The organism is Escherichia sp. E1130 (assembly GCF_005781065.1).
Taxonomy (GTDB): domain Bacteria; phylum Pseudomonadota; class Gammaproteobacteria; order Enterobacterales; family Enterobacteriaceae; genus Escherichia.
In genome coordinates this window covers 1-47,693 of sequence record NZ_VATL01000036.1, presented here as the reverse complement: position 1 = coordinate 47,693, position 47,693 = coordinate 1, and the positions used below count along the sequence as shown (strand labels likewise).

General features: G+C 52.3%; 49 protein-coding genes and 1 pseudogene. 7 read left to right on the top strand and 43 right to left on the bottom strand.

Annotated elements, in window-relative coordinates; genetic code table 11:
- Positions 1-15: 15 nt before the first annotated feature.
- Entirely contained in the window at positions 16-732 is a 717-nt protein-coding gene (locus FEK66_RS23475) for a DUF5710 domain-containing protein (RefSeq protein ID WP_135495554.1), read from the bottom strand.
- A gap of 176 nt (positions 733-908) precedes the next feature.
- Between FEK66_RS23475 and FEK66_RS23470 the strand changes: the two genes are divergently transcribed.
- Both FEK66_RS23470 and timP read left to right on the top strand, forming a co-directional pair.
- Positions 909-1,481 carry a hypothetical protein gene (locus FEK66_RS23470; protein WP_135495553.1) on the top strand — a complete coding sequence of 191 codons (573 nt, stop codon included), beginning with the start codon at positions 909-911 and terminating at the stop codon, positions 1,479-1,481.
- Between the two features lie 188 nt (positions 1,482-1,669).
- Positions 1,670-1,789 (top strand): small toxic inner membrane protein TimP, encoded by a 120-nt coding sequence (gene timP / locus FEK66_RS26260; RefSeq protein ID WP_258526659.1) that lies wholly within the window; start codon positions 1,670-1,672, stop codon positions 1,787-1,789.
- A 40-nt stretch (positions 1,790-1,829) separates the two neighbouring features.
- Here timP and FEK66_RS23465 read toward each other — a convergent pair whose 3' ends face one another.
- The 39 genes from FEK66_RS23465 to FEK66_RS23275 form a co-directional block, all read right to left on the bottom strand.
- Positions 1,830-2,153, bottom strand: a complete 324-nt coding sequence (locus FEK66_RS23465) for a hypothetical protein (protein WP_135495552.1) — start codon at positions 2,151-2,153, stop codon at positions 1,830-1,832.
- A 26-nt stretch (positions 2,154-2,179) separates the two neighbouring features.
- Entirely contained in the window at positions 2,180-2,701 is a 522-nt protein-coding gene (locus FEK66_RS23460) for a phospholipase D family protein (RefSeq protein WP_135495551.1), read from the bottom strand.
- The gene (gene trbC / locus FEK66_RS23455) at positions 2,622-4,952 is read right to left on the bottom strand and encodes an F-type conjugative transfer protein TrbC (RefSeq protein ID WP_135495550.1); all 2,331 of its coding nucleotides are present in this window, start codon (positions 4,950-4,952) and stop codon (positions 2,622-2,624) included. The genes FEK66_RS23460 and trbC overlap by 80 nt, the downstream gene beginning before the upstream one ends.
- Positions 4,953-4,961: 9 nt before the next feature.
- Entirely contained in the window at positions 4,962-6,026 is a 1,065-nt protein-coding gene (locus tag FEK66_RS23450) for a thioredoxin fold domain-containing protein (protein ID WP_135495549.1), read from the bottom strand.
- A gap of 4 nt (positions 6,027-6,030) precedes the next feature.
- On the bottom strand, positions 6,031-7,308 hold the full coding sequence (locus FEK66_RS23445) for a conjugal transfer protein TrbA (RefSeq protein ID WP_135495548.1): 1,278 nt from the start codon (positions 7,306-7,308) through the stop codon (positions 6,031-6,033).
- A gap of 85 nt (positions 7,309-7,393) precedes the next feature.
- Entirely contained in the window at positions 7,394-8,068 is a 675-nt protein-coding gene (gene excA, locus FEK66_RS23440; protein WP_135495547.1) for a plasmid IncI1-type surface exclusion protein ExcA, read from the bottom strand.
- A gap of 18 nt (positions 8,069-8,086) precedes the next feature.
- Complete coding sequence (locus FEK66_RS23435; protein WP_135495546.1) at positions 8,087-8,374, bottom strand: type II toxin-antitoxin system RelE/ParE family toxin; 288 nt, start codon at positions 8,372-8,374, stop codon at positions 8,087-8,089.
- Positions 8,371-8,622, bottom strand: coding sequence for a type II toxin-antitoxin system Phd/YefM family antitoxin (locus FEK66_RS23430; protein ID WP_135495545.1), 252 nt, complete (start codon positions 8,620-8,622; stop codon positions 8,371-8,373). Before FEK66_RS23430 ends, FEK66_RS23435 begins: the two co-directional genes overlap by 4 nt.
- A 107-nt stretch (positions 8,623-8,729) precedes the next feature.
- A complete protein-coding gene (locus tag FEK66_RS23425; protein ID WP_135495544.1) occupies positions 8,730-10,877 on the bottom strand; it encodes a DotA/TraY family protein in 2,148 nt (715 codons plus the stop codon).
- A gap of 52 nt (positions 10,878-10,929) precedes the next feature.
- Positions 10,930-11,442 (bottom strand): conjugal transfer protein TraX, encoded by a 513-nt coding sequence (traX, locus tag FEK66_RS23420; RefSeq protein ID WP_135495543.1) that lies wholly within the window; start codon positions 11,440-11,442, stop codon positions 10,930-10,932.
- On the bottom strand, positions 11,439-12,635 hold the full coding sequence (traW, locus tag FEK66_RS23415; protein WP_135495542.1) for a conjugal transfer protein TraW: 1,197 nt from the start codon (positions 12,633-12,635) through the stop codon (positions 11,439-11,441). Before traW ends, traX begins: the two co-directional genes overlap by 4 nt.
- Before the next feature lie 13 nt (positions 12,636-12,648).
- Positions 12,649-15,726, bottom strand: coding sequence for an ATP-binding protein (locus tag FEK66_RS23410; RefSeq protein ID WP_135495541.1), 3,078 nt, complete (start codon positions 15,724-15,726; stop codon positions 12,649-12,651).
- 24 nt (positions 15,727-15,750) lie between these two features.
- Positions 15,751-16,704, bottom strand: coding sequence for a hypothetical protein (locus FEK66_RS23405; protein ID WP_135495540.1), 954 nt, complete (start codon positions 16,702-16,704; stop codon positions 15,751-15,753).
- Positions 16,705-16,758: 54 nt separating this feature from the next.
- A complete protein-coding gene (locus FEK66_RS23400; protein WP_135495539.1) occupies positions 16,759-17,142 on the bottom strand; it encodes a DUF6750 family protein in 384 nt (127 codons plus the stop codon).
- Between the two features lie 26 nt (positions 17,143-17,168).
- Positions 17,169-17,696 (bottom strand): conjugal transfer protein TraQ, encoded by a 528-nt coding sequence (gene traQ / locus FEK66_RS23395; RefSeq protein ID WP_158233073.1) that lies wholly within the window; start codon positions 17,694-17,696, stop codon positions 17,169-17,171.
- Complete coding sequence (locus tag FEK66_RS23390; protein ID WP_135495538.1) at positions 17,696-18,490, bottom strand: hypothetical protein; 795 nt, start codon at positions 18,488-18,490, stop codon at positions 17,696-17,698. Before FEK66_RS23390 ends, traQ begins: the two co-directional genes overlap by 1 nt.
- A gap of 11 nt (positions 18,491-18,501) precedes the next feature.
- Positions 18,502-19,761 carry a conjugal transfer protein TraO gene (traO, locus tag FEK66_RS23385; protein WP_167854277.1) on the bottom strand — a complete coding sequence of 420 codons (1,260 nt, stop codon included), beginning with the start codon at positions 19,759-19,761 and terminating at the stop codon, positions 18,502-18,504.
- A gap of 2 nt (positions 19,762-19,763) precedes the next feature.
- Positions 19,764-20,777: a DotH/IcmK family type IV secretion protein gene (locus FEK66_RS23380; RefSeq protein WP_167854276.1), complete on the bottom strand. Its 1,014-nt coding sequence runs from the start codon at positions 20,775-20,777 to the stop codon at positions 19,764-19,766.
- Positions 20,778-20,792: 15 nt separating this feature from the next.
- Positions 20,793-21,413, bottom strand: a complete 621-nt coding sequence (locus FEK66_RS23375) for a DotI/IcmL/TraM family protein (protein WP_240782981.1) — start codon at positions 21,411-21,413, stop codon at positions 20,793-20,795.
- 115 nt (positions 21,414-21,528) lie between these two features.
- A complete protein-coding gene (locus FEK66_RS23370) occupies positions 21,529-21,972 on the bottom strand; it encodes a hypothetical protein (RefSeq protein WP_240782980.1) in 444 nt (147 codons plus the stop codon).
- Between the two features lie 7 nt (positions 21,973-21,979).
- Entirely contained in the window at positions 21,980-25,225 is a 3,246-nt protein-coding gene (locus FEK66_RS23365; RefSeq protein WP_135495536.1) for an LPD7 domain-containing protein, read from the bottom strand.
- A gap of 15 nt (positions 25,226-25,240) precedes the next feature.
- Positions 25,241-25,501: an IcmT/TraK family protein gene (gene icmT, locus FEK66_RS23360; protein WP_135495535.1), complete on the bottom strand. Its 261-nt coding sequence runs from the start codon at positions 25,499-25,501 to the stop codon at positions 25,241-25,243.
- On the bottom strand, positions 25,498-26,655 hold the full coding sequence (gene traJ / locus FEK66_RS23355; RefSeq protein ID WP_135495534.1) for a plasmid transfer ATPase TraJ: 1,158 nt from the start codon (positions 26,653-26,655) through the stop codon (positions 25,498-25,500). Before traJ ends, icmT begins: the two co-directional genes overlap by 4 nt.
- Positions 26,652-27,440 (bottom strand): type IV secretory system conjugative DNA transfer family protein, encoded by a 789-nt coding sequence (locus tag FEK66_RS23350; protein WP_135495533.1) that lies wholly within the window; start codon positions 27,438-27,440, stop codon positions 26,652-26,654. The genes traJ and FEK66_RS23350 overlap by 4 nt, the downstream gene beginning before the upstream one ends.
- The gene (locus tag FEK66_RS23345; protein WP_135495532.1) at positions 27,437-27,892 is read right to left on the bottom strand and encodes a DotD/TraH family lipoprotein; all 456 of its coding nucleotides are present in this window, start codon (positions 27,890-27,892) and stop codon (positions 27,437-27,439) included. The genes FEK66_RS23350 and FEK66_RS23345 overlap by 4 nt, the downstream gene beginning before the upstream one ends.
- A 122-nt stretch (positions 27,893-28,014) precedes the next feature.
- Positions 28,015-29,394: a shufflon system plasmid conjugative transfer pilus tip adhesin PilV gene (pilV, locus tag FEK66_RS23340; protein ID WP_171023577.1), complete on the bottom strand. Its 1,380-nt coding sequence runs from the start codon at positions 29,392-29,394 to the stop codon at positions 28,015-28,017.
- Positions 29,391-30,056, bottom strand: a complete 666-nt coding sequence (locus FEK66_RS23335) for an A24 family peptidase (RefSeq protein WP_135495531.1) — start codon at positions 30,054-30,056, stop codon at positions 29,391-29,393. The genes pilV and FEK66_RS23335 overlap by 4 nt, the downstream gene beginning before the upstream one ends.
- Positions 30,053-30,535, bottom strand: a complete 483-nt coding sequence (locus tag FEK66_RS23330; RefSeq protein ID WP_138211620.1) for a lytic transglycosylase domain-containing protein — start codon at positions 30,533-30,535, stop codon at positions 30,053-30,055. Before FEK66_RS23330 ends, FEK66_RS23335 begins: the two co-directional genes overlap by 4 nt.
- A 54-nt stretch (positions 30,536-30,589) precedes the next feature.
- Positions 30,590-31,183 carry a type 4 pilus major pilin gene (locus FEK66_RS23325; protein WP_135495530.1) on the bottom strand — a complete coding sequence of 198 codons (594 nt, stop codon included), beginning with the start codon at positions 31,181-31,183 and terminating at the stop codon, positions 30,590-30,592.
- 34 nt (positions 31,184-31,217) lie between these two features.
- Entirely contained in the window at positions 31,218-32,336 is a 1,119-nt protein-coding gene (locus FEK66_RS23320) for a type II secretion system F family protein (RefSeq protein WP_240782979.1), read from the bottom strand.
- Positions 32,333-33,820, bottom strand: coding sequence for an ATPase, T2SS/T4P/T4SS family (locus FEK66_RS23315; protein ID WP_135495529.1), 1,488 nt, complete (start codon positions 33,818-33,820; stop codon positions 32,333-32,335). Before FEK66_RS23315 ends, FEK66_RS23320 begins: the two co-directional genes overlap by 4 nt.
- 5 nt (positions 33,821-33,825) lie before the next feature.
- Positions 33,826-34,395 carry a type IV pilus biogenesis protein PilP gene (gene pilP, locus FEK66_RS23310; protein WP_135495528.1) on the bottom strand — a complete coding sequence of 190 codons (570 nt, stop codon included), beginning with the start codon at positions 34,393-34,395 and terminating at the stop codon, positions 33,826-33,828.
- On the bottom strand, positions 34,385-35,683 hold the full coding sequence (pilO2, locus tag FEK66_RS23305; protein WP_135495527.1) for a type 4b pilus protein PilO2: 1,299 nt from the start codon (positions 35,681-35,683) through the stop codon (positions 34,385-34,387). The genes pilP and pilO2 overlap by 11 nt, the downstream gene beginning before the upstream one ends.
- Positions 35,684-35,686: 3 nt before the next feature.
- The gene (locus FEK66_RS23300; protein WP_138211619.1) at positions 35,687-37,318 is read right to left on the bottom strand and encodes a PilN family type IVB pilus formation outer membrane protein; all 1,632 of its coding nucleotides are present in this window, start codon (positions 37,316-37,318) and stop codon (positions 35,687-35,689) included.
- Between the two features lie 23 nt (positions 37,319-37,341).
- The gene (gene pilM / locus FEK66_RS23295) at positions 37,342-37,767 is read right to left on the bottom strand and encodes a type IV pilus biogenesis protein PilM (protein ID WP_138211618.1); all 426 of its coding nucleotides are present in this window, start codon (positions 37,765-37,767) and stop codon (positions 37,342-37,344) included.
- Positions 37,767-38,810 (bottom strand): toxin co-regulated pilus biosynthesis Q family protein, encoded by a 1,044-nt coding sequence (locus tag FEK66_RS23290; protein WP_138211617.1) that lies wholly within the window; start codon positions 38,808-38,810, stop codon positions 37,767-37,769. The genes pilM and FEK66_RS23290 overlap by 1 nt, the downstream gene beginning before the upstream one ends.
- A 65-nt stretch (positions 38,811-38,875) precedes the next feature.
- Positions 38,876-39,076 (bottom strand): hypothetical protein, encoded by a 201-nt coding sequence (locus FEK66_RS23285; RefSeq protein ID WP_135495523.1) that lies wholly within the window; start codon positions 39,074-39,076, stop codon positions 38,876-38,878.
- Positions 39,077-39,086: 10 nt separating this feature from the next.
- The gene (locus tag FEK66_RS23280; RefSeq protein WP_167854272.1) at positions 39,087-39,782 is read right to left on the bottom strand and encodes a hypothetical protein; all 696 of its coding nucleotides are present in this window, start codon (positions 39,780-39,782) and stop codon (positions 39,087-39,089) included.
- 230 nt (positions 39,783-40,012) lie between these two features.
- Positions 40,013-40,522 (bottom strand): transcription termination/antitermination NusG family protein, encoded by a 510-nt coding sequence (locus tag FEK66_RS23275; protein ID WP_135495521.1) that lies wholly within the window; start codon positions 40,520-40,522, stop codon positions 40,013-40,015.
- A 302-nt stretch (positions 40,523-40,824) separates the two neighbouring features.
- Here FEK66_RS23275 and FEK66_RS23270 point away from each other — a divergent pair, with 302 nt between their 5' ends.
- The gene (locus FEK66_RS23270; protein ID WP_138211616.1) at positions 40,825-41,196 is read left to right on the top strand and encodes a helix-turn-helix transcriptional regulator; all 372 of its coding nucleotides are present in this window, start codon (positions 40,825-40,827) and stop codon (positions 41,194-41,196) included.
- 253 nt (positions 41,197-41,449) lie between these two features.
- Here FEK66_RS23270 and FEK66_RS23265 read toward each other — a convergent pair whose 3' ends face one another.
- Positions 41,450-41,743, bottom strand: a complete 294-nt coding sequence (locus FEK66_RS23265) for a LuxR C-terminal-related transcriptional regulator (RefSeq protein WP_135495519.1) — start codon at positions 41,741-41,743, stop codon at positions 41,450-41,452.
- Positions 41,744-42,263: 520 nt separating this feature from the next.
- On the opposite strand from FEK66_RS23265, the gene repA reads away from it, so the two are divergent.
- The gene (gene repA, locus FEK66_RS23260) at positions 42,264-43,121 is read left to right on the top strand and encodes an incFII family plasmid replication initiator RepA (RefSeq protein WP_135495518.1); all 858 of its coding nucleotides are present in this window, start codon (positions 42,264-42,266) and stop codon (positions 43,119-43,121) included.
- A 998-nt stretch (positions 43,122-44,119) separates the two neighbouring features.
- On the opposite strand, the gene FEK66_RS23255 is transcribed toward repA, so the two are convergent.
- The gene (locus FEK66_RS23255) at positions 44,120-44,875 is read right to left on the bottom strand and encodes a RepB family plasmid replication initiator protein (protein ID WP_240783252.1); all 756 of its coding nucleotides are present in this window, start codon (positions 44,873-44,875) and stop codon (positions 44,120-44,122) included.
- A gap of 456 nt (positions 44,876-45,331) precedes the next feature.
- Here FEK66_RS23255 and FEK66_RS25760 point away from each other — a divergent pair, with 456 nt between their 5' ends.
- The 3 genes and pseudogenes from FEK66_RS25760 to FEK66_RS26255 all read left to right on the top strand — a co-directional run bounded on the left by FEK66_RS25760 (position 45,332) and on the right by FEK66_RS26255 (position 46,086).
- On the top strand, positions 45,332-45,496 hold the full coding sequence (locus FEK66_RS25760) for a hypothetical protein (protein WP_167854271.1): 165 nt from the start codon (positions 45,332-45,334) through the stop codon (positions 45,494-45,496).
- A gap of 243 nt (positions 45,497-45,739) precedes the next feature.
- A pseudogene (gene faeJ, locus FEK66_RS23250) lies at positions 45,740-45,949 on the top strand (F4 (K88) fimbria accessory protein FaeJ); the annotation flags it as partial.
- A gap of 14 nt (positions 45,950-45,963) precedes the next feature.
- Complete coding sequence (locus tag FEK66_RS26255) at positions 45,964-46,086, top strand: hypothetical protein (protein ID WP_276606729.1); 123 nt, start codon at positions 45,964-45,966, stop codon at positions 46,084-46,086.
- A gap of 729 nt (positions 46,087-46,815) precedes the next feature.
- Here the strand turns inward: FEK66_RS26255 and bla are convergent.
- Complete coding sequence (gene bla / locus FEK66_RS23235) at positions 46,816-47,655, bottom strand: class A beta-lactamase (RefSeq protein WP_135495515.1); 840 nt, start codon at positions 47,653-47,655, stop codon at positions 46,816-46,818.
- Between the last annotated feature and the right edge of the window lie 38 nt (positions 47,656-47,693).

The following is a 47,693-nucleotide window of genomic DNA, read 5'->3' as shown; positions in this document are numbered from 1 at the left end:
TGAGGCGTGGACCGACTATTGCGCAGGAATTATCGTGTAGTCCTCAAAAAAGTCATTTGTGGAATAGGTACTTCCCCCTTTGAGGAAAATGGGAGCGTGTACTGGATGGAGTTTGATTCGATTGGCCTGTGAGCCTGAGACGGGAAGAAATGCGCCACCAGGCTCACTGTACATCATGAAATCCCCTTGCAGTCTGTTGCAGTGCGGACAATGGTTAGCGTAGTAGCTGCTTCCGTTCATTTTGCTGTAACCCGGACGATATGATGAGGTAAACTCCTGCATCTTATTCAGTGCCTGAACAGAAATTTTTACCAGGTACGAGGTGGGTACCAGGCAAGGCTGAACGGACCAACGCCACACAGTTTTTGAAATGTTGTCATACAGCTCCATTCCTTCATATGTCTCATTCCATACCCCCGGGATTTCATCTTCCCACTCATTATCCACCTCAAAGAAATCGAGATATTTGTGCCCTCTGGGTAGGTAGAATGCGTAGAGTGGAATTTGTTCATCGCACTTCCAGCACCGACGAGACGACTCGCCAATGAAGTAATTTTCCGAATAAAGGTTGTGTTCATTTTCGGGGGTGAGTTCGGGGATCCATTTGATAAAGTGGAGGCTATCTAATCCTTCAGGAACGTACCACTTTCTTTTTTCTGGTTCCCAGCGTGCTCCTTTACTCTTAGCTATGTCTTTTTCCTCGAAGGGAACGCTTAAATAGAACTTTTCCATGCCCGAACAGTATCCTTAGCCAGATATAAAGGGTTATAGCCTATGCTCGGGCCATTTTTATACTGAGTCAAGTTCCCGGAAATTTTATGTGGGTATACTGTGTTGCTGGTAATTTAATCTGAGTGGATACGTTAAGGGCAGACCGTCCTACATTTTTTGATCATGGAGAATGCAGTATGTCTTACAGCGAAGAATTTCTGAAAGCACTGGAACGAACGGCGGACTTTGACCTTGCCCCACCGGATGGAGTAACCGAAGTGCCCGGGCGGATGATGAATGATAAACGCATCCGTCATTTGAACAGGGTGCTGGCCCCGGTGTTCGAAGGTATTGTGAGTTATGAGCAGATGGTAGGGCAGTGTATGCCTCTTCATCTTAAGGCTCGCCCCGTTCTGGAGGAATGGCTGGGATGTCCGGTGTATTTTACTCTTGGCTGGGTTGATGATGGTACGCCGAAGGGAGTTCACAAATTTGATGACGCGATGATTGCTGACAAACTGGCGAACGGCCATCAGGATGACACTATCAATATCCACGCCTGGTTAACGTTACCCACCATGGAAATCATCGATCTGACGTTGAGCACAACCTTCAGCATTTTACAGGGGCTTAAGGACGGTGAAGGTGGCGTTATTACGAAGAAAGCGGATGAGATAACCGGTTTTGCGTATAAACCGATGCTGGTTGGTGAGGCGTTTCTATCTAAGGCTGGGATTATGCAGAACGTGACCTGGTACGAGCTGGAATAAGGTCTTTTGTACAGGGTTGCTGAAAACAAAAAAACCGCCGTAAGGCGGTTCTTTTGTGCTGATCAGGTTAATCGGCCTTCTCAGCAGGGCGTTGGTTACCAACGTAACGCAAGCACGATCCAGTGCTTGTATTCGCGGTAACATCTCCGGTGGTGGCATCGTGAAGCGGTCTGAGCAAGGACCGCACAATGAAACGGTACTTTTGTATTGTGATCGTTGTATCTGGTGCATTGTTGTCATCCGGGAACGGGGGCTGGAGTATCTCCAACAACTCAATCTCGGTAACAATTAACGCAGCAGGCAAGTAGGCCAGGTAGCCGTCCTTCGGGACGGCTTTCCTTTGGTTGCCTAGTTAAGCCCGGTCAGTCTGGCAATAATCTTCCCTACTGACGATTCATTTTTAAAGCCATGGTTGCCAGTGAAAAGCCACTGTATCGGAATTGACAGAACGTACAGTGGGACGAACCATAGCTGGTTTAAGCGTTGCCACAGTTTTACCTCTTCCTTTCGAAACCAGCCGTACTTTACTACCAGGTAGGGCCCCTCATTTTGCCAGTCTTCGCCTTTGAGGATATTTACGACTTTGTTGCTGTCAGAAATGCCTTCGCTTTCCAATAACGTTTTGAGTTCATGCCGGCTTAATGTTTGCATCCACCCGCGTTTATAAATCACTGACTTCTCCTTTTGTCTGCAAACATTTATTCAGTCCCTTCAATCCACAGCCGATTAAACTCTTGCTGGTAGGCCTGTGCTGTCGTTGGCTCATTCCAGATGACAATAGTGTTCTCAGCATTGCGCCTGATAGCGCTGGAAGTGAAGTTGAATGACCCGGTCTGAGTTGTTATACCGTCGATCACCATGAATTTATTGTGCTGGATGGCATATCGTCCGTTCAGCCGCACCGGGATACCTTTATGCTGCAACCAGGTCACGGCTGAATAGCGTCCGCCATTATCTTTTTCGTCAGCGACCACGCGAACTTTGATACCCCGCTGACTGGCGTTATCCAGAGCGATCGCAATCTGCTTGCTGGTAAAGCTGTATGCCGCGACGTCGATCGTTTCTCTCGCACTGTTGATGGCACTGAGCACGTTAGTTACGGCGCTTTCGCCCGGAGAAAAGCCGGTAGTGATATGAGTTTCAGTAGCCGTAGTGGTCAGGGGAGTCAGTAAAATCGCCAGCAGAAATGTGCTCAGAGATATTTTGGTACCAGCTGTCATCAGGGGGATTCTCCTTATAGTGAGTCGGTTCGGTAGGGACAGGTGTTGCCTGCTGGAAGAAATTTTCCGGCGGTGATGGTTGTGCCGGTGGTGCGCTGTATCCGGCATTGTTCTGGTGTGCCTCTTCAATACGTTTCTTCGAGATGCGTATATTCTCGCGGTCCTTCAGCCAACGGTATTTGCCCTTATTCTTCTCCAGGGCATTTACGGCAGCTTCAAACAGCAGAACACCACGCTCATCGTCGCTGTAGTCCACGTCGATGCGGCTATCCAAATCGGTGGCCAGCTGAGTAATGGCCAGAAGTGTTTTATCCTCGATACGGGCATGAAGGCGGCCGTGATAATCCTCCGGGCTGGTCGTGTGGCAGATATCCAGTATCTGGTTGACCCTTTCCTGGGAAACTGGGCGCCGGCGCTCAGCTGCGGGTATTTCGCGGCAAAGGTCGTTGAAATCAGGGCGACGGATAGGGACGTAACGGTTGATTTTGACGTCCAGCTTCGAAATCTTCTCGCTATCCGGAATGTAGATGGAGTTGCTGCGAACCTGCTGGTCTTCAAAGACGATGATGCCTTCACCTTCCTTCAGGGACTTGAGCTCATCCAACTGGATATTGTCCTTGTCGCGGAACTCCACGCGGTCAACATCCTGATAGCTCCCCATACTGGTCCGTTCCATGGTGCGCTGTTCTGCGTACTGGCCAGTCCCCCCGACGGCACGGATCATCTTCAGGGTATCTTCCGTATCCTCTGTTTTCATGAACTGTTTGGTACCGAGGTTTGCATTCACGGAGTGCACTTCTTTCCCGTGTTTGAGCATGGCCTGCAGGTCCTGGCCAAGGATAACGAGCATGTAACGCAGGCTTCGCATCTGGGCCGCCAGCTTTTCCAGTCCTGGTGCGAAGTAGTAACCCACCTCGTCACAAAGGAGCATGAAAGGAAATTTACTTGCGAATTTCTTCACGGTCAGTGTGTGTTCCGGTGAGCCCTCGATCTTGTTACCGAGGTCTTTAGCGATGTTCATCCTGATGTCAGAGATATAGAGCTTACCCAGCGTGGCCGCTTCGTTATCAGATAGCTCAAGAGCCGGGATAAGGACAACCAGCGTTCGATCGTTGTGCAGGATATCCTGCATATCGATGTCTCCGCCGTTCTTGGGAAATACATGGCCGTAGGTATCGTTGAACATGCTGAGCATGCGGGTGAACTGCTGGATAAGATATCCGTGCTGGTCCAGAGCCCCCTGAGACCATTCCCCTGGACGGTTAATCAGGTTCATATCAAAGCCGGCGAGGTTGGCCAGATAGTTTTCCATTGGCTTGTAGCCTTCCACGTGCCAGCCTTGTTCCAGTGCTTCACGGTACAGACCCACAAACTTAACCAGCGGGAGATAGGACTGAATAACGTCCTGCGTCAGCAGAATGTTGTCCCTGGCCCGTTTGTAACATAACGCGTAAATCAGCGCGTTCATCATGGCCCGGGCTTTGTCTTTCCACCCTTCGTCGCTACCATTGCCGGCTGGTTGCAATGACTCCATCAGTTGGGTAATGAAGGTCGGACTTCCATAAGCGAAAGGGTTAGTACCGTTTGACTGCGGTCGGGACTTATCGCCGAGTAACAACTTTTTGAAACGGTCATCATTACCGGTAATGAAGTTCAGGACGTGCCAGTCATCTTCCTGACCGAAGCGTCTGGCCATCGACCAGGTAGCGACGGCAAGGTCTATCTGTGCTTTGCCATCAGAGATACAGCAGCCGCGGGCCCAGCACAGAGAATTGAGGTACATGCTGTAGAGGGTTTCCGTTTTCCCGCCGCCGGTAGTAGCCATAATTTGCATATGGCGGAGGGCGTCAGAGGTTTGTAGCCACAGTTCCCTGCCTCTGTCCTGCTTGCGTGCTGTCCCCAGGCACAGCGTGCCCTCTGATTTTCCCCGGATAATTTTGGGCAGGTTCAGGTTGAGCAGCGGAATGTTCCAGCTGTGCTCTCGCTCCGTCGAGAGGTCCAGTCCTCCTACATCCATCGGTATCCGTAGTGGTAAGCGAAAGCGCTGATCGCTAAATGCGACCAGCAGGATGGTGCTGAGCGGCAAGGATAACAATAATGTGGCCGGCCATAAGGCGCCGGCCAGGAGAGAAAACACCAGTAGCAGTTGCACGGTGGCCGGTGCCATAAGTATGTGCTCAGCCAGCTGGCTGTGAACCAGCCGGCTTATTCGCCAGCTGTCCACAGGACCGTGACGTCCTTTTAAATTCATAAGGCCTCCTTACTGGCGGGTATCAAGGAATGATTTCAGAGCGCCATCACTGGTCATGGCCTGCAGCGGTATCATGCGGCCGTCATCGCTGATGACCGTCGGTGTCCCCGGCATGCGGTACAGCTCAAATGCTAAGTCGTTACGCGCCAGGGCCTGCTTACCTGCATCACAGGCAACCGGTGTGATACCCGCTTTCTCTTTATCTGCCAGGTTAAGCATGCCAGCGCCGGTGTCGTTCAGGGTCTTCCACATCTGCGCGCGTTTCTCCGGTGCAGCGCAGAGCAAGGGAACTATCTCGTCTGCAGTGCGGGTTTTGCCAATCAGCGTCACCGGAAAAATCTCTACGTTGTAGGCTTCTGCCAGAGCCTGAACAGTCGGTTCAAAAATGCGGCAGTTTGGGCACTCCGGATCGAGGAAGATATACAGCGAACGCTCATGGCCTGAGGACAGGCGAATAGTGAATTCCTGTTTTGCTGCACCATTTCTGAGTCGTTCTGCGAGCGTAGCCCGGGCTTCAGCTGCTTCTTCCGGAGTGAGGGACAGATTGCTGCTTTGAACCTGAGGGGATTGAGTCTGCGGGGCCTGCTGTACAGGTGCTTCTGGGGCAACTGCAACTGCAACTGTCGCTGGCTGGACCTGTGATATTACAGGAGCGGAAGTTGTCTGCGTGGCAGGGCTCGATATCTTTACTGGTCCGCTGAACTGCGGTGCCAGCCAGTCTGCAGCAAGGGCAAGGCACAAAACGCCAGGGGCGAACCATTTCCACTTCGACGTTAAGACTGAGGGGGCTTTTTGTACTTGGCTGGTAGCTATGACCATGCGTGTAAGAACATCAGCCGTGGTGTTCATGATCAGACTGGCAAGCTCTGGGTCTTCCGTAGAGAAAAGACGAGCAAAACCATTATTGCTCTGGCGCATCCAGATAACGTATTTCCCGGCATCCTGCTCCAGGGTGAGCTGATACCGCTCAGTGGTCGGCTTATTCAGACAAAAGAGGCTGCGGTCATTGAGGCGGACCTGCAGATGCTGTCCGTGAATTTCGGTGCTGATATTGAAAATAGTTTGCTCTGACATGGCGTTATCTCATTTTTGGTCGAAAGGAATGGGTGTGGCGGTGAGCGTGAGCTTCTTCAGTCTGGTCTGCAGCCGGGTTTGCCTCGTCATCGTCATCGTCATCGTCAATGTCGTCCTCCTCTTCAGCAGGAGAACGGACGGGCCCGGTGGCGTCGTCAACGACGGCTCCTATGTTTCGCAAATCGGCTTCCAGACCATCCAATGCGAGGCTCATGATGGGGTGGCTAAGGCGAACCCGGTAACGCGCTGCCAGTGTTTCCCAATGGGCCTGGCTGACTACGCCAGCTGCTTCAACAAATGGCCAGGGACGACCGGTGGACGCCAGGGTGTACCAGAGTGGGCGATCGAGTCCTTTCAGCCAGCGGAAACGGCGAATGGGAAGATGCAGATCGTTGTCATGCAGTGCTGAGATGGCCGTACGGATATAGCCGTATTGCCTGATGAAACTACGGGCCTGCTCTGTTGCGATGACTTTTTTGAATGCACTATTGGCCAGTGCCAGATTTGGATAGCCGATTTTGTTCCGATATCGGCGGTCAGCTTTTAGCGTGGAACGGTTGAGCGTATCCAGTAGCGCTTCAGCGTCCTTACGCTTGTCCATGAAGTGCTGCAGGCCAAAGATGGCAAACATTGCCCGTTCATGGTCATTGAAGGCATTAAATAGAGGAGTCACGTCGTTGCCGGCGGCTACTTTAGGCAGTGGAGTGCCCAACTGGGCGATGAACAATTCCTGGGCCACCTCCCGGCGTAATCGCTGATTCACAACCAACCTGTGCTCGATGGCGAACTCATCCGGCGTCTGCGCACTACGATGTTCTATCGGGTCGACGTTCAGCAGCTGCTGTTTTTTATCACCGTAGGTTAGCGCCGGTATAATTGATGGTGAGAAGGCGGACATAATGCGGGGCAGCGTGTGGATTGAAATGTCGCGTCTAGTGCGGCTTACCTGGTGCCGGCGAACGGCGATAATCCCGGTAATGATTAGAGGAATTAGCGCAATCATGAGAATGCCGGCAGTGACGTCCATTACAGCAAAGAACTCACTCCATGTAACGTCAGGGGCGTTATTGTGTGTTCTGGCCAGAAGGTTAATACGCCAGGCGGCATATTCATGTGTGCTAGGAAAATCGACAATATTCCATAGCCAGTAAAGCAGGGTGGTACAGACTTCGACGGTGAGCTGCCGAAAGAACAGGGCTGCTATAATCAGCGTAATAAAGCCGCCGACCACAGCCATTGACCAGTCATGAGACCGGGTGTCATTGCGTGGTGGTTGCGCCATAAGGGGGCCTTTGATAGTGCTAATGCAAAAGAAAAGGCACTCTGAATAGAGTGCCTCTGATGTAGGGGTAGGGACAGCTTAAGATTTATTTCGGTGGCAAAACCAGGTTGATGCCGTTTCTTTCGGCGATCTTTTGTGCCTGATGCTCAACGTAACCAGGAACATTATTCTCATAAGTCCAGCTTTGATTGCGCATTGCATTTATTTTCTCATACAGTTCGTTAGCCTTGCCGGTTGAAATAGAAACAGATGGAAGCTCAGGTACGCCTGTATGAATTGTGAGATTCTTACCTTCGACTTCTACTGATTTCCAATCGTTCATGCCGAACCCCATAACACGAACATCTTTGGGGATGAAAAAATTAAATATAGTGGTATCTGGATGATTAATGTATAGAAGAGTCCCGTTTTTTGTATCAATCGCCAGATAATTAAGACCAGTCCAGCTTTTTGCTATGTTGGATGGTAATGCCTCATTAAAATGATTGTCTCGAAAGTAAGATTCGAAAACGCTGATGTTTCTTCTTTGTCTGGAGATTATAGAAAATATTAACGCACCTATTAATACTAAGGAAATCCAAATAATCGCCCAAAGTGTGATGTCAGATTGCTGGAAGCCATAATACTTCACATATTTATATATGAATCCTGCTAAGGCAATGTGTATTGGAAGACAAAACACTAAATACATGGCCGAAAGAGTTCCCACTAACGCGACAGACCATTTTTTTGAGTATGTGTCTATGTGTTTAATCGTCATTTTCATCTTCCTGATATTTTATCTGAGTCGTTTACTGGCGAGATTATAAACTTCGCTATGTTCACGTTTCCCGACAGCAACAACAGCAATGATTAGTTCATCATTAAGAATTTGGTAGACAAGTCTGAATCCAGATGACCTAAGTTTAATCTTATAGCAGTCCGGCATCCCTCTCAGTCTGGCAGAGGGAATATGGGGATTCTCAGAACACTTTTTAAGTTTCTTAGCGAACTGCTGTTGAATGGAACGATCAAGACTATTCCATTCCTTGAGCGCATCAGTTCTAAACTTAACTTTGTATATCATAAATAACGGTCCAGATTGACGTCATGTAATGCCTGCTCTGAACGCTCTTTGACTAGATTTGCTAGATCCTGGTCATCAATAAACTCTAACATTTGTTCGTACAACTCTGCAGGAACGCAGTAAAACGCAGGTTGATTACGATTCAAAATAGCAACAGGGTATCCATCTCCTGAATTGACTGTTGCCATAGGGTTTGTTTTCAACTCAGTAATGCTGGCCGTTGTTGTACTCAGGATTGTTGTTGGCATAGAACCCTCGTCACAAAAGAACCTGTTTATAGGTTTTATAGTAGCATCAAAAAACTCATTAACAAGTCTTTTGTGTGGTTATTGCTCAGATTTATCGGGCAAACTGGTTACTTAAACCCGTCCGGATTGCCCGTTGATTTATTCTGATCCATCCGTTTGATGCCTGGAGCGTGGCCAGCTTTGCTGCCAAAACCTGCAAACATGTTGCGGGCCGATTCTACAGCTCCTTTCATCATCTGTGCGGCTTCCCGCCCGCCGAGCCAGGCAATAACATAATCAGGCAGATAGACCTGTAGGCTGAAAGCTGATGAAACAAGCGTGGTACATGTCCGGGCATAAATCATCAGAATGCCAATAATGCTTGCTAACCCTGTGATAGAGTCAGCCTGAACATTTGCCATTGCAGGTAATATCAATATGTTGAGTAAAGTTCCGATAGCCACGACGACCAGGCTGGCAAAGAAAAAGCCAAACACCATGAGTGACGGTCTGATCGCTGCGTCGATCAAGAATATGTAGCCATAATTTGCTCGGCTTCCCTTGTCTTCTTCTGTGCCAATGTGTGTGGCTGCCCATAAAGAACCAGCAGTAGTGCCAATCAAAACACTTCCAAGCCATGATGTACACGCAGTTATCCAGTAAATTAGTGGGATAAAAGGTAAGAAAATTGAAAGGGAAAAACCGATGCTCAGCATAATAAACAAAATGAAATAAACTATAGGCGCAATTGAACCAATTACACTCTGTGCTAAATATCCTGCACCAGATACAGCATTGACAATTTTCCCAAGGCCAGAACCATTTCCCATGTCAACAAGACCCTTTGCAACAGTAAAGGTAGCAAAAGTCGTTTGAGCAGCACCTAAAGTATAGTCTCCAACTGATTTCATCTTTAATAGAGGGTTGACTTGGCTTGAGTTGTTAGAATTATCATCATCCATGACAGAGTGAATAATGAAATTCGCAAATCTTACACCGTAAGCATTATCTAGCACTTTTAACAACGTAGAGTTCGCCGATTGACCGTCATCAATGCTATCGTTCCCAGGTATGTTTGCTGACCCCAGAGGGGGGGTATATGTTGAGTTTTTCCTCTGAGCAAGTAAGGCTGTTCTAATTTCTTCCTGCAATTGACCGACGCCAGCCTCCCCGATATTTGATTGACCTGTAACGATAGGGCTTTGGTTGGCCACGCTATTAACTTTCTGATTAGCTGTTGCGAATGACTGATACCAGGCACCCAACGAAATCCAGCCGCTTTGTTTCAGGTAGTTAGATAACTCGCTGCGGATTTCCCCTTCGTTGTTTACGCTTGCTGTTGCAGCAGTGATAGTGTCCTCATACTGCCGTGCTGCCTGTTGAATCTCCGCTTCTGCATCAGGAAGGCGACCTTGTCCTCCATCCTGATAACTGCGCCAGGCGCTGACAAAATTTTCAGCACTCTGTGACAGCGTGCTGTTCATCGTGGTGAAAGCGCTCATCTGGGCATTTTCGAGTGGGCCAGAATTTATTGGGACACTAAAGGAGAACCAAGAATCACTGTCAGTTGTTTCAGGCAATTTCGCGCTGCCGCAGAGAGCGCTGCCGTTCGAAATGCGTATCTCACGACTGTCAGAGGACCGCTGTTCTGTCATTGGCGGTGTATTGCTGCTCCCGGACTGGTGCATTTCAGCTTGCTCGGTGTTCATCGCCGCTTTGCACAGATACATATCGAAGATGCCCCGGGCTGCCGTAATAGTTTCGCCGGCAACGGGCTGCATAATCATGGACTGGCCGTCCATGATTGTGTCTGCAGCTTTATCGGTGAGCAGATTGGCGCTACCAATCCCCATGATGGAAGACATCCATAAGAATGCCAGATTTGAGATGGACCAGCCTGATGGCGTAGGAACCAGGGCCATAAACCCTGCCAGGGATGAGACGGGTGCCATCATTGTGTTTCCACGACCAAAAACTTTGCCGCGGTTACCTGTCAGCACCGTGGCGCGCAAGGTTATCCCCATAAACCAGAAGAACGCGAGGCCTGCGATGATGGAGTTGAATACGCCATACAGCTGGCCAATAAAGCTGACGTTCTGAGGTTGTAGGGGATTATTTACCACGTCGCCATAGACCATGATAAGTAACTGGCGGGAAAGGTCAGTCGTGCGCGTTGCCGCGCCGGTGATCGTGTCGTAGTTGATGTTGTCTGCAAATGCCGGCAACGACAGGCCTACCAGCACAAGGCTGGCCACTATCAGAAGCAGTCTTTTCATAGAGATTTCCGTTACAAACAGAATGCGCATCCAGAGGATGGCAGAAGGGTAGTCAGGATGGGGAACGCCAGCTGAAGATGTCTTTGACCCAGCGACCCGTTGCACGCCATTGTGCAAACGAGCCCAGCTCCCGGGTGGTGAGCTGCCAGAGGCGGAGTTGATGTTTCATAGCATACGCAAACACCATGCCCGCAAAGGCTATCATTGTGAATGTCAGGAACAGCGCTCTTATCAGTAACACGCCTGCTCCCGGTCCGGCAGCTATCAGCGTGGCTACTGGTAAGAGGATGGCAAACGCTGATGCTATCAAAAACATAACAAGCAATATGCGCTTAGAAAGAAGATAGCGCCGTATCAACATTTCACGGCTGCAGCCGCTGGCGGCTACTGCTTCATCGAAGCTGAGTTCGTCTGTGTTTCCCTTTACTTTGTTAGGCCATACACGGCGAAAGCGTTCTGCGTTTTGCTCTGCAGCGTAGCGAGCGGCATTGACCATACGACCGGCCTCCCATAGTGGGAGGACCAGATTGGCGGCAAACCAGGCTTTTTTTCCTATTTTCTTCATTGGCGTGTGGCTCCGGCGGCGGCCTGCTGCAGTTTTTGTGTCAGGCGAGGTTCGTAGTACTGGACACCTTCAAGACTCAACTGCTGACCAGCAATAATTGCGTTCTCCTGCAGTTGCTGTTTGATGCCCAAAAGCAGGGAGTTCTGGAGGCTTTGAATGCGGATGGATTCACGCAGAAGGTTGTCACCATCCATCGCCTGCAGGTCGGTCTGATAATCGGTATTGGCATACCGGCGATTGACTTCGAACGATTCAAACTCTCGCAACGACATCATGCCGGTGCGCTTTGCTTCTGCTGAGGCATTCTCATCAAACCAGGCCCTGCTCGATGGCGTCTGGAGTGTTTCGGCCAGAACATCTTTCGTCGCTTCATTAGGCTGACTGGCCGCGACCATCGCCAGCTGAGGCTGCTCAGCTGCACTTTGTATGGCGTCATGCTCTGTCATCATCCCGATGTACTGGCGACCACTGTCGGTTTTCACTTCGCCCTTTTTCAGTGCCCTGCCGGGACTGCGGCGTACTGAGTTTTTGAGGTACATCATTGCCGCATCTGTCTGTTCCGGGGTGAAGGTCAGCTCCGGGGCTTTGTCTTCCGGACCGGCGCCGGCCAGAAGTGAACGGACTTCCTTATCTCCGCCCGGTAATGCCGACTCGCCGCTACAGAGATCACCCCAGGCATCTGCATCTTCCCTGGTGCAGTAATTCCGGTGGATTTCTGCTGTGGCAAACAGCCCCTTTTCAGGAACATCTGGTTTGGATGACAGCGCTTTTTTAATGGCACTGTTTTTGACACCGCCACCGCTGGCAAGTGTTGACTGCTTTGCTGCTGACTGGCGGGCGACCTGTGAGGCCTGGCCTGATGCAGACTCACTGCATATGCTGTCCGGCACGGTGTAGCTGCGTCTGGCCTGCTCCAGGTTCTGCACCTGCTGCGCGTAGGTGGCATATTGCTGCATGTTTTCTGTGGATTGTTGGATCATGGCCGCAATCTTGTCGTTACCGGAACTGATTGCGCCACCAATCTGCTGGTTAGTGGAAAGAATAGAGCCTAGTGTGCCGTTGGCCGTGCTTAATTGTGGGACGACCTCTGTGGTGATTGGTACGCTGCTGTTTACGTTGACAGTCATCGCTGAGGCATAAAGCGGAGACAGCAGCAGGCCGCCGATGGTGACGGCCAGTAGTCGTTTCTTCATGGTGTTGCCTTAATCAGATTTGCAGGCCGCGAGCGGCAATCAGCTCGCTGGCCAGTCGGTTAATGACGTTGCCGTGATCGGTTTCACGCGCTTCCTTTTGACGCAGGTCGATGAGGTTGATGGCACTCCCTGTCGGGAAGGCTTCAGCCAGAATGGCTCTGGCTTTCCGACCGTCGAGTCGGTCATACAGTTGGTCACGCAAGGCGGCATCTTTCGGGGTTGAGTTGAGTGCCCATAGCTCCTTTGGCCCGAGGGTGTTTTTAAGGATCTGGACCACATTCCCTGTTTTGAGGCGAAAGCACGCCAGAAAGTGGGTACCACTGCCGTCTGGTGCTGCCCCGGAGCCGATATGACGGAACGCCTGTGCGGTATGCACCGGCACGCCGAAATGTTCGGTCAGCAGTGGCAGATCTTCATGGCTGACTTGCATCAGATAGAGACTGTTCGCTGACTTGAGTATTTCAGGCGGGAAGTGGTTCAGATACTGAGAGCTCAGCACGGTGCGGATGAAGAATTTGCGGTTCTCCAGGTCCTGAGTGACCAGCTTATTGATGATAAACGGAATGTCTTTGGCGTTATGCAATTCGTCATAAATCTTGGTTTTCACCTCCTGGGCCAGTTGGGTCAGCCGGTCGTGATGGAACGGCTGATACATCTCTGGCAGTTCGCGCATCAACTCATTGCGGTATTGCGGTAGCTCGAAGTGTCCGGCGGCCAGCTGGCCCGCGTAGAGGTACATCAAGCCGGTTTTGACCTGACCGGCAGGCGTTTTGCCTCCGACCACGTTATTCAGGTCAATGGCTATCACGCGGGTGTCCGGGTTGAGCTCAAAGACGGTGCGACCGGCCAGCATTTTGTAGGTGCGTAAGGCATCAGACAGGCAGCGGCTGATATAAGAAAGCAGTGTTTCCCCACTGCCATCACGGGTGATGGTGCCGTACTGTGCCCGCACATCTTCGTCATTCAGATACACCTGCAGGTCACTCAGTTCTGGCATTGCCTGATAATGTGCGCGTGTTGCCGCTGCCAGTTCGCCCCGGGAGAAAAGTAAATCCCTGACTTCATACCATGTGGCTTTAGACCACCAGGTGCTGTCGTACGCCAGGAGAATGCCCGTTTTCTCCAAAGCTTCATCAACTGATGGCTCCAGCGTTGGGGCATATCGGACAGGGGCAAGACTGGCATTCGTCTCATAGGCTTTGCCGATGATCATTCCCAGTATTTGCCTGCAGTCCTGTGAGTTAGGTGGTGTACCAGTGTCCGGATTCACACACAATATTTCGCCGATGTTCACCAGATATTCGAGCTCCGGGGTGATCGGATATTTCATTCCGAGCTGAACATCGAACGGGTTTTTGCAATGCTGGCGGCTATTTTCCAGTACCAGGCCTATCACTTCATGCTGGCGGGATTTCGGGAGCGCGTCGCGAATGAGTCTTACCAGACCCTGAGCAGAGAAACCTTTATCGACGTAGGACAGAAACGGCAGGTTGCTCTGTCCGGAAAACAGAATCGCTTCGCTGAGTGCTCCCAGGGCCACTGATTTACCCGTACCGGGTTCACCTGCGACTATCTCCGTGAATTTTGTTTGCAGGTTGCTGGCCAGTTTTACCGGAAAGGGCTTGCCGTCAGGGGTGGCAAACACAATGCTGGCATCATCTGGCCAGGGGGTGGCCGGGCGCTGCAGGGGAAGTAAGGAAAGGGCCGCTGAGAGGGGCGGGTACATCAGCGAGGGAATACTAAGGGCGTTCGCACCGACCAGGGTTGACGCCCACGCCCGCGCTGGGTCTCCAAATGTTCCTGTTACTTCACACACGCCCCACGACTGAAGCCCCTTCTGAAGTAGAGTACGATTTCGCTTTGCCGTTTCCTTATCACGGCCCCAGGTGCTGGCGCAGATGGTCATCACGCAAACCGGCTCGCTTTTATCTTCCTCTTCCAGCCACTGAACGGAATTATAAATCGGGCGTATTGGAGGAAGAAGGCCTGCCAGACTCAGGATGGTCTTCTTTCCACCGAGTGTTTTCATGCCCCCAGGCATCAGGTCCATGCGAATACGCCAGGGAAGGCGGCGGTTAATTTTGTCAAACAGCTGGCTGAACGTCTCCGGCTGCTGAGGGCCAAGAGAAAGCGCCAGCGTGGTATGCCAGTGGTTATCAAGTTTAATAAAGCTGCCATGAATATCCGGCGCGCTGTTGAATAGTTGATAGTGGAGATGGGGCGCCAGTAACGTTGAATGGTCGTTACCTTTTGGTCGTCCATGTGGCCATTTAACATCCCCGGGCAGAAATGGCCGCCAGGCTTCTGAGGTGCTGTCGCGTTCAACTTCTTCTCGTAATGCCAGCCCAACTTCATAGGCATTCATCAACCGGATACGGGTACCGAAATCGCCTTTACCAAACTGTTTTTCCAGCGTGGTGATGAACGTATCGTGGCGAATTTTAAGTCCTTCCAGCTCCTGAAATACCGGATTCTGGCCATATCGCGCTCCCGGGCTTTGTTTCAGTAAAGCTTCACGCCGCTTTTCTTCATCGTGAATTTCGGTGGTGGAAAGCGCCGTCCGGGCGGTATATACCACCAGAAACGCCCGCTCACGGGCGATAAAGGGTGCCATTTTCTCAATACGCTCATCCAGAATATCAGTCAGATTGAGGCCCATACGCTTCAGGCTGCGGTACTGGTGAGAAAGCAGTTTTTTTAGTTCAGCTTTGGCTTTTCCGGGATCACATTCGAAGACAAAACTCAGTTTACGACCCGGCTCTTTAAACTCGCTGGTTAGCAGCTTTGTCAGGCGGTCGATATAGTTACTGAAAAGCGCTTTATTCCGCTTCTCTTCTTCCGTGATGGCCGTCTCTTCATTAAAAGTACAGTAGGTCCCCTCAATTTCGAACACACTGGCATAGTGACCTTCCTCCGTGAGAAAGATATAGGGTGCGGACATGCCGGGACGTTGCTTGCGATCGTCTTCGGTCAGGCCAATCGTGGTGCGAAGATCGCAGTAACGGGTAAAGTCCTGTCCCAGTGCATAGCGCGAGGCCCAGGCAATAGCTTCCTCCACGCACTCCAGCGCGGTGACCAGTGGATTTTTCATGCGAATACTCTCTGATAGGGCCAGTCAGGACTGGCGGCAATACTGTTTGTACAGGGACGTCCACTGGCCTGATGGAAGGCTCAGACTGAACGGCCGGGCGGCGATGATGTCCGGATTGGGAATGAGTGCGATATGACGCAGTCGTTGTTGCAATGATTCACGCATTGCCGGTGATGACTGCTGCAGAGCCCGTCCAAACTCTCCGGGATGGCTGGTCCCCCAGAATCGCTCCGTCTCAGCCCGGTGTGCGGCAAGCCAGTTAAGGATCATGGCTGCACCATTTTGCTGGCGTTCATCTCCGTCACGCCGGGCGGCGACCACCGTTCTTATCAGCCGGCTGATGTCAGCCGGCGCAAGCTCAGGCAGGTAAACCATCACGCCGTCATTGGCACCCAGCCGATTCAGATGACGACTGCACAGGCATACGCTGCAGGCGACAGTAAGATTGTCGTCGAGCGTGTTTTCTGGATTGCTGTCACGAAATGTCAGCAGGTTACTGGCACTGACGTGTCCGCAGTATTCGCAGGTGTTTCCGGCGAGTATCGAGGCTCGCTGGTGCAGAGCCGGGTTATGTCCGGCCTGCTCATGCCCCCAGACCTGCTGCTCGATGTTGAAGTGTTGGTAACGGATGGCCGTTGTCAGGCGAAGATGCGTGACATGATGACGGGACCAGCGACGACAGGCTTTTGTCAGCGGTTCTGTCAGCATGGTTTCATCGCATTGTTCAGGCATCAACTTCTGCAGGCGTTCTGTCAGCGGGGCCAATGGAATTAGCCAGACGTTGCAGTCATAACCGGCGTCGACGGAGATACCGCAGTGATAAAAATCAGGGACAAGCGGAATGAGCCACTGGCAAAAGGCACGGGCCTCCTGGGCTTTCAGGTTCAGCGACGGGAGCGTTGTATTGTTATCATCGGGCGGACAAGGCTCCAACTGAACGGGGTAAAGGAAACTGATCGCTTCCATGAATGGGTTCAAGGTGACCTCCTTTTTGTAGGAAGGACCCCGGCGCCAGCGCGCCGGGGAGTGATGTTAACCCACATCAACCGGGTTCAGCTGAATGGTGCTCTGACCTTTCTTGATGAACTGGTCAATGGCAATCATGATGCAGCCGGCACCGATACAGGTCAGGACCCAGCCCCAGCCAATCTGTGGGTTCTTTTTCTTGGCCACCCAAAGGGCGACGCCAATAATGACAAGTCCAATCCCGCCAAACTTCGCCACTTTCAACAGGCTTTTCCCGGAGTTATCGGCACCGTCGGCCACGGTGTCGAGCATCCCAAAAATGCCGTCATCAGCATGAGCTGGCAGCGTCAGGGAACCCAGGAGTGCGGCAATCGGAGCCAGAAGACGTTGGCCCAGAGAAGAAGCAGCCAGCCACAGGCGTACGGAAACGGACAGTGTGAAATTACGCATTGTTAAAACCTCTTTTGTTTATGGAGTTAATTCCAGCTCAGATGCAGCGTTTGTTGGAGTGCGTCGAGCAGTTGTGGATTGCAGGCTAGGAGAATGCCGCAGATGAGGATCACCATGCCTGCAGAGACATCTTCTCGGGCAGTCAGGCCTGTGTGGCCATCGACCAGAGAGCGACGGACACGAGATATGCCCATGAAGAAAAACATCACCCCGACCGCACGCAGCAAGGTGAGAACGGCATCGATGGCGAGCTTGGCCTGACCCATGGATTCCGGGGCGTAGGCGATGGCATCAAAGGAAACATCGCCAAAACTCAGGGTGTGGGAGGCTTTATTCATCATCTGCTGCAGGGCGATGAGAGCACCGCCGAGGCAGACCGATGCCAGGGCTTTAATCCCGCTGGCTGGTTTACCGGTGCGGACTCGTTGGGCGACGGAGAACAACGTGAAAATGCAGCCGCCAAGTCCGAACATAAAACCCAGAGCCAGGATCAAGCGGATACCGCTGGTTTTCAGACCGTCGGCGACCTGAACCAGGATTTGAATGGCGTCCATTAGCCCCCCTGGCGAATGACGCCCCTGTCAGTTGTGACGGTGCGTGCAGTGGCATTAATGCTGCGAATGGTCATGCCGTTAATGTTATCGCCGGCCTGCACCGACCAGGTGGATCCTCCGTGGGTTATCCAGGCCATGCCCGGGTAAATGGTATGTACCCGCCAGCCCTGTACGCCGGTACTGCGCTGATTGCCAGTCCCTGTTCGTGCAGCTGCTGTACGGTGCGTTGATGCTGAAGTCGATTTAACGACGGTACGTTTTACTGGTTTGCTGACGGCTTTGGCTGGGGTGGTCGTACCGGTTCCCATAGCCTTCATTCGTGCTTCAAGTTCTGCCAGACGTCGCTCTGCATCACTGACGCGACTATCCAGTGCGCTTATCCCTTGCTGGTTTGCCTCGCTGGCCTGCTGCAGTGCCTGTGCATCTACTGGAGGTGCTGATGACTGAACAGGTTCAGTGTGTTGAGGTGGCTCCGGTGCTGGGGCAGGTGCCGGTTCGGGTTCAGGTGCGGGAGCCTCTTCCTCCGTTGGAGCAGCCACAGGTGCGGCCTGATGGTCAGGAATAAAAGCACGTTGAGGTGGTTCATCTGGCCAAACGGCATAGACGAAAAGGGCAACCAGTACGCCGCCGGCAATCAGCAACGTGCTGAGGTCATACCCCATAAACTGACGTTTACTTTTAGGGTTCTCGTCTTTGGCTGGCGTCTTAGATGCTTCTTCTTCGGGCTCCGGATGAAGTTCAGGCAACGGCGAGGCCGCGGGCTCAAGTTCCGAATCGAAATAGTTTTCTTTCATGGCGTTTCTCTTCAGGGGTGTAAGGCGGGGACCATGCGGCTGGCGGGTTGCAGGCTGACAGCCGCGGGCTCATCACGAGTCTTAATCACTTTGTCGCTTTCTTTCACTGCGGTCATAAACAACACGGCGATGCTCTGGCCACGATCAACAAGAACCTGTTTTACAGGTAGCTTTTGCGCGTCCTGACCCATCACCTGCCCCGCCTGCTGGGCTGCGCCGCCGAGGATGGTGCCGGCCACTGCTTTACCATCAGGCATGCCCTCGCGACCCTCAATGTTGTTGAAGCCGTTGCTCAGAATTTGCGTGTTGGCACTGGCATAGAGTTGACCACCTAGCCCCAAACCGTGGGCCAGTGCGGGTAGCAGAATGCGTGTTGTATAGCGGTTGTTGACCGACGAGGCGACGGATGATTGCAGCGTATCGGGCATGGCCGCCCAGGCATCGATACGCCAGGTGTTGTTATTCCAGTCCATATTGGTGAAATGAATGGACACACCGTCACCCGCGAGCTGAACGCCATTTGCTGTCAACGTAGCACCGGCATAAGGTCCTGCCGGAATACGGGCCAGCACCTGTGAGCCGGTATTGTCGGAATCAATCGCAGTGTCAATCACACCGCCAGGGCGACTGCCAACGGGGATAACAATGCGGTCAGTTGCTGTACCGCCGGAACCTTTGACATTCCCTGTTTGCGTCTGGGGGGAAAGGCTGTCCGTCCATCCGGAGAAGGGACTTGCGGCAACCGCACCTGGCGCGCCAGAGGATTGAGTCGCCTGCCCCGGGGCCTGTCCGGTTACACTGGCCAGTTGACCTACCGGCGCGTCTCGCTGAGCTACCAGCTCTTTGAGCAGTGCCTCAAGTGCTTTTTTGCGATCGGGGTCAAGTGACTGTGTCGGGACTCGTTGAGGTGGTGGCAATTGGGTTTCTGCCCGTAATGCCGGTTGTTGAGGCGGCGGCTCCTGGGAAATCGGCGGCACCTGACGTACTGTCCCGGAGCCTGCTGAAGCGATAAAACTGGTGTTATTCGCCATCGCCTGCTTAGCACCCTCCGCGTTGTTCTCTCTGAGCAACGATCGGTATTGCGGGCTTTCAGCCGTGGCTTTTCCAGTGCCGCCTGCTGTTTTGTCCACGCTGATGCGCGATGCTGCAGGTGGTGGGGCATTGAGCCAGGAAACCAGTAAGAAAATACCGGCAATAGCGGCAAAGCCTCCGCCAATGATAATTAAGCCGGTTTTCTTTACGTCCCGGCGGGCGTCTTTTTCTGCGGTCATGACTACTCCAGAGATAATGTCATCCAGACCGTTTTACCGGCATGAGAGAAGGCCACTTCCGGGGTCAGTGGCAGTTTGTACAGCCAGGTTCCATCACCAGAGGCCAGGGTCTGTTCGAAAGCATCACGCAGCTCGCTGCGGGTACGGATGAAAAGGTCATCACCCATCTGCCAGACCTGTGTATCCGGAACGGCACCTTCCGTTTTCAGACGCCGGGCATCTTTAGGGGGAACGCCATCGAGAAAGGCCTGCAACGTTGGGTCGTTAAGGCCAATCTTTGATTGCGGCGCCGGCATCTTTTTCGCCTGTGGACCGCGCTGTGGGATACGCAGATCCAGGCGAGTATCAATGACGCGGGATTTTGCTGTGTTACTGGCCTCACCGCTGGTGATATCCACGATGATGGGGACTGCCAGTCCCTTCAGGTACACCGTGACATTCCCCCGGTCATACTGTCGCCTGGCCTGAACGGTCATCACGCTGCTGTCCGGTATAAAGTTCACCGTAAAGCCATCGGCGTTAGCGTTATAAGGGGGGGCGGCCAGTGGCCATGGGGCCCCGGTGTTGTCCGTAAACATCACCGTGCTGGCCTGATGTGTGGCGGTTCGCAGTACCGGCAAAGAGGCGCCCGGAGAGAGATTTACCGTCAGTGTGGAAATGCGTGGTACCACATCTGCAGGCTGCCAGGCGCGTCCACGACTGGCGTCATCGACAGCCCGACTGACGTTTTCAATTTCACCGCGGTTAAGCGGAGCGGCCTGACCGATAGCCCAGGCTTCGGCTGCAGAAGGTGGTGCAGGGGGAGACTGCCGTAGAGGCGCGGTGATGTCCATTGCCGGCTCACTTTGCATATCCGTGTCCACCGGTGTGGCCGGTGGTGTTACCTGAGTTGTGGGGGCAGGCGCAGGCGGTAACGCCGTCGTGGGGGTGTTAGTTCGGGCATCTGCCCAGTCAGCAGCCCATACGGAGCCTGCCGACAAGAGCAAAATTGCTGTCGTGAGAAGTCTAATTTTCATGAGGTTTCCTGATACTTAGCTGGCATCCCGGGTGACTACGGAGGCCACTTCGATTCCTTCGGATTTGAGCCTGACGTCGGTGCGCTGAATGCGGATCGTGAAAATGAAGTTCTGAGGTGGCAGGCTGCGAGTCTGGCCGTCGAGACTCAGGGTGACGGGGTACTGAACTTCCCAGATATAGGGCCCATCGGAACCTTCCCGACCGCGTCGGTAAATCATCCCCTTACGGGTGATGTTGGCCGACATCAGTAGCTTGTCTGTTTTCACCTTTGCAAACAGGTTGGAGTTTGTCAGTGCGCTGTAGTAACTCGCGAAACCGCCTTCGGAGAACTTCTGCTGCTGATCGCTGATCTGCGTGCGAAAGTTTTTGAAGTCGAGTTGAAAAGCGCTACGCACGACCTTGTCACCAAAAGCAATAACGTCATCGTCGCTATAGGCGGGTTCTGACGTAGGGTATTGCGCCAGTACGCTACCGTTGAGTGTGGCGAAGTATTTCACCGGAGGATGAGCAACTTGCCAGACGAGCCAGGCGTTAACCGGAAACTGCGCCAGGTTGAAGAATACAGACACCAGAGCGACAGCCAGACACTTACGGGCAAAGGAGGCGTTTAGCATCCTGTCTTTATGAAGCTGCATCGACTCCATAAAAGGCGCGAGGTGTTTCTCATCAAACTCATGAAGATTTCTGGCCGAGTCTGAAGAAGCCTCCCCCGGGGAGGCTGCAGATTGTTTCGTCACTGGGTAGATTCCATTAATTTAGTGAGATAAAAGAACGGCCACTATTAGTGGCCGCCGGGGACGATTGCGTTGTAACGGGAATGGATGTCGTTCCCGAGCTGTAGGACGAAAGGCCGCTACTGGATGCATAGTCTCCCCAGGGGTCTATGGTCGGAGGAACGTAGTCGCTGATTTTGTCACGGGCTGCCTGGCAAATTTTCTGGCCAATCTGGTTCATGATGTCGGCCAGATTGGGAAATGTCGGGGCTGTAATGGTGGTGGAGATGTTCCCCAGACAGTCGGCCAGTGATGCTGTGACGTTGTTCTGCCGTTGTGACCAGGCATCAGCCGCTTCTTTGGCCCGGTTGTAGCCTGCTTCACTGCCTGCCTTTGCGGCCGTGCCGGCACGGCAGGAAGCTGCATCAGCGGCAGGAAGGCACGCCAGAAACAGAAGGGTGGTACAGAGCATTTTACGCATGAGATCCTCACATGGGTTGTGGTTGATTAGCCGGCTTGACCTGCGCCCGGGGTGCCTGCTCCGGCTCCGGTGCTTTCGGCGGTGTCCAGGGTTTGTCGAACCCCAGCTTGCTGTGCAGGGCCGGCGGGATCTTTTCCGGGGAGACCAGAGGAACGGCAAACTTCGGGGCGTCCTTCCCTTTAAGCTGAAAGGCAAAGGTATCCCGCTGCGCCTCACCATTCTTCACGGCGTTTACGGCAGAGCCGTGGCCAATCAGCGCGAGTGCGCCTGAATCTGAAACGGTATTCACGGCAATCCACGTCTTTCCGTTAGCACCGGTACAGACGCGGGCCAGTACGTGGTGAAGCTCACCCTCATGGCGCATCACGCCCTGCAGGTAATCTCCGTGCCCCTTCACCAGGTGTGCCAGCAGTTCGCCTTCAGCGCCAGCCGCATGCATGACCACTGAGCCGGCGGCTTTTGACAACGCCGGGACCACGGCATTCTCCGGGGGAGATTGCGGCGGTTTTTGTCCTTCACCGTCGGGGCCTGTATACAGAAGGCTGTGACCTATCGGGTCAGGAAGTGGTAAAGATAGCGCGGCCGCCTTAACAATCTGTTGCTGCAACTGCCAGAAGGCATTGCCGTCATAGGCTGAAAGTTCTGCCGGTGCGACGTGGTGTCGGTCTGCAACCAGCAGGCGGTTATCCTGTGCTGGCGTCAACGACCAGTGATTGCGATGCTTTTCCTGTTGTTCGTATCCGGTCACGACGCCGTCTTTATCGGTCAGCGGAACGTTGACCATCACTGGCTTATTACCCAGATACTGCAACTTCACGATGTCGCCCTGTTTTAGACCACTGTCCTCCAGTGCCTTTTCAAGCTCCACGCCCCAGTAGGTTTTGTTGCCCACTTTCGTGCGCAGCTGGACATAAAAGCTTTCTGTGTTGGCCTTGTCGAACTGATACGGCGCCCGTCCAGATTCAAGTAGCTTTCCGGTCAGACCCGTTCGCAGAGTCTCTTTTTCAAAGATGTTCATTTCCGGGGCTGCGGTTTCAGCGGCTTTCTGCATGGCCTTAGTGGTGTGGCCATTTCCGGGCGCGGTAGCCGGTGGTGCGGCTGGTGATGGTGCAGCTTCCTGCCCGGGCGTGCTGATATTGATGCCGTTCTTCGCCGTTGCCTCGGCTGCTCTTGCCTGCAGCAGAGCTTCAAACTGTTCGCGCTGCTGCGGGTTTTTCAGGTGCACCTTGATGTTGTGATCCGCAATCAGTGTCAGTGTGCGCTGGATGAACTCCGGATTCCCGGTTACCTCAACAGCACCTCGCTGATTGGCCATGGCTGAGAGCAGGGCGGCCAGGATCATGCGGTCGTTTTCACTGGCCTGTGGAGAAGCCATAACGATGCGATCGCCATAGTCACGAAACGCGTCTTCACCATCGAGTGCGTATACCCAGGTTTTGTCTTCCTGGCGGCTTGTGAGGCCCTGCAGGAGTTCATCCAGGTTGATACGAGCCACTTCCGGCCCTTCCGGGCTGACATCGCCAGGCAGGCGACCAAAAGTGAATGAAAAGCCATTTTCCGGTTCTGATGCAGCAACGGGCTGTTCAACGTCTGCTGCACCTGGTGTGGTGGTCTCTGCCTGCTGCTGTGGCTGAGTGTTGAGCGGTGGCTCTGCAGGTGGTTCAGCGACTTCATCCTGGGGAGATTTACCTAGTTTCTCTGATGTAATCGGTACTTCAACGGGATGTTCGCCGTCAGCCGGGCCGGGTAGTGTCGGCTCCGGGGTTGGCGTCGTTTCTGGCGCGTTGGTGGCTACTGTTTCTGTTGGTGGTGTTGGTTGAGCAATTTCCTCATCCGGAAGTGCCGTGGGCTTCGGGTTATCTGCAGCTTCATTCGGTGAAGAAGTTGGTCCGGGTTCGGGCGCTGGCGTGTTATTCAGAAAGTCATCGAACTGCGGAAATGCTTCCTGAAATTCTGCACCGAAGTCCGGATAATCAGATATGTCAGGGAAGGGAGCGGTTGGTTCATCCTGCAGGATATTGTTGTCAGGCATGCTGTGAGTCTCCGTAAAGGGCTGACGCCAGTCGGGAATGAGTTCGTCGAATATTGGGGCCAGTTGGTCACGAACGGCATTCAGTCCACTGGCCACATGAATATCGTTGAAGTCGCTGAAAGATGCGGTTTTGGCAAAGGCCTGCGCACGCTCGCTTTCTGTGAAGGTCGGGATGATGTAAATGCCGTTAATAGCCGCGGCGGCTTCTTGTGCCTTTTTCGCCCCCTTATTGTCCTGTTCACCGCGGTTATTAGTTTTGGTGAAGTCATCCTCGCCGAGGATGATGTGGTGGTTATCTGGGTATCGCTCTTTCAGATTTCGTGACACCGTCACTAAATTGCCGGCATCCACCGTCATTACAACCGGTATACCGGTCGCAAGATGCAGACTGGCGGCTGTGGCATAACCTTCGGCATACAGCACAGGGTGCTGAGGGCTAAGTTCACCCCCTACCACAAAGAAGTTGCCTGTCTTTTCAGCGCCGTTCTTCAGGTTCTTGGTACCATCGGGCTTGATGTACTGAAGGGTTCGGAGCTCGCCATCGCTGTTTCGTAATGGAATGACCAGATTGTCGTATTTATCCAGACGAACGCCATCAACTGCTGGTACACCTTTTCGGGCCAGATATGCGTGTGTCTCCGTAGCTGGGGGCATTTTGCTCCATTGCCGCGACAAGGTTTTCCCCATTTGGGCAAATTCCTGCTGTGACTGTATTTCCCTGTCCCAACGTTTTTGTGCTGCCAACGCACGTTGCTTCATGGCCTCTGCCGGGTCATAGGTATGTGAGCCTGTGGAGGTCCAGTTCACCTTGCCTTCACTTGCCCGATGATCCTGATACCATCCCGCAGGACGGCCATCGAGAAAACCCTGGTACACACCGGAGGTGGCACCGGCTTTATCGCCATCGGTTGCAACTCTGTGCCGTTTACCGTCCATTTCAGGCAGGCTGTTCTTAGGCAGGATAAAGCCGGCATCCTTGAGCACCTGTGCAAACTCTTCTGCAGGCGTCAGATTGTCGGTTGTGGTCTGATTCAGCTGAGAGACGGCATTCTCAGGAAGCCAGGGCTTTACCTTCTCAAGGTCAGCGTCTGGCTTTGCGAACCAGAGTTTTTCTGAACGATCATACTCAAGAGCATAATTTTCATCATCAAGACGTCCGGCAGCGCGTAATGCATCCTTTTTGCTATCCGGTGTGATAGTGAGGTAGGTACGTTTTTGCATAATCAGTTCCTGTTTTTACTCAAAGAACCGGCGGTACCACCACGGACGTCCGGTTAACTGCCTGCCACGCAGGAGGCTAATCAGTCGTTGCCACAGTACGGTGATGGTGAAGCCGAAGAAGGAGAGGATCCGAAAGAAGATAATCAGAATTGTGACCGCCCAGAACGTGCTGGTCTCAGGCCACTGGAACCACGCAAAGTACAGCGAAAACAAGACGACCGGGATGCCGAAAATTTCCAGCCGGCGGCCTGCATCGCGCCATTTACAGATTTTCACAGCGCTTCCCTCCGGGTAATTTCACGAGGGCTTATAACGGTCAGCAACTCTTTACGGTCAATTCTCCCTGTCTGATACATCCGCCAGGCTTTATCGCCCATTCGCTCACCGCGCTCACTGAGACGGTTATCAATCCAGGTACGCCATTGGGTGTGCTTCAGCTTGCCAAGCGACTCTTTCACCTCGTCATCAAACACAAGGTATTCCCTAACCGACTGGCGTTTCCCGTCAGTTGTCCGAAGCAGGCGCTGAGTAATGACATACTGCAGATTGCTGAGCAGGTTCCAGGCCATCGCTTCACGCTGATCCTCTGGTACCAGCATCAGGGCGCGAGGGATGGTTTCCCCCGGGGAATTGGTGTGCATGGTAGAAAGGCAAAGGTGCCCGGACTGACCGTTCATGATGGCACCGCTGAGCGTTTCTGGGTCGCGTATCTCACCCACGCCAATCACGCCTGGGGCACGACGCAGCGTCAGACGCAGGTGCTCTGCGAATGACGCCACGTCCCTGCCTATCTGCGACTGTTCAGGCATAAGAATCGTATCGGGGAAATTTAGCAGGAACTCGATAGGGTCCTCTGCTGTGACTATCTTGCGGTCCGGGTCATTCCTGGCGGTGTACTGATATGTAGACGCCAGAAGGGTGGATTTACCTGACCCGGTTTCACCAGTAATCAGGCCAAGGCCCTTGTGAGGAAGCAGGCATGGAAGTAAATCCTCCTCAAGCCCCAGCGCATCGAGCTCAGGGATGACCGTTGGGATGGTCCTGAGCGTCAGCGCCGGTACCATATCGTAATCACCGATAGTGGCTTGCACAAAGTTGCAACGAAAGCGCAGACTCTCTCCACGTTCCAGCCCATAACGATTGTACATATCCCCGGTCAGCTGCAGCGCTCTATCTACTCCTTTCCCTGCCTTCAGGTCGCCCTTGATCTGTTCCGAAAAGACGTCATCCATCAACCGGGTTAGCTGTGGTGGTTCAATTCGAAACTCACTGGCGCGGACTTTACGGCCGTGCAAATCAACGACCAGCGGCCCACCTCCCTGCAGGAAAATATCGGAAACGTTGTTCCGTGCGCAGTGAACCAGAAAAGCCCGGAAACTGTCAGCGTGTAACCCGCCATGCTCATGAAAATTAAAAGCAGAGAGCGTCATTGCGCCCCCTTACGGATAACAGGCTTCCATTTATTCTTGTCCACCACAAATCCGGCAGGATCCTGAATGCGTTTAACCTTGTCGCCAATCATCAGCTCATCACGTGTACCCGTGACGCTTTGCTGTGTTTCCTTCACATCCGGCGCCAGGATGATGCCCTGTTGCAGGAGCGTTGAGTAACGCAACATGCCAGCGTAATCACGGGTCAGGCGATTAAAATTTGATTCAAGCGTCCGGTCTGCACTTTGCCTGCCATCCTCCCAGCCTTTGCGAACCGCAGCTTCCCAGACGTCTCTTTCCTTACTGTTTTTGGGTCGCACGCTGGCATCTGGCGCATCAATGCGCTTATTGGCCAGACCGGGCAAAAGCCAGGTTCGCCAGCCGGGTGGGTTACTGACGAATCGTGCGGGGACCAGAATATTGTACGTTCGATATGCTGTGCGGATCTGGTCAGGAGTGACATGGGCCAGGTCAGCAGAGGTGGCAATCACCGGAGGAAGATAGCCCTGTTTACTGATTAGCGGCCGGAAGTCGTACATAGCATTAAGAGTGCTATCCCTTTCCGTCAATATCTGGCGTAATTCCCAGGCGCGCTGCGCTTTACCGCCCTGAAATCCCACAGTCTGACCCGCATCATTCAGCATCTGCCACACAGTATCGCTCAGTCCGTTGTAGTCATTCGCGCCTGGGTTCAGGTAATCCTGAATGTTCCCGGGGGGCGCATCCTCTGCGAAAGAAGGCAAAGTGCTAAACAGCAGCAAAATGGCAAGTAAGGAACGTTTCATGCGAGACGTCCTCCTTTATCTGGTAGCGCGAAGTAGAGGTGGAGTTCAAGCGGTTGTTGCTTCAGCGTGGCGCGCCATCCAATCTGAGTCTCCAGCTGGCGAAGCAAATTTTCGAACGTGATATTGGTGACATGAACACTCACGGGCAAAGGCAGGCGGACGCCGGTATAGGCAAAGTTCAGGCCGCGTTGGCGGGCCAGTTGAGCCAGTAATTCAATGGCGTCACCTTCCCAGTCGAGTGACAGGCGATCGCTGTTGGCCGTGAACGTTGCTGGCAGGCGGCCCGCCGTCTGGTTTAGGGCTCCATCGAGATAAAGCTGTTGCTGAGTGTTATGTATCTGTCTTGCATCAGCAGAAGCGGTTTGCACTGTGACTGGTGCGGTACTGGTTTGCTGTGCCTGGCATCCAGACAGTAGAGTGCATGCCAGCACAGTAAAGTACGTTATCTTCATATCGTAATTCCTGAATAATCATGGCACTGAAAGGCCATGTGAGAGAGAACTGATAGGGTGCAACGAATCTAGAGGGGGTAATCAGAGCGGGTGAACAGGTCTTCCTAATCGGTGGGGACTTTTTATCCTGCTTTTACGATGTAGTTGAACGCGATATTTTTAGGCCTGACTTCACGGTCGGAGTAAGGAACATAGTGCTGAATGCCGCTGTGGTGTCCTTCGAGTTTCCCCCCGGTATAAGGCCCGATGTTACTTTGATCCACCTGATAACTCAGGATTGCCCGGCCGGGATCAAATCCTCTTCCGGCATCGAGACCTCGCAGAAATACCCCGCGAAGGTCTGGCAGAACGCCTGATGGGTAAGCCTGAGCCAGCTTTGGGTTACGTGCTCTATCGAATGCCTGCCCATTACATAAAAGATAACCGTTAGGAATACTGTTTGATGGCCACGGGATAGGGCTACCAACCGGGAAGGTATCAGAACCTGCCCAGATGCCATCCTGACATGACAGAATACCTCCGTGGGCATCTCTGCTGATGTCGCCATTGATAGGACATGAATATCCGGCGATATTGATTTTATCTAAGCCGATGACATCGCCAGCAGACAGTCGACCATCCGACCTGAGCGTTCCGCCTTTTATCTGGCCGCTGGTATAAATGTTTTTATTATTGAAAGTTCGGATCCAGTCATCATCGGACATGAAGAATCCGCCCTGATGCTTCTCACTGTACCAGCCGCCATCACCTGTGGTGCGAAATGAGCCTCCTGTATAGCTTTCACCGCTGATGCGGGATGTCGTAGCACTTATCGTTCCGGCGTTATCGATATTATTTGTATTCATATCGATAGCGGTGTGCATACGGTTCAGGTCCGGGCGACCATTCACCGCGAATCGATAGAGACGATCGCTCTCTTCAGCACCTCCGGCTAATACATCTGATGTCAGGTAGGTGACCAGGTGTCCGGTCTGGCCGCTGAGACCCATGCTGGCGAGATTGAGCTGCCACCCACCGCTGGCACCATTAGCAATATTTGCCGGGTAAATATACCCACCGAGGCCTGAGGTATTCTGTGCGATATAGCGCTGTGCTTTGAATGCCAGCTCCTGGCCACCGGCTGTTAATACAAAGGCGACCAGTTTGTCTGTCTGAGACGGATTCCGCGTGATAGCAAGGATATAGTTCTGTGTGCTGTTGTTGGCCAGCGAAAAACCGGCAGGCAGATATCCCTTATCCCGCAGCGATTGCCCGGTCACCGTGACATTGCCGCCATTTTTTACCTGGGTGAGCAATGTGTCGTAGTTATCTTTGATGTACTGACGCGCCGCCTGATTGGCTGTGCTGAGATGCGTGGCCGTGACGGTCCAGTCTTGTTCTTCAAGATAACTGGCGTAGCGCTGCATGCCGACGGGAGCTGCAATCAGAACGATCGTCAGGACGATCGCCATGGAAAGCAGTGATATCCCTCGGTTTATACGAGTAACCAATTTTTTTGTCATAAAACACCCGATAGAGTCTGTAAAGAGAAGCACCCGGCCAGCGTTGCCAGCAGACCGAATAACCAGGGGGCATAAGGCTGGGCTGTTTTACGGGTCAGCAGAGCTGCCAGCACAAACAGAAAAAATGCGCTGCCGCTCAACAGGCTCGCCATCTGCCAGGGAAACCAGGCGCAAAGTGCGGCAATCAGATGAACATCCCCGAGGCCAAAACCTTCTTCGCCTCGCAGATACCGGGCACCGACATGAAAGAGATAGAGCGCGACAAACATGGTACCGCTGCCAAGTAAGGCCTCGGTTGGCGTTAGGAGGCTGGCGGGAAGGAGAGTAAATATCAATCCCGTAAGCCAGAATCCGGTGGTATAGCGCAATGGCAACCAGTAATTGCGAACATCCAGCAACACCATCGGTATGCCCCAGGAAAGCAGGATGATACTTCTGAAGGCCACCATCCCATTGATGGTATTGAGCAATGTACCGGATATCATTGTCAGCCCTGTGCAGGTAAAAATGGTGATAACCACCCAAATCTGCTGGCGGGTTAGCGCCGGGCCATCATGTTCATGCAGAAATTCACGAGCCTGGTTGACGAGTCGTTGTGCGCCCAGAATTAACACCACACCCGAGACCAGCAGTAAGAGGGACACCAGAAAGTGGCTCATCATGAACCGCCTCCACGGGTTTTCAGGTATGTCGAATAGATTTTCCGTGCGTAAACCATCCGGCGGGGGGTGTTGTTTTTGGCAAAGCCGGCATTGTAAGAGCCCAGGCACTCCCAGTTCACGCCACACTGCTTAAGATGTTTTGCCAGTATCCAGGCACCAATCTGGACGTTGAGACAGGGATTGATTAACAAATCCTGCTCGCTGTTCAATATTCCCATTTTGCGTAGCTGGGGAATATGCGTTTCATTGATTTGCATCAGCCCATAATCACGGCTGAGCACCTTTTTACCTGACATGTTTTTACCGATTGCACCGGGTTTCATACCGCTTTCAACCTGTGCAATAGCCCGGAGCAGTAGCGGGTCTACCCGGTAACGGGCGCCGGCCTCGTTAAAGCAGTAAGCCTGTGCCGACAGTGATGCCAGCATAGCTCCGCCGAATAACAGACAGCGCAGGGCGCGGTTAAAAGAAAACCACATAGGAATGCACTCCAGAAAAATGCCGACAACAGGAAGCTGCCGGCGGGAAAGGCATCAGGTATTACTGGTAAAGGTGAGGGTGTTCTGTCCTACGGAGCCATTATCGGCCGTGCACTGGCTGCCAATTTCGCTGGCTGCGATTGCACCGTTGGTGGTGGTCCCGTTTACCAGCGTGGTCACCACGTTGGGTGCTGCACTGAGTTTGGTTGCCAGCGTAATGCAGGCTTCCTGGGGAACCGAGGCATAGGTCAGTGAAAAGGTGGATTTCTGCCCACCGGATGTGGCCACTGGTTTCACGGTGACTTCACCCCCCCACAGATTCTGTAGCTTTGCCGTACCGGATGATTTTGTGCCTACTACCGTCATGTTGGCCGGCGCGCCACCGAACTGGATTAGAGCGCCAGTCATATCATCCGCCCCCGTAAAATTATACGTTCCCGAGGTTTTGAGCATGGAGCGCGTATTACTCATTAATTCAGCCGCGTTGCCAAATTCGGTACTGGCATCGTTACGATTGAACAGTCCTCCGCCCTGGGTCATGGCGACAGCCAGGACAACCAGTGCAATAACGATATAAATAGCGGCTTCCAGCAGGGTGATGGCTCCGCGAGGGACAGCCGAATGGGATGGAGTCCGTAGATATTCCATAAAATTTCCTTCAGGTTTGATAAAAACAGGCAGCTTAGTGCGTGCCTACGAGGTCGTTGAGGTTTTGGGTGGCGAGGACAATCAGGATCATGTAGCCCGCATTGGTGGCCAGTGCGAGATTAGAAAGCACCGTTGCGGTCCGTTTGATCCTGACGACGGTTTGCACAAGCCAGGCGTGCGCAAAGTTTTCAATAATAATTTCTGAGTTATCGCCATCGGTCAGCAGGACCAGCTTGTCGATAGCCCGGGGAGAGGGAAAACCGTAACCGGCATTGCGCAGGGCGGGCCCCAGATGGTTACCCTGTTTAACCTGGCGCTGGGTAGCCGCCAGTCGCTCATACAGCCACGGAGAGGCATAGCGACTCAGAATTTCAATGGCGTTTTCGGTTTTGATATCTGCCCGCATTAATGCGCTGAAGTTCAGAAGAAATGCCACCCCCAGCACGTCACGATACACACTCCAGGGCAGCATTTTGTCCAGAATGTGTTGTCGTGTTTTTCCGGTCAGGTTCGGCATGGACCAGGTCACAAAAGCAATCACTACAACCGCAAACAGGCTCAGCACAACGGCATTGTTCACAAAAAACTCTGAAAGCGAGCTCAGCCACCATAATGCGCCGTGCCAGCTCTCCCGGGGTGCTAAAGACTCAAGCCGGGGCAGAAAATAGATCTTCACCATGTTCATCATGGCGAAGGTCGTTCCCACTAACAGACCGGGATACGCCAGTATGGAAATCACAGCCGTTCTCATCTCTGACATCCCTTTGACGACCGTGATGGCCCGATATAGCGCAGCGGCCAGGTTTCCATCCTGCACACCGGCACTCAGAATTGCGGCCTCCTGTCGGGGAACCCATGTGCTCAGACCCTGGTCGACCGATTTCCCCTGGCGTAATGCCGTGAGCATGTCTTCCAGACAGAACACCACTGGAGGACGTTTCCGACCGTAGCTGGCAATCATGGACTGGAGGGCTTTTTCTACTTTGAGGTTATTGTCGAGCAGAAAGGCCAGGTCTTCATAAAGCGTCAGGCGGTCAGCAGTGGAGAAGGTCTTCTGGGCCAGCCAGCGACCGGCACTTTCATTCAACTTGTCCGACGAGGGAGTTTTTGCGAACAGGATGGTCAGCTTTTCGCGCAACCGGGAAATCATCATGTGTTTTCCTTAGGCAGTAGCGTCAGACTGTCCTCATCCAGCGGGCTGATATAATCTGCGTCTATCGGGTCAACAAGACCCGCGTTGATATACCGCAAAAGATGTTGGCCGCGCGTGATCCCTCCAAGCTCATTGACCCAGTAACTGCGGGCTGCCAGCTTTCCGTTGTGCCGAAATAGCTCCATGAAACGGGCATCGGGACGAATGACCTCAGCAATAACCCGTCTGCCGGTTACTCCCTTGTAGCAATGCTCACATCCGGGTTGATGGCGGAAACAGAGTTGCTCCACCTGGCAGAACCGCGTCAGCAATGTCAGCTGATCCTCATTCAACTGGCTTTTTACCTCTTCCCAGCGTTTCTTGCAGTGAGGGCAGAGTTCCTGAACCAGGCGTTGTGCAATGAGGCCAATCATGACCTGCGGGTCAGCAACCTGTCCCATCGGGATATCCAGGGTATCCGTCAGGCGGTCCAGTATTCCTACCGCATCATTGGCATGTATTGTGGTTTTTACCAGGTGACCCGATTTGGCAGCTGTTTGTGTAGAACGTACTGAGTTAGCATCGCGAATTTCACCCACAACCATGGCATCGGGGTCTAAGCGGAGTGCCGCGGATATAGAGCGCACCCAGGCGCGACTGACGGCTTCTGGATCATTTTTGTCGGCAATAATGGGGGTTTGTACGGCTCCAGGGATAAGGCCTTCAGGTGGATCCTCAAGAGTCATAAGACGCTTACGGTTTCCTGTGGAGTCCAGATACATCGCACTGAAGGTGCGTAGCGTCGTACTTTTCCCGGAACCCGTGGGGCCTGAAAGGGTGATGACCCCTTCAGGTCTCGACAACATGCGCCGAATAAGTGACTGCTGCTCTGGCAAAAAACCCAGCTCATCAAGGGGCGGGGGTGTTTTCCCTTCGTCTGGTAAGATACGCATGACGACATACAGTCCGAACTCTGCCGGTGTATGAGCATAGCGGGCACCGAAAAGTTTAAGGCCCTGCAGAAAGTCTTTGCGTACTCGTCCATCCTGAGCCCTGTTGGGGTTAAAACTCTTTTCCGCCACATCGCACATCGACATCACAATGGTGGATGCCAGCGTCATCCCTTCTTCCTGGTCCAGCTGCGTCACCGTCTCGAGATCACCATGTACGCGAAACTGCACAAGCGTGACATTGTTAATCCCGATCAGCATATGAATATCGCTGGCCCCTTTATCCTTCGCCATGCGGAAGAAGTTAATAATTTTCGCCTGCTGGCTGGAATACTGGAGATGGTCTGCGTGACTGTTCTTAACGCTGTGCTGAAGCTCCATGAGTCGGTCAAGCTGCACTCGCTTAACTTCAAGCTTTGGGTGTGCTTTAAATGCACCGGCGACCTCTGACATAACAGTAAGATCGCTATCGTGGGCTTCTGAAATATACAACACAGGATGTTCCGCACTGGTTTCATCCAGAAAAGTATGGTCAGAAATTTTGCTGGTTCTCATTGGTATTACCCCGCAAAAGAGAGAGACATCAGCGACTGATTCTTGTCGGCCACCACAACCTCATTGAGGGTGACGCGCTTAACGACGTATTCAGTTCCGGGAATACGGTTACCTGTCTGAACCGATACCTGGTTACCATTGCTGAGCGTCAGGACGGCCAGATAACCGGTTCCATTCCCGGTTATTTCCACGATTTGTGGTGGCGTTGTGTCCTGGGCTGTCCCTTTAACTTCTGTTTTATTGTCTTCAGAAGGTGGGGCAGGGTTGAAAGGCTGTGCCAGCGAGCGATCGTAACCGTTCTTCTGAAGTTCATTCAGTGCTTTGGCTCGGGCAAGCTGGGCCTCATACAGTACTGTCTCCGCTTGTATGGATTCGAGCTGTCCCAGGTTTAACGCGCGCCCGGCTTCCGCTCGGGTAAATACCGTTGGGGCGGGGCCATCGACAGGTTCAGCGGGTTTCATTGTCGTTTCCGGCGATGGGGCCGGTGGCAGGTCTGTGACGGGTGCGGCGAATATGCCAGGCGACAGCAGCACCAGGCTCAGTGCCCAGGGGGCTATACGGTGATTAGTTGGCATACAGAAGTCCCTCGATGGTGTACTCCAGACGATTGTTTTTGAGCGTGGTCATAATGCTGGATGCTCTTATTCCGCTGCTGTCAAAACGCGTGGAAGCAAACAGACGATCCGGAGGAATGTCGGTAATGAACGTGAAGCTGAAAGTGCGCCACGGGAGGTTTTGCACGTTACCCTGCGATAATCGGGTACTGGTATCGAGTTCGCTGAGTCGCAAGCGGGCATTGATTCGCTGGGCATAGCTTGTCAGGTGCTGAATTTGCTGATTTCCTGGCAGCAGGGGTTCCGGCTTGCCTGGTGGCGGAAGTTTGACTGGTAAGACAAATGAGGCATCATCTGCGCTACCCGGGATGTTAAATTCTGGTTGAATATCCGGGGCGTAAATTGCCGGCAATCGGGCGGCAAAATCCCCGACCGTTCCTCCACCTGGCAGGGTGTAGTGCAGCGATATTTCTCCGCTAGCGTTACACGTTGCCGTATTAAATATCCATCCAGCTACTGAGATCTGCGCGTCTTTCCATACTGAACTGCATGCACTCAGCATGGAGGGAAGACGAGGCTGCTTTGCCCATGGTTTCAGGTTGTCGGCCGGGGCTTTTGTTTCCAGCTGCCGCGCTTTGAGAGCTGCCTGTGCTGCCGCAACGCGGACCTCCTCCTGATGTTGTTGCCAGACGGGGATCAGTATATACCCGGAAACAGCAAGACCTGCTGCAATGGCCCACATCCACACTACCCGAGGGTTGTGGGTTTTATTTAATCGGGCCCGCCTTAGCCCAACCTTATTATCCGTCAGCGCTGAAAGGGGTTTATCTTCCGTAATCCGATCGGAAAAGAATCCTGCTGGCGCGTATATCGTCCAGCCTTCAGACGGTGTTGCGGAGATTTGCAGGAAATTGGAAACAGCTGTGCGAATGGCATGTTCATCCCCGACAATATCGCCAAAGGGTGACAGCATGCCGTTGCTGACCGCAACAAACCAGTACTGGTCTGCAGATAAAGCAAATACGCCATAGCATGTTCCGGGTAAAGCTGGCAGGACAGTTAATGCCATTGATACAAGTTTACGACGACCCGATTTCAGTACGGCTTTATCGGTGAGTGTCACGGTCCCCAGCAGTGTGCCAAGAGACTGACCATCATCTGTCAGAGATTCCGCCCAGTGTGTCGCGCCGGCTTCTTTCGCACGCAGGCGCATGCCACGGCGCCCACGTACCGGCAGATATTGCCAGTGCAGGCCGGCAACCAGCCAGGCACCTTGGGTCTGTAACGTCCAGGTAGATTGTTGTTTCATGACTTATCCCAGGATGACAGGGGTGATAAGAATGACCAGCATGGTTTTGTTTTTCTCTCCGTCAGCGCCACCGCCCAGCCCGAAGAATCTGAAACTGCCGACACCCTGGCGGTTGGCGGTGTTGTTCAGCGACTGGTAACCACTCAGCACCAGCGTTTGCCCGGATTGCATAATGACGCGCTGCGTGAAGGTCTTCAGACGCGTTTTCATCAGTTCAACGGATGTGCTGTCACTGGTAAAGGTGCGCATAGTCGGGTCATCCGACATGTTGATCGCAAACTGCAGCTGCATTTTCGGGGACTGTGGCATCAGGAACGGCAGTACCGTCATGTTGAAGCCGGTGGTGATAGTCGATTTGGTGATGCTGCTTGAGGAGCCGACATTCGCCGTGTTTTCTGTCGTGACGTTTGAGGCATAGTCCTGCTGCAGGGCAACCTGAATCGGAACGGCTGACAGGTTCGTGGTCATGCTGGAGGCTTCCGTCATGACGCTGACGTTTGCCTGCTCGGAAAGCGCTTTCACAAAGGCTTTTGTGCCAGCACCTTTTCCATCCAGAATAGAAACGCCGCCGTTCAGCGCATCGGAAGCCGCACCGGTGAATGCGTTGGTCAGTGATAACCCGACGCTGCTGCTATTGAAGACCGCGTTCCAGTCAATACCGAACTGATCCTGGGTCCGTTTCTCTACGCTATAGACCTGCACATTGAGCACTACCTGACGGTTGAGCTCTTTATTGCGGTCATCGATATATCGTCCAATCTGTTCCAGAACACGCGGTGTATCGGTGACCGTCAGCACGCCGGCGGAGAGATTCATTCGACCAGTGTCAGGCGTTAACATCGCTTTGATGGTGCTGGAAACGTCCTCATACAGGCTGGACTTGATTTCCATTTCCGTTGACTGGGAGGTGTTAGAGTCACCACTCAGGCCACCACCGCTACTGTCACCAGTGGCGCCCATTGATGACGTTGTGCCGCTGACTGTTTTGGACCCAAAACTGGCTTTACTGTCCATAAACATGACCGGGAACGTGCGGGTATCGAGGTAGAAAATGGCAATGCGTCCATTTTCATACCGTGACGACAACCCCAGTCGAGTCGTGACATTGTCGAGCATCCCGCTCACTTCACCCTGCCAGAATAACCCTTTCAGGACATTGCCCGTGGTGGCCGCAGGAGCTGTGCGAGCCGGTGTATTCCCTAATGAGGCGAGAGGGAGCATCCCGTTTGGGTCAGGTGCCGGGATAGGCCCGCTCATCTGTTCGGTTTTACCGCCAGTTGGGACCATCATGGCCAGCGCATCCGGGGTTACAACAACCGGAATTTTGCAGCGCTTACTGATATACGCGCTGACTTCAGCAAGCGTGATATTTCCTGGGCGATTGATGGCCACCTGGCACGGCGGCAGCATGTTGTGATTACCGGCCTGAGAATTTAATGGATAAGGATTGATCCACTGAGAGGTTAAATCTCGTACTACTGACCCATTCTTCAGGGCTTGCAGATGTTTATCTGCTTGTTTTTCATTTGCGGAGACCTGGTTATCTATCTTGTCTATGCGCTCCAGCGGTGCGCAACCGGACACTAGCAGGCATAGCGCGGCTGCCAGCCCGGTAATGGGTAGGTGTTTTTTCATTGTTGACCTTACGGTGAGGGGAATTAGTTGAGGTACACCAGACTGCCGTCAGCGATATTAGCGGGGACTGTGACCTGCATGTCGTTGCCGGCGCTGTCTATGAGGCGACGTGAAACGACACGTCCCACTAATGCAGAGTGCCGGCTTTGCGCCAGCAGTGCTGACATGAGTCCAGGGGTGTCAGGTTGCCAGACGTATACCCGATTAGCCTGCAGAATGTTGTTCAGATTTGGCACGGATGACCAGCCCAGGGTGCTGTCAGGGATGATGCCTTCCTTTTGTGCCGGATTAAGATAACGCCAGTCGTTAATTTCGTTGAGGTAACTGACGGTCTGAATGGCCCGCTGGCTTAACTCACTGTCCTGTAGCTGCTGGCCTGCTGGATCACTGAGCGGCACATTCACCCAGACCAGAAATCCTGTAAATACAGAAAGTAGCCAGTAGATCATTAGTGGATCTCCTTATCGTCAACAGACACTACGCACTGTGCGCTGCGGGTACCGGCATATAGCGGCACTTTGGCGCTGCCATACAGTGTGAACAGGCTATTCAATGCGGTACGGAAATCACCTTTGAACTGAAGCGGAGCATCTACCCGGTAGTTCACTGGTGTCTGCCAGACGACGGTCCATGTATTCACCCCTGGTGCGATACATTTTTCTGCAGCAGCCCAGTTGAACAGCGCATCTTTAAGCATGCTGCCAGCATCGATACGCCATATTTTGGATGCAGGTACCGTTACAGATACGGGAGATACCTTCGTGACAGGTTTGATTGATGGCGAGACCACAAGGGTATTCTTCTCTGCGGCCCGGGACTGACTGAACGGGTTACGGGGATGGACAGATGCCGTCTGCGTTGCTTCACCAGAGGACGAGCCTGCTGGCTTGCTCATTTCAGGCTGAGGCAGCGGTGAGGTGTTCCCTACAGGGTTGGCAGAGAATGCCGGAGTCCAGTACGCCACTGAAACCTGTTTTTTTGACCAGTCAATCAGCGCTACCCAGCCGTTCTGCTGTAGTAGTTTATTGAGAACATATGGCCATTGGTCGTTAGCCGTGAGGCTAAGCGGGGAGGCGAATTTCCGCTTCAGGTCTGCCGAAATGACCGGTGTCCAGCCAGGCGGAATAATTGCCCGTAACATGGCGTCCAGCTTTACATTACGAGCATGGACGTTGACGACGGTATAAGGCTCAGGGGATCCCAATGATTTTATAGCGGGTAAACCGCGTAGCGTTGCAGAAGATGACGCCGGTGCCGTGGTTGTTTTACTTGCGGCAACAGATGCCAGTATTTGTTTCGGTGGTGAGGCTTGCGGTGTGGTTGTCCGGGAGACCAGTTGCAGGCTTTTCTGCGCCTCGGCAATACGCTGCATCTGGGTGGCTATTTGTCCATCCACGAATTGCCGGGCATCAACGTCAGTCTCTTTTTGATGAGACAGGCTGCAACCGCCCAGTAAAACCGGAAGCAGCATAGAGGTGTGAATGATTTTCATAGGCGATCTTGTCAGTGAAGTGCCGTGGAAAGTGGATGCTGAAGCGGAATTTCAACTCCTGGTTTTCAGCACAGATGGTTTTGTCTGAATGCCTGTATGTCCTCCTCTGCCTCGTCTATCTGAGTTCGTAAAGCGGTTAAATCGCTGAATGCCATTTTCTCCGGCGTTCTGGCGCGTATCCGGCAGGCGCGTTTGAATGCCACAATCGCCGCCGCCCGGCGTATCTGCAATTCACGCAGGTCTCTGTCTGTAATCGTTAAGGTCATGATGTTTACCTCAGTGGTAAGCCTGGTTGCCCGGAATAATGTCGGGGTGCCAGATATCACGTTCCTGTGGATTCCATTCTTCCTCCGGGAGTGATGGGATACCGATATGCAGGGTTCGGATAATGCGATCTTTCGTCAAATTGAGTTCCCCCCTGGCGTATACCACCTGAAAGCCTTCGTTATGGAATGTCGTTTCTGCGTCGAGCTGTTCCTCATCCTTTTTGGAAAATAGAAGCTGGAAGGTAACTGGCTTCACCATATTCCCGATGGGATGAAATGCGCTCTCGGTGCGGGTCAGTTGTAACGCGTGCCTGCGGTTTCCTCTACGTCGGCCCATCAGTTCGGCCGTGATATTTTCAGGAAAACGACAGACAGTGAGCAGCCAGCCAAGCTGGAGGAGCGTATTGAGTGCGGAGCGAAAACGAAAGAAGTCACATTGTTCAGCCGCATAAGCGTGCTCAAGTAGCGTATTGAGTGTGTCGGCTACGTTGGTGGATTTATCCGTTTTTTCCAGTAGTTCACGAAGCGCAGTGAACTCAGAGGCCATTGGCCGGAAGATCGGTTTTTTTCGCGCCATATCCATCCAGTCTGAAAGAAACCGTCGTCGGGCGGTTTCTGAAGAAAAGGGCGTATTCTCTTCAGCGGTGCGCAATGCAATCAGGATGCACCATAGTAAATGTGCAAGGGAATTATCAGCAGGATTCACGTTCATGTCCTTTTAGTCAGTGACACTACCTGATTCGGGCAATGGTGCCTGGATTTTCATCCGCCAGAAGAAAGACGCCAGCACAGGCAAGCCGGTAAAGAGGACAAGGATGTCCATGACGGGACCGGCTCAGGCACCATTGCCGGAATCCGGCCATGGGCATCAGGGTAGTGTGTCAGGATAAAAAACCCCGGCAGAAAGCCGGGGAAGGGGTACTGGCTGCGGGGGGATCAGAATCCCCGCTGGCCGGGCTCAAAAACCAGATTCATCAGGAGTGAAACGCGGGAAACTGGGTGTGTTTCCTGCTCCAGCTTCAGAAGGTATTGATACTGCGAATTGGATAGCCAGGATCTGGACGCCGCTTCGAGCTCATCGCTGGCACTCTGGTTCAGCGTTGGGTCGGGGTGACGTTTCATTAGACCTGTAACTACAGTGGACTGAAGGGGGGCTATCTGCGAGCCATTCATGACAAACCCGCAAAATGCGGAATGACGTCTGATGGTGTCAACCGGCTGTATGGCTAAGTTAGCTTTCAGGAAAAAGTAGCCAGGGAACAGTGGGGAAATACGCTTGCGAGTGCAGATTACTTTGTCGGTACGGCGAGTGGTTTTGATGGTGAGCGGTGTCCATGGAACGATTTGTTGCTCACTGAGCCAGTCGAAGAGATGCTCGCGGTTTTTGCCACCAGTGATGTACTGAGCCAGATACCAGCATTGTCCGTTTAATTCTTCAATGTTCATACGCTCTCGCCCGAACCGATCCCCCTTGGGGTCATTCTGTATTCGGAAGGGGCCGAATACACTGAGCGTTAACGCTGAAACAGTGGCTGTCTCTCTCAGCCCCCTGCAATTCTGACAGCAGTATCGCACAGTCTATTCTTGTGAAGTTGGTGCACTGAACTCTTGGCGGTCGTTCGGTGTACGACAAGCATATTATTTACAGGCGTCCATCAAGTCAAGCATGTTTGATTTGATGGATGTTGATTGCTTTCAGACAATCTCGTGATTCGTATCATGTCCTCTACACAATGAGGTGAAACCACATGGTCCCTAAGCGACTAAAAGCAGCAAGAAAAGCCGCTGGGCTATCACAGAAAAAGCTGGCCGAACTAATTGATGTAGACGGTAGCAACCCTCGTTCCCGTCTCTCAAATTATGAAGTCGGTCGGTTCACGCCTTCTTTTGACGTAATTGTTCGTATCGCAAAGGCGCTGGACTATCCGGAGAGCTATTTTTATACAATAGATGATGATCTTGCGGAAAAGATCCTTCAGTATCACCGGAATAAAAATAGTGATGCCCTTAATCCGTTTTATGATGCTCAAGATGATGCTCGTAAATATAAGTCATCACTAGATGAAGCCAAAAAAATGGTCGAACGCCTTTTGGAATTAATCAATAAAACGGCGAACTAACATCTATCTATACATGTATTCATTAGCTTCTTAGACCAACCTAATATTACCTAAGTTAACCGATTTCATACCTCTTGGCGGACGGTATGGCATGTGAGTAACTCTCAAATATCGGAAAGTATTTTTACATGGATTTTCCTTAATTTACAGACCCCTGCAGGGGTCATTATGTTAAAAACACCTCCCTATATTTAACATTTTAATTGAATGCACAAATAAATATGCGAGCCCCCCATGAAGGAGGGCGGAAGTCTTATTTCCTCTTGCGCTTGGCATCATAGTATTTCTGAGGGAAATCCTCAGGAGCCATTAAAGCCGTATATACACGCGTGTTATAGATATGCCGAACAGTATCGAGCCGGTCTGTATCGAGGTTTTCTCTGATTCTCCGCAATGATAATTTTACGGCATTCTTGGAACATTTTAGAGTGTCAGCAATAGTCTCGCTGTCTGAACCAAATGCATAATGCATCAGCACCTGAAACTGAGACTCTGTAAGTTCTGGAAACATTAGCCGCAACTTCCAGAAGTTTTCAATATTCAACATGATATACCCCTTAACTTATGAAAAAATGTAACGGGGTAATGCTTCAGAATGGCTGCTCTAGGCGGGTTATGCTTCCGTGAGATCCGGCGAACCGCAGCCTTTGTCGGTTCTTAGGCGGTCCAATGGCATCTCGTGGTACATTTGATATTGATTATACAGGCTTTTATTTCCCAAAAAGCGGCAGTGATCCCCCTGTCGGGATCCAGTTGTTGCAAGGGGCTGAAAAAAGGGTAATAATTTCGAGAGATCGCGATTGTTTGTTTTGATGCAGATTCATGTTCAAAAGATACAACTATGTGGCTTACAGCGGCATAGTGCGATGGATGGGCATATCCTGAAATGCTCAAGGGAAAAGGCGCCAGAACACCGGGCCTTGAATGCAAAAACCCCCCGAAATCTGTTCGCATCTTGGCGGAGGAGAGCAGATATCAGGGGGTCATAAAGCAGGCGCTAGCCTGTGAAGGATTATAACGCATGCAATCCAGAAAACAATACCTGCCCGCCATAAGTCCGGGCGGGTGTGACTGACAATACTTCATCATTTTACTTCCAGGTAAAAAACCCGAACCCTGAATTCACACCTCGTGAAGGGAAGAAGACGCTTCCGTTTTGCCACAAGCTCATGAGAAAGGCTGAAGGCTTTACATCGCGTTTTGACTTCGCTATTCACGTCGCCTTCCTGCGTTCGCAGGGTAAGCGTCACCGAATGCCTCCATTGCTACGGCGGCGGGCAATCGACGCTCTGCTGCAGGGCTTGTGTTTCCATTATGATCCGCTGGCCAATCGCGTTCAGCGCTCAATTACCAATCTGGCCATTGAATGCGGGCTGGCGACAGAGTCCAAAAGTGGAAATCTGGCCATCACGCGTGCTACCCGCGCTCTCAAGTTTATGGCTGAACTCAGTCTGATTACCTATCAGACTGAATATGACCCGCAAATTGGCTGCAATATTCCGACTGATATCACGTTCACGCCGGCTATGTTTTCTGCGCTGGAGGTTTCTGATGTCTCTGTTGCAGCTGCACGCCGGAGCCGTGTGGAATGGGAAAACAAACAGCGTGAAAAGCAACAACTTCCACGGCTGGGCATGGATGAGTTGATTGCTAAGGCCTGGCGCTTTGTCCGGGAGCGTTTTCGGAGTTATCAGACAGAACGTAAGGCTCATGGCCAGAAGCGCGCCCGTGCGCGCAGAGACGTAGACCGTACCCGTAAGGATATCGTTACCCTTGTGAAACAACAGCTCACGCGTGAGTACGCCTCTGGCCGTTTTGTCGGTGGCCAGGAAGCCCTCAAGCGGGAACTTGAGCGTCGGGTGAAAGAACGAATGATGATGTCCCGGGGAAACAATTACACCAGACTGGCACCAATACCCACCTGACTATCCTTTATCAGCATCCGGTTGGCTCCGGAGGATTCTGCACGTCCTCAGTCGGGATTTGTTCATTATCTGTACATTCAGGCGTTTCACATAACGGCATCATACCAACCGATGGGTGTAACCGGGCCGAAAATTATGCTGCTGTGGCCAATTCTGTTCCCGCTATTTAGTTATTCACATTTAACTGCAAGGGAGCTCCCCATAAACCACCAATCGAAATGTTTTTAAAGCGCCAGGCGTAGAACTTTCAAGGTGCGTGGTTCCCTTTAAAAACCTGCTCTGTACTTCATTTAAAGAACTTATTTATTACTCATATAAAGAAATAACCTGTTCGCCGTCTGCCCTGTGGACAGACTCATATAATGACCGCCCTTGCAGCGACCGTTCCGGCCGCGCCGGTTCGGAAAGGATCAAGTTACCTCCCACCGCAAGCGGCGGGCCCCTCAACAGCACACCTAGTTACAACATGCATATATATGCCTAATACAGCCCTCTGCACATCATCAACATCTGAGACCAGCCTCACCACTGAAAAGCCGCGCCGCCCCGGGCCGAAGGCCTAGAACTGTGCCACTTTTAATGATGGGTGATGTAACTAAGACAGTGCCATATTTGCTGCTCGATCGAGGAACACGCTCGTAAGCGCCCCTATGGGCCGCTAACGCGGAGATACGCCACAACTGCGGCTACGCCTTGTCGTGACCACTCCGACCGCGTACAAAAGCTTCTGTATCGCGAAAAGCTGGTTATGGCTTAACAGGAAGGGGGGGGTGAACTATCGTTCTTACCGACACTTAGGTATTTGAATACCGTGATTAACTCACTTCTGAGCTGGAACAGAAGAACCCCGCGCAATACTGCGCGGTCGTATCGCTTCGCTTCCATGCGCTACGCGCATCAAAAACGGATTGAGTTGCCTGGTGTTTAGATAACTATGCGAGATAGGTCTGAATTGGATTCATTACCCGGTACAATGGATATCCACTATACCGGGTAACTCACAGTTTTGGATTCCGCTTGAGGATGTTCAGAACGTAATCACCGTTCTCTTTCTCGACTGAGTATTCGAGAAATCCAATGTCCTTCAGCTGCTGAAGAGCTTTTTTGACTGTGGCATTCTGATTGCCAAGATGTGAAGTTAACTGGAGGCGTTTGCGCAGACGATCGAAACCTATCCGATAAAATGTCGCCGGTAGTTCTGCAAGATACAGATACAGCGCCTGGGCAGACTCTTTACGCGATAGCTTCTGCAGTGACTTAAGGTACAGCCTGGTTTTGCCGTCTACCCGGTACAGTGTATTCAACTTGGCGTTAGGTTTGATGATGATAGTGCCGGTCGAGCTGTCGTAGTACGTGGATTCTACCAGGTGCATGTTTATCGTAATGTGATCGTCTGTACCGGGTATTTTCTTTATGAAACTGATGTTTGTCCTCGCAATGCGCGTCAATGAAGCGTCAAAACGGTCTTTAAGCTGCCGGTCAATACGCTTGCTCTCGATGCCGCAGTACTTTGCGTACTCGGGGAAATTAAGCTCCAGCTGGCCATCGTGGCTCAGTTTCTTGTTCGATAATGCATAGACAATGCCTACCCAGACCTTGAAATCGGTATCCATGTCCAGCCGCGGCCCGTAGATCTGAATCTGGTTATAGCCTTCACCCTCTACAATGGATAATCTTGATAGCGACTCTGTGGCGTCTATGCTGTGGCTCTTTCTTCCACCCTTTTCAGTGGATTTCAGCGTTGGGACAAACACGCCAAGACGCAGAAGAACCTTCGGTTGGATGGTCTGCCGTAGTGTAGGATGTAGGTGAATAACTTCCCCAGTATCCTTACTGGTCTCTTCTATAACTAAAGATAACTCGTTGTTATGTATTGGTATATTAGTTATCAGGCAGTTGTGGACAATCCATGAATGCTACCCGGTACAATGTATTTGTAACCCTTTATAGTGTATCCAAAGCGCCTGAAAGGCACGCCAGTAGGGGCCTGTAGCGATCTTTATTCCTTATTGATCTGATTGTGATCCTTATTTGATCTTTATTATTATTCTATCCGGTGGATAACTTAATAGTGGTCAGTTTGTAGATCAGAAATTTTTGATGGACGTTGCCTGTGCTCATGACTGTGACCCCGCGCTGTGGTCGTTCCAGGTCTACAGTCGCATAAACAATATCGTTTCGCTTGCGCCTGCCTGATAAAGGAACCTTGCATGCATTTTTATGTGGATGAAACCGGTCATACCGGTCCGAATCTTTTTGACCGCACCCAGCCCGTGCTTTCCTCACCGGATGACCTGGACAAGGTTGCCGAAGCAGATCTTGCTGCCTTGCGTAAATTCGACCAGGTGTTTGATCAGGGACTGACGTTGTCATAAGCCGTATGGCAAGCCCGCAAAATTTTGGCCGCTTCCCGCTTACAACCCCATATTGTTGCATATATAACGATTTGGGTTATATTTATTTCCGGGATTCATGCTGTTTATGAACAGTACCCTCGCGAATTTCTCCATCAACGGATGTTCTGGTTTGATTGATTTTTGTGTCTGAAGGGTATTTCTGCCTGTGTCTGAGGTGCACAGGCTTTTTTTTTAAACGCTCGGGAATTTCCAGGAAGGCTACCGTCAGTGACATTACTTCAGGTGGCGCCGACATCCCCACGTATTGCGGCCCGGGAAGAACTCGCCCGGGGACTGGTGCGTTATGGAGAAATCACGTTCACGATGCACCACCTGCTGGCATGGCAGGACAATATCACTGCCGGTCAGGGCTGGAGCGTGGTCTGCGGAGAGGTGACTCCGGGGGCTGAACGGCAGGTGAAACCCCAGTTATTGGTGTATTTCTGATGACCCGGAAACGAAAAGTGTTGATACCGATGTGGTGGGTGGTTGGTGCCTGTACTGTCATTGCCTGTATGGCATGTCTGGCTCTGACACTGATGATGTTCTGTGTGGTATTGATGTCGTAAGCGTAAGACAAAAGCTCGGGAATTTCCAGGAAGGCTGCGGTCAGTGCTGCGCACTGACGCGCTATCAGGTCACCACCTCAGTTACGTACACTACCATACCGGGTAACATGTGTCTGACGCGTTTCCGGGGGGGGGCGGTTCACCAGCCACGACTTTCGCCCGCTTGCCTCCGGGAACGCGTCTGACCCCTTATCTTTCCCTGAGCCTGCTTTATCTCTGTGCCAACCCGGCTTCATCAATTCACTTTTCCAGGTCCTTTTCACTCCGGATATGTTACACATTAAATTACCACCCGTGACACCGTAACCCTATACCAACAAATTACATGTTGTAGTGGATCACAAAATCAGGACACCGGGATAACCTGTTTCCACTTTTCTTCATGTAAGCAAGGCGGTAAAGGGGTCTGACGCTCAGTGGAACGAAAACTCACGTTAAGGGATTTTTGTAATGAGATTGTTACAAAGGATCCGCAGGGGGTCCTTTTGGGGGCTTCCATCACACCACCAGTTGCCGTAGAGATATTTTTTCCCTGTATGAAGTCCTTTGAGTACTGATCATAACCCTCTCGGCTACTGTAGTTAAAACCAATCTGTGAAGGGACATCCTTACAGGCATCTGGTTTGTCCCTGGACAGTGCGTTGATTTTTAGGACCGCCTGGAAAACGGAATCTATGGTCACTCCCGTTTTTGCAAGCCCGGACTCAATGTATAAACCTGGACGGACAGTTACCAGTGCTCAATCAGTGAGGCACCTATCTCGGCGATCTGCCTGTTTCGTTCATCCATAGTAGCCTGGCTGCCTGCTGTGTAGATAACTACAATACGGGAAGGCTTTCTGTCAGGCCCCAGTACTGCGATGATACCGCGAGACCCACGCTCACCGGCACCAGATTTATCAGCAATAAACCAGCCAGTCGGAAGTGCCGAGCGCAGAAGCGGTCCTGCAACTTTATCCGCTTCCATCCAGTTTATTAACTGTTGCCGGGAGGCTGGAGTAAGTAGTGTCCCAGTTAATAGTTTGCGCAACGTTGCTGCTATAGCTGCAGGCATCGTTGTGTCACGCTCGTCGTCCGGTATGGCTTCATTCAGCTCCGGTTCCCAACGATCGAGACGGGTTACATGATCACCCATATTGTGCAAAAAAGCGGTTAGCTCCTTCGGTCCTCCGATCGTTTTCAGAAGTAAATTGCCCGCAGTGTTATCACTCATGGTTATGGCTGCACTGCATAATTCTTTTACTGTCATACCATCTGAAAGATGCTTTTCAGTGACCGGTGAATACTCAACCAGGTCATTCTGAGAATAGCGTATGCGGCGACTGAGCTGCTCTTGCCCGGCGTCAACACGTGATAATACCGCACCACATAGCAGTACTTTAAAAGTGCTCATCATAGGAAAACGCTCTTCGGAGCGATAACTCTCAAGGATCTTACCGCTGTTGAGATCCAGTTCGATGTAACCCACTCTTGCACCAAGCTTACCTTCAGCATCCTTTACTTTCACCAGCGTTTCTGGGGTGGCAAAAGCAGGGAAGCAAAATACTGCAAACAGGGGTGATGCTTCCAATTAGTAGAACATGTATTTTTCAATGAAGGCCCCGATAA

Coding starts and splice junctions, on each gene's coding strand:
- FEK66_RS23475 (WP_135495554.1), bottom strand. CDS start 732: ATGGAAAAGTTCTATTTAAGCGTTCCCTTCGAGGAAAAAGACATAGCT.
- FEK66_RS23470 (WP_135495553.1), top strand. CDS start 909: ATGTCTTACAGCGAAGAATTTCTGAAAGCACTGGAACGAACGGCGGAC.
- timP (WP_258526659.1), top strand. CDS start 1,670: ATGAAACGGTACTTTTGTATTGTGATCGTTGTATCTGGTGCATTGTTG.
- FEK66_RS23460 (WP_135495551.1), bottom strand. CDS start 2,701: ATGACAGCTGGTACCAAAATATCTCTGAGCACATTTCTGCTGGCGATT.
- trbC (WP_135495550.1), bottom strand. CDS start 4,952: ATGAATTTAAAAGGACGTCACGGTCCTGTGGACAGCTGGCGAATAAGC.
- FEK66_RS23450 (WP_135495549.1), bottom strand. CDS start 6,026: ATGTCAGAGCAAACTATTTTCAATATCAGCACCGAAATTCACGGACAG.
- FEK66_RS23445 (WP_135495548.1), bottom strand. CDS start 7,308: ATGGCGCAACCACCACGCAATGACACCCGGTCTCATGACTGGTCAATG.
- excA (WP_135495547.1), bottom strand. CDS start 8,068: ATGACGATTAAACACATAGACACATACTCAAAAAAATGGTCTGTCGCG.
- FEK66_RS23435 (WP_135495546.1), bottom strand. CDS start 8,374: ATGATATACAAAGTTAAGTTTAGAACTGATGCGCTCAAGGAATGGAAT.
- FEK66_RS23430 (WP_135495545.1), bottom strand. CDS start 8,622: ATGCCAACAACAATCCTGAGTACAACAACGGCCAGCATTACTGAGTTG.
- FEK66_RS23425 (WP_135495544.1), bottom strand. CDS start 10,877: ATGAAAAGACTGCTTCTGATAGTGGCCAGCCTTGTGCTGGTAGGCCTG.
- traX (WP_135495543.1), bottom strand. CDS start 11,442: ATGAAGAAAATAGGAAAAAAAGCCTGGTTTGCCGCCAATCTGGTCCTC.
- traW (WP_135495542.1), bottom strand. CDS start 12,635: ATGAAGAAACGACTACTGGCCGTCACCATCGGCGGCCTGCTGCTGTCT.
- FEK66_RS23410 (WP_135495541.1), bottom strand. CDS start 15,726: ATGAAAAATCCACTGGTCACCGCGCTGGAGTGCGTGGAGGAAGCTATT.
- FEK66_RS23400 (WP_135495539.1), bottom strand. CDS start 17,142: ATGCGTAATTTCACACTGTCCGTTTCCGTACGCCTGTGGCTGGCTGCT.
- traQ (WP_158233073.1), bottom strand. CDS start 17,696: ATGGACGCCATTCAAATCCTGGTTCAGGTCGCCGACGGTCTGAAAACC.
- FEK66_RS23390 (WP_135495538.1), bottom strand. CDS start 18,490: ATGAAAGAAAACTATTTCGATTCGGAACTTGAGCCCGCGGCCTCGCCG.
- traO (WP_167854277.1), bottom strand. CDS start 19,761: ATGACCGCAGAAAAAGACGCCCGCCGGGACGTAAAGAAAACCGGCTTA.
- FEK66_RS23380 (WP_167854276.1), bottom strand. CDS start 20,777: ATGAAAATTAGACTTCTCACGACAGCAATTTTGCTCTTGTCGGCAGGC.
- FEK66_RS23375 (WP_240782981.1), bottom strand. CDS start 21,413: ATGCAGCTTCATAAAGACAGGATGCTAAACGCCTCCTTTGCCCGTAAG.
- FEK66_RS23370 (WP_240782980.1), bottom strand. CDS start 21,972: ATGCGTAAAATGCTCTGTACCACCCTTCTGTTTCTGGCGTGCCTTCCT.
- FEK66_RS23365 (WP_135495536.1), bottom strand. CDS start 25,225: ATGCAAAAACGTACCTACCTCACTATCACACCGGATAGCAAAAAGGAT.
- traJ (WP_135495534.1), bottom strand. CDS start 26,655: ATGACGCTCTCTGCTTTTAATTTTCATGAGCATGGCGGGTTACACGCT.
- FEK66_RS23350 (WP_135495533.1), bottom strand. CDS start 27,440: ATGAAACGTTCCTTACTTGCCATTTTGCTGCTGTTTAGCACTTTGCCT.
- FEK66_RS23345 (WP_135495532.1), bottom strand. CDS start 27,892: ATGAAGATAACGTACTTTACTGTGCTGGCATGCACTCTACTGTCTGGA.
- pilV (WP_171023577.1), bottom strand. CDS start 29,394: ATGACAAAAAAATTGGTTACTCGTATAAACCGAGGGATATCACTGCTT.
- FEK66_RS23335 (WP_135495531.1), bottom strand. CDS start 30,056: ATGATGAGCCACTTTCTGGTGTCCCTCTTACTGCTGGTCTCGGGTGTG.
- FEK66_RS23330 (WP_138211620.1), bottom strand. CDS start 30,535: ATGTGGTTTTCTTTTAACCGCGCCCTGCGCTGTCTGTTATTCGGCGGA.
- FEK66_RS23325 (WP_135495530.1), bottom strand. CDS start 31,183: ATGGAATATCTACGGACTCCATCCCATTCGGCTGTCCCTCGCGGAGCC.
- FEK66_RS23320 (WP_240782979.1), bottom strand. CDS start 32,336: ATGATGATTTCCCGGTTGCGCGAAAAGCTGACCATCCTGTTCGCAAAA.
- FEK66_RS23315 (WP_135495529.1), bottom strand. CDS start 33,820: ATGAGAACCAGCAAAATTTCTGACCATACTTTTCTGGATGAAACCAGT.
- pilP (WP_135495528.1), bottom strand. CDS start 34,395: ATGCCAACTAATCACCGTATAGCCCCCTGGGCACTGAGCCTGGTGCTG.
- pilO2 (WP_135495527.1), bottom strand. CDS start 35,683: ATGAAACAACAATCTACCTGGACGTTACAGACCCAAGGTGCCTGGCTG.
- FEK66_RS23300 (WP_138211619.1), bottom strand. CDS start 37,318: ATGAAAAAACACCTACCCATTACCGGGCTGGCAGCCGCGCTATGCCTG.
- pilM (WP_138211618.1), bottom strand. CDS start 37,767: ATGATCTACTGGCTACTTTCTGTATTTACAGGATTTCTGGTCTGGGTG.
- FEK66_RS23290 (WP_138211617.1), bottom strand. CDS start 38,810: ATGAAAATCATTCACACCTCTATGCTGCTTCCGGTTTTACTGGGCGGT.
- FEK66_RS23285 (WP_135495523.1), bottom strand. CDS start 39,076: ATGACCTTAACGATTACAGACAGAGACCTGCGTGAATTGCAGATACGC.
- FEK66_RS23275 (WP_135495521.1), bottom strand. CDS start 40,522: ATGAACATTGAAGAATTAAACGGACAATGCTGGTATCTGGCTCAGTAC.
- FEK66_RS23270 (WP_138211616.1), top strand. CDS start 40,825: ATGGTCCCTAAGCGACTAAAAGCAGCAAGAAAAGCCGCTGGGCTATCA.
- FEK66_RS23265 (WP_135495519.1), bottom strand. CDS start 41,743: ATGTTGAATATTGAAAACTTCTGGAAGTTGCGGCTAATGTTTCCAGAA.
- FEK66_RS25760 (WP_167854271.1), top strand. CDS start 45,332: ATGCATTTTTATGTGGATGAAACCGGTCATACCGGTCCGAATCTTTTT.
- FEK66_RS26255 (WP_276606729.1), top strand. CDS start 45,964: ATGACCCGGAAACGAAAAGTGTTGATACCGATGTGGTGGGTGGTTGGT.